The organism is Streptomyces sp. NPDC059874 (genome assembly GCF_042731135.1).
Taxonomy (GTDB): domain Bacteria; phylum Actinomycetota; class Actinomycetes; order Streptomycetales; family Streptomycetaceae; genus Streptomyces.
In genome coordinates this window covers 1-57,671 of record NZ_JBHWJY010000003.1, presented here as the reverse complement: position 1 = coordinate 57,671, position 57,671 = coordinate 1, and the positions used below count along the sequence as shown (strand labels likewise).

Here is a 57,671-nt window from a genome sequence, read left to right as displayed (position 1 = left end):
GCGGCAGGTCGTTGACGATCCGGACCTACCGCCGGGTCTTCGTCGGCGCGCGATGGAGTTGCTCGGTGACCTGGCGGACCGCGGTGACATCGGCGTGTTGACGGCCGTCGCCGCACGGGACCCGTTGCTGTTCGGCGGGCCGACGGTGACATGCCTGCGCGGGCTCCACCGGCGCGGGCACTTCCCGGACGCCGAGGACGCCCCGTCCATCATCGGCCTGGCGCTGGCCGACCACTCGATTCCACCCCACGAGATCGCGACGATCCTGTTCACCTGCCGACAGGTGATGTTCCGTGTACTGGTGGATGCGGCCGCCGACGATCCGAGCTGGCCGCGGCGGCTGACGCTGCTGGTCGCCCTGGCCGGACAGGGAGCGGAGGAGCTCCCGATCGGGGACGCGATCACACGGGTCCTACCCTCGGCTCCCGCGCCGGGGCCGTTTCTCGACGCGATCCGCGCGATGCGCCATGCGGATGCCGAAGACGCCGTGATCGCTCTCCTGCCGTCGGCGCCCGCGGCTGCTCTGGACGCTCTGGAGGCGATCGGCGGACACCGGACGACGACCGCGTTGAGGGACGGGCTCGGTCTGACCACGGAGGAGGGCATGGGCGTGATGGCGCCCCATCTGCGCGCGGTGCGCAACAGCGCCCTCGAGCTCCTGTGGCATCTGACCCACGATCCGTCACAGCGGCGTGCCCTCCTCGTCCGTCTCGATCCCGCCGATCTGCCGGCTCGCATCGCGGCGGACCTCGGTGGCCCGGACGAGCAGGAACTGGCCCTCCTGAGTTCCCATCTGGACCCGGACGACCCGGTGGCGGCACTGTGCAGACTGGCCGCCCACGGCGGCGCGGGCACCGTGCCGGTCATCGCGGACCTGCTCCTGCGCACCGTCGCCGAGCTCGCGGCGTCCCGGGAGCCGGGCGGAGCCGCCCCGCGTCTCGAACACGGACAGCCCGCGGGGGAGCCCGTGGTACCCCAGGAGGTCCTGGATGCCGTACACGGCCTGGGCCGTCGTCTCCACGAGCGCGGACGGATCAGGCCGTCCTGCCTGCTCGACGCGGCAACCGCACGAGAGGCCGGACACGCACTCGTCGCGACCATGGCGCTCGATCTGCTGGACCGCCCCGGACTGTCGAGCGCCGAGCAGGCGATCCTGCTCGAACTCCTGCTCCGGGCCCCGTACGCGCGCACCCGTGCGCGGGTGCACCGCCTGCTGCGGCACCGCGACCGGCACGTGCGCAAGCACGTGATCGCGTTGCTCGCACGCGACGCCACGGGGGACGACGCCCAGGCGCTGTCGGCGACCTTGATCACGCTGACCGCCGCCCAGGACATCCAGACCGTCCGGCAGGCGCTGCTCGCACTGGGTCACGCGCGGGCCCGCTGGGCCTCCACCACGATCGCCGCGTGTCTCGGGCATCCGAACATGAACATCAAGAAGACGGCCGCCGAGGCCCTGGTCCGCGCGGGCACGCACACGGCGGTACCGGCACTGCTCTTCCGGCTCGGGCATCACGACAATCCGGGGCTGCGCGACACGCTCATCGAGGCGCTGCGCGCCATCCTCGGCGACGCGTACGCGGCGGTCGTCCTCGCCGCCGCCGAACACGGCGAACACGGCGAAGACGGCCGCCCCCGCGAACTGCTGCCGGCGGGCCTCGACCGCACCCTCCCGGCGCGCTCGGTCCTCGCACTGGACGACCGGGCCTCACGTATCGCACCGACCCTGCTCGCCCTGGTGGCGACCCGCCGGGTGCGCCTCGCTTCCGGGACGATCGAGGAGCTGTCGACGGCCATGGCCAGGCACGGGATCACCACGCCCGCCGCGGCGCGATCCACGGTGGACACCGGAGCGGACCTCGACGTCAGGTCGCTGACGACGGAGGGCTGGAATCCGTCGGTCGCGCTCCGCCTCGCCGAACGGCCTGAACCGCCCCACCCCATCCGGCTGCGGGTGCTGCGGCCCATGCTGCCGGACTGGCTCCACCTGGCCGCCTCCGAACCCGCAGTCCGGGGCCGCGTACTGCGGCTCACGCTCCGGCTCTGCCCCGCGCCGTGGACGCCCGAGGAACTGACGGCCTTCGCCCGGTCCACCGGGTCCCTGCTCGACGGACTCGCCGAGGCTTCGGCGGGAGACCGTGACGACCTCATCGCGGTACTCGAAGAGGTCGCACCGACTCTGCCGGCGGCCCGGAAGCCAGCCGTCGCCGACGCGGTACGCGCGCTGCCCCCCGCACCCGCGGGAAGCCGGTCCACACTGACGCTGCTCCGCGACCTCGGCGCGGTGCTCGTCCGCGCCGACCTCGATCGGGCACTCGCTTCGGCCCGGCTGAACCCCGACCCGTGGGAGGCCGAAACCGCTGTGCTGCGCGAGGCGTTCGCCGCCCCACGGTCCCGGGCGGCCACCGCGCCGGCCGAGGCCGAGGCCGATACGTGGCGAGCCGCGCTGGGTGCCGCAGTGCGCACACCGAGCGCCTTGGAGGAGTTCCGCCGACTCTGCCGGCAGCACGAGGGAATCCCTGGCTCCCGGGACCGCCTGGCCGCACTGATCGATGTCTACCCCTCCGCCGGCCCCGAGGTCCGCGCCGCCCTCATCGACTGGATGACCACCGTCCAGCCCCTGGACGCACCACCCTGGACCATCACCGAGAGCACCCGTGCGCCGGCGCCGCGACCGCGGACCGTGCACATCGACGACCTCGACCAGCCCCGTTCGACCGCACTGCGGGAGCGCCTGCTGGCCATGCTGGAGGCATCTGCTCCGGACCGCCGGCACGCCGCGGCACTGGCACTCATGGAGTGGCCCGAGCCCGAGGCCGGGCTTCCCGTGCTCAGAGCGTTCCTGCACGGTCGCATCGACGTACCCGTCGGTCTCGACCTGGCCCGCGCACTGGGCGCCATCGACGAGACGGAACTGCGCGCGGACGGCATCCTGCACGACAGGGTGGCCCTCGCGGCAAGCCGGCTCGACCCCGGGGACCTGGAACCCCTGGTCCCGCTGCTGCTGGAATGGTGGGAGCACGACCCGCCGTCCGGCAGCTCCGCGGCCGGGCGGGCGCTGCGCCGGGTCCCCGCCGACGTGCTGGCCGAGCGCCTCGGCGATCGCCTCGACGCCGGCGCCTGGGGGTTCCTCGACCTGCTCTGCGGGCGTTCCCTGCTGCGTACCCCCGCGCTGACGCGGACCAGTCGACGGCTGCGCGCCGAAGGACGCGACGACCTCGCGGACGGGCTCGTCCTCGTCGAGGGTCCGCTGCGCCGCCCGGACGCCGCACGGCAGGACGCCGCCGCGCTGGCAGCGCTCCGTGACCGTGCCCCGGCCGCGTCGGCACGAGAGTCACAACCACCCTCCCGGGAGGAGCTGTTGGACCTGGCCCGTACCGGCGACCCGGTGCGGATCCGTCAAGCGCTCACGCGACTGACCGAGGGACACGGCGGCCCGGACCCGGACCGGGACCCCGGCCTGCGGGACCTGATCGGTGAGTTGCTGCGTCACCCCAAGCCCAAGGTCCGCCTGCACGCCCACCGGACCTCGCGGGCCATGCTGGACCGGGAGACCTACCTGCACCACACGTCGATCCTGCTGGACGACCCCCAGCCGAACCTGGTGCGCACGGCGATCCGGACGCTCTGCCACGCGACCTGGGCGCGCGCGATCCCCGCCGTGACCGGAATGCTGGAGCACCCCCATCCCGTCGTCCGCAAGGCCGCGGCCGAGGGGCTCGTCACCATGGGCACGCAGGCGATCCCCGCTCTCAGACATGCCGCCGTCCACGTCCGCCCCGACAAACGGTCCCTCTACACAGAGGTTCTCGAACAGATCACGACCACCCTGCCCGGTCCGTACTAGACCGGTCATCAGGGGACGCGGCCGAAGGTCCTGCGGTGGGCGCCCGGAGCGGTCCCGTACGCTGCTCTGAACCGGCGCCGCAGATCGAGAGCGGACGAGAGACCCACTCGGGTGGCGACGACTTCCACGGAAAGATCTGTTTGTTCGCGCGGCATCGGTCTAGCGGTGGAGCAGGTTCGGCCAGTTCTGCGGGACCCGGTCGGCGGGCCCTGGGGCCGGCTGGTCGGCCGGGTGGCCGACCGGCGGGGTCAGTTCGGGTCCGGACTCGTACAGGGCGTCGGTGGAGTAGTCCCAGTACCACTCTTCGCCCGGTTCGAAGCTCTGTACCAGGGGATGTCCGGTGGACTGCCAGTGGGCGGTGGCGTGCCGGGCCGGTGAGGAGTCGCAGCAGCCGATGTGGCCGCATTGGGCGCAGCGCCGCAGGTGGAACCACCACCCGCCCACGGCATCGCATTCCGCGCAGCCGGTTCCGCTGGGCGGGGCGCTCGGGTCGATTCCGCTGGTCTCGGTCATGCGGGCTCCTCGTCGGATTCGGCTTCCGCTTCGGCTTCGGTCAGGGTCTCGGTTTCGGGGACGGTCAGCGGCAGCAGCACCTGGAACCGGGTGTCGCCCGGGACGGACTCGACCTGGAGGCTGCCGTGGTGCTTGTTGACGACGATCCGCCAGGAGATGTCCAGGCCGAGACCGGTGCCTTCGCCGACCGGCTTGGTCGTGAAGAAGGGGTCGAAGATGCGGCCGCGGATGTCCTCGGGGACGCCGGGGCCGGTGTCGCGGAACTCCACGAGCAGGCGGTCCCCTTCCCGGGCCGTGCGGACCGTCAGGCTGCCGTCGCCGCCGGTGCTCCCGATGGCGGCCACCGCGTTGTCGATGAGGTTGGTCCACACCTGGTTCAGTTCCGCCGGGTAGGCGGGCACGTCGGGGAGGGAGCGGTCGTAGTCCTTGACCACCCGCACCCGGGGGCCGATCTTGCCGGACAGCATCAGCAGGGTGCTGTCGAGGAGTTCGTGGACGTCGACGACGCGGTGCGGGGCCCGGTCGAGCTGCGCGTACTGCTTGGCCGCGTCCACGAGGTGGGAGATGCGGGTGGTGGAGTCGTCGATCTCGTCCATCAGCAGCTCGGTCTCGACCGTGTAGTTGAGCCAGCCGATGGCTCCCGGCAGGATGTCCTCGGCGACGCTCGCCGCGACCTGATCCAGCCAGTCCGTGTCCAGCCCGGCCTGGACGAACGTCGGCGCGACCCGCCAACCCTCCGGGAAGCCGTGGTCCTCGAGCCAGTCGGCGAGCTCGTCCTCCCGGTCGGCCGCTTCCAGCGGGCTCAACACCACGGCCTTGGCGACGCGTTCGGCGGTGCGTTCCTGGATCTCGATCAGGTCCGCGAGGGCTTCGCGGGAGTAGGGGCCCTTGGCGATGACGGCCAGCTTGTGCCGCATCTTGCCGACCCGCTCACGCAGCGCCGCGGTGGCGCGGACGGCGGCCGCGGCCGGGTTGTTGAGCTCGTGGGTGAGACCGGCGGACAAGGAGCCGAGCGCCAGCAGGCGTTCGCGCTGTCCGATGGCCCGCTGGGTGTTCCTGGAGCCGAAGAAGAGCCCCTCCAACAGGTGCGCCGCCATCGGGAACCACTCCCGCATGACGTCCGCGAACGACTGCGCGGGCAGCACGAAGAACCGGGTGGGCTCGGTCACCCGCATGGAGTTGACGTACGTCTGCGGCACCTGGTCGCCCAGGTACGCCTGCATGGCGCCCGCGTACACGCCGCGCTGCGAGGTGCGGCTGACTTCCACGTCGTCGCCGCCGACCCGCCGGTACAGCACGACGGTGCCCTCGATCATCACGTAGAAGCAGGTGGCCGGGTCGCCCTCGGTGTACACCGGCCCGGCGTCGAACCGTTCCACCCGTCCCTCGGCGCACAGCCGTCCGAGCTGCTCCGGGGAGAGCTTCTCGAACAGGAACAGCGAGCCGATCTCGTGCGGGTCGCAGGACATGATCTGCGCGTTCATGACTGCTCCAGGTACCGGTGGACGAGCATCACGGCCATGGCCCCCTCACCCACGGCGGACGCGACGCGCTTCGCGGACCGGGCGCGCGCGTCGCCCGCCACGAACACGCCGGGAATGCTGGTTTCCAAGTGGTACGGCGGCCGGTCCAGTTCCCATTCGGCCGGCGGCCGCCCGTCCGGCGTGAGGTCCGGGCCGGCCAGGATGAAGCCGTTCTCGTCGCGCAGCACCGTCCCGTCGAGCCAGTCGGTCAGCGGGGCCGCACCGATGAAGACGAACATCCACTGGGCGTCGACGACCTCGGTGGCGCCGGTCACGGCGTCCCCCAAGGTCAGCCGTTCCAGGTGCTCCGCGCCGTGCGCCGCCTCCACGACCGTCCGGGGCCGGACGGTGATGTTCGGCGCCTCCTCGATCTGCTGGATCAGGTAGTACGACATCGAGGCCGCCAGGGACTCCCCGCGCACCAGCAGCGTCACCGACTTCGCGCCCCGCGCCAGGTACACCGCCGCCTGCCCGGCGGAATTGGCGCCGCCGACGACGTACACGTCCTGGCCCTCGCAGGAGGACGCCTCGGTGAGGGAGGAGCCGTAGTACACCCCGCGGCCGGTCAGGTCGTCGCAGCCCGGGGCCCGCAGCTGCCGGTACGACACGCCGGTCGCCAGGATGACGCTGTGCGCGGCGACCGCCGAGCCGTCGGAGAAGCGCACCACGCGTGCCGCACCGTTGACCTCCAGCCCCGTGACCTCGCGAGCGGTGAGGATCTCGGCGCCGAACCGGCCGGCCTGGCGGCGGGCGCGGTCGGTGAGCTGCGCACCGGACACGCCGTCCGGGAAGCCGAGGTAGTTCTCGATGCGGGAGCTCTGCCCGGCCTGCCCGCCGGTCGCCGACCGCTCTACCAGTACCGTCCGCAGCCCCTCGGAGGCCCCGTACACCGCCGCGCCGAGCCCGGCCGGGCCGCCGCCGATGACGACGAGGTCGTAGAACTCGGCGGTCGGCGTGGTCGCGAGCCCCACGCGGGCGGCCAGTTCGGGTGTCTCCGGCTCGATCAGCGCGGTGCCGTCCGGCGTGATCACCAGGGGTAGCCGGTGGCCGTCGGCCCCGGCCGCGTCCAGCAGCCGCCGCCCTTCGGGTTCGTCGGACGAGTACCAGCGGTACGGCACCTGGTTGCGGGCCAGGAACTCCCGCACCTGCGAGGAGTGTGCCGACCAGCGGTGCCCGACCACCTTGGTGGCGGGTACCGGCCGGTAGTCGCTGGAGCGCCAGGCCGTGAGGAGATCGTCCAGGACCGGGTAGAGCTTCTCCTCCGGCGGGTCCCAGGGCTTGAGCAGGTAGTGGTCCAGGTCCACGACGTTGATCGCGTCGATCGCCGCGTTGGTGTCGGCGTACGCGGTGAGCAGCACGCGCCGCGCCCCCGGGTACACGCCGAGGGCCTGCTCCAGGAACTCGATGCCGTTCATCTGCGGCATGCGGTAGTCGGCAAGGATCACGGCCACCAGGTCGCCCCGCAGCTTCAGCTCGCGCAGTGCCTCGAGCGCGGACTCGCCGGACTCGGCGCGCACGATCCGGTACCCGCCGCCGTAGCGGCGCCGCAGGTCGCGGGCGATGGCGCGCGAGACCCCCGGGTCGTCGTCCACGGTCAGGATGACGGTCCGCGCTGCGTCGGTGGCCTGCGTCATGCTTCACCGCCCTGCGTGCTCCGGACGGCCGGCACGGCGAGGTGCCCGCGCCGGCTCCCGCCCATCGTATGTTCGATCGCGTGGGACCGCTCCGGTACGCGGCGGCAGGCCCGGCACGACGCTGGGGGTGTTGCCGCGGCATGGCGAGTTCGTGGCGGTCGCGCGAGGTCCCGTGACGAGAGCTTCCGCGGTGCCTAATATCCCCGGCAGGGTCCCCTGACCTTGTGAATCGCCCCCCGACCGGGCTGCCCCCCGCTCTCCGCAAGGACGCGTTCCGCCATGACTGTTTCCCGTGCCATCGGAGTCGGCGAGGCGCAGCCGCGCCTCGGCGAACTGACCGTCGTCGACGTCCGCACTCCCGGTGAGTTCGCAACCGGCCATCTGCCGGACGCCCTCAACGTGCCCCTCGACCGGCTCGCGCGGAGCGTGCCGGACCTGAGGGAGGCCGCCGAGCGGGAGCCCCTGCTCGTGGTGTGCGCCTCCGGGGGGCGCTCGGAGCGCGCCGTCACGGAGCTCGCCGTCCACGGCATCGCCGCCTCCAGCCTCACCGGGGGCACCCGCGCCTGGGTGGCCGCCGGGCACCGGCTCGAGCATCCCGCCGGGCCCGTGCGGGCCGTCTGGGCGATGGAACGGCAGGTACGGTTCACCGCCGGAGGCATCGTGCTGCTCGGCCTGCTCCTCGGGCTTTTCGTGGACCCGGCCTTCTCGCTGCTGTCCGGGGCGATCGGGGCCGGCCTCGTCTTCTCCGCGGTCACCAACACCTGCGGTCTGGCGGTACTGCTCGGCCGGCTGCCGTTCAACCGCCGCGGCGCGAAGGCCAGGGAATGAGCCGCCCTCCGGGGCTTTCAGGGCGCCCCGGCATCGCCCGCCTTGACGGCGATGTCCTCCAGGACGCTTCTTGGGTCGCCGCCCGGTTCCACTGCGCGCCCGATGTTGCGCTTGATGGTGTTGCTGACGGTCACCCAGGACGGGTCGTTCACCGGGTAGAGCCTGGCGGTGCGCAGCGCGTTCAGGAAGTCCCGGTCGGTCTGGCTGAGGCCACCGCCGGCGGCCGGGGTGCGTGAGGCGGAGACGGTGGACGGCAGTAGGTGGTAGCGGCCTGCGAATTCCGACAGGTTCTTGTCCTGGTAGATGAAGCCCAGGAACTTGCTGATCCCGTCACGGTTCCCGTTCTGCTTGAACGCCATCATCCAGTCGGCCACGCCCACGGTCGGCGGGCTCTCCTCGGAGCCGAGGTCGTCCGAGACGGGCATGGCGATGGTGCCGACGCCGATGCCCTTGGCGCGCGCCTCGTGGTAGAGCGAGGGGTAGCCGTTGAGCATGCCGACCTCGCCGCGCAGGAACGCGGCGAAGGCGTCGGCGCGGTTGAGCCGGGACGGCGGGGTGGGGCCGGTCAGCCCCGGGGTGACCAGCTGGTCCTTCACCCAGCTCCAGGTGTTGATGTTCCGCTCCGACGCCAGGCTGTAGTTGCCGCTGCTGTCGGCGTAGCCGCCGCCGTTGCTCAGCTCCCAGATCAGCGCCTCGGCGTGCGCCTCCTCCGGGCCCAGGGGCAGGGCGTACGGGAACTTCACGCCCTTGTCCTTGAGCGCCTGCGCGGCGGTTTTGAGCTCGTTCCAGGTCTTGGGGGGCTTGACGCCGGCCGTTTTGAAGAGCCCCTCGTTGTAGAAGAGGAGGCGGCTGCTCGCCACGAACGGCAGACCGTAGAGGGTGGTTCCGACGGAGCCCGCCTCGGCGAGGGGCTGGAGGAAGTTCGCCTCGGCGCTGACGGAGAGGAGCTCGTCGGCGGAATAGAGCTTGCCCTGCGCGGCGAAGTCCGAGTAGGAGCCCATGAGGGCCATGTCCGGGGCTTTGCCGGCCTTGACCATGCGGGAGACCTCGCTGTCGATGTCGGCCCACGGCAGGAGCTTCACCTCGACCTTGGTACCGGGGTGCGCGGCAGTGAAATCACGGGTCACCTTGTCCCAGAAGGCCTTGGAACTCGTGGCCGGAGTGTCTCCGTACTCGGCGGCCACCAGGCGGAGTGAACTGCTGTCACCGGATTCAGAACTGCCGCATCCGGAGAGCGGTACCAGCAGACCGAGCGCGACCGCGGTGGCGGCCGTGCCGAAAATCCTTCGTCGCACGGGTTTATTCCCCTGATTTCGCTTGGATTTCGCAACTGCACATGTCACAACGCGCCGAGGGTGCCCCGTGGCCCGTCGGCCGGAATCATCTCCCGACGTTGACGAATTTGATTCCGCCAGAGGTGAATGTGTGGCTGATGATCTAATTCGGGCTTTCTTCATTGGTGCTTTCCGACATGTGTTTGGCAATTCGGACGCGCGTAGACCTGCCGAAAGCCCGTCTCCGGCCGGTCAGGGGGAGTTCAGGACGTATGAGCACGTTGGGCGCTTGTGCCCTCGGACCCGTGGGGATCGGGGTGGTGCGGTGCTCGTGTCGGAGAAGGAAGAGTGCGCAGACGAGAGCTTCGCGAAGGGCCGTAGAGCGTCCGTTCGGGTGGCGTCAACCCGTCGAGGGCGTCAAATTCGGCGGGAAGCGCGTCGGTCCGTGCTCTGCTGTGGCCACGGCCCGAAGGTGGCCGTGCGCGGGCCCGCCCGCTGTTCGTGGCAGGCCCGCCCCAACAGCGAAGGAGGACTGATGTCGTGCCACCGGAGGGACCGGCGAAGCCGGAACGCGAGGGGCCAACTGATGGCCGCTGCACTCTTGTTGATCGTTGCTCTGCTGGACGTCTCCGGGGCGCACGCCGCCGCGGTCCACTCCAAACCCGGCGCCGATTGGGACGCCATCGCCCGGTGTGAATCCGGGGGGAACTGGAAGGCGAACACCGGCAACGGCCATTACGGGGGGTTGCAGTTCACCCGGTCGAGTTGGAGGGCGGCAGGAGGTCGCAAGTACGCACCACGCGCTGACCTCGCCACGAAGGCGGAGCAGATCGCGACGGCGAGGAGGCTCGCCAGGATGCAGGGCATGGGCGCCTGGACCTGCGCACGCCGCCGCTGACGGGGCACCCGACAGGGCGGCGTTGCCGCCCTGTCGGGCCGGTCGCGACCGAACGCTCCCATCGCCGGCTGGTGTTGCCGACCGCGTCGATCTTCCCGCCGAACCGACCTGGTGGTTGGAGGCCCGGCCGCCGATCCGGACCGGACGCCCGAAGCTCTGGAGTTCCTCAAGCCGGGTTGGTCCGGTGACCGGACGGGGGATCCCCCTGACACGGGCCGATCGGGGCCGGAACGGGGAACGGGGGTAGGGGCGTGGAAGTCCTGGTGATCCTGGGGTTCATCCTCATCGTGGTGATCGTCGCGGCGTCGGGGGGAAGCGGCGGGTCGTCGAGTGGGCGGCGGCGCAAAGGCCCATGGAGCGACGGCGGCGGGGGCGGCTGTGGGGGCGGCTCGTCCTGCGGAGGCGGTGGAGGTTGCGGGGGCGGCGGGGGCGGCGACTGACGCTCCGATGTGGGCCGGCGCGGGAGCCTTGCCCCGCGCCCTCCCACCGCCGGTGGGAGGGCGCCGCCGGCTTGCCAAGACGGCGTTGCTCCCGCCGCCGCGGCAGGGGATCGGAGCCGAGATATCGCGCAGTATTGACGATCGACATTTTGGCGCGGTGTCGTGCATGATCAGACGTGCGCCGCACGCCGCGCGCAGAAGAGTGGACCGTACAGCTATCGTTGCGCGCGTCAGCGCCAGGCAGGGAGCGACCATGGACACGCCCGCGCAGCCTCGGACCGTCGCCGCGCTCAACGCCGCGAGCGTGCGCCGTTTCGCCACCGGGCTGGTGATCCTCGACCGGATCGACTGGACCGTACGCTCCGGGGAGCACTGGGCGTTGCTCGGTGCGAACGGCGCGGGCAAGACGACCGTGCTGCGCCTGATCGGTGCGCTGATGCACCCCACCGACGGAACCGTCGAGGTCCTCGGCCACCGCCTTGGCCGTGTGGACATGCGCGCACTGCGGGCGCGCATCGGCCTGGTCTCCAGCGCGCAGCGCGTCCCCCAGGACGAGACCGCGCACACGATCGTCCTGACCGGCGCGACCGGGACCGTTCAGCCGTTGTGGCGCATGTACGACGCCGGGACCCGCGAGCGCGCCCACGACCTGCTCGCCGAGCTGAACTGCAAGGATCTGGCCGACAGGCCGTACGGCGTGTGCTCGGGCGGCCAACGGGCCCGCATCCTCATCGCTCGCGCGCTCATCGCCGACCCGTCCTTGCTGCTCCTCGACGAGCCGTTCAACGCGCTCGACCTGCCCTCGCGCGAGGACCTGATCGACGCCCTGCACCGCCTCGCCCTCGGTCGCCCGGATTTGGCGACCGTCACGGTCACCCACCACGTGGAGGAACTGGCCCCCAGTACGAGCCACGCGCTGCTGCTGCGCGAGGGCCGAGTGCACACGGCGGGCGCCGTCGCCGACGTCCTGACCGGCGACTTGCTCACCACGTGCTTCGGGCGCCCGATCGAGGTCAGCCACCACGACGGCCGGTGGGCGGCCCGGTCCGGCCACGGCCGGCGGCCGACGAGTGCGGAGGCGCCGTGACCGGCCCGTAGCGGAGGGCCGTCCGCCGAGGGTGCGTGCCGCGGGTCGCCGGGTCTCCGCTCGGGGCAGATACTGGAGGTCACGGTGCGTGGAGGCGACATGCGTGAACCGGAGCGTCGTGGCCCGAGGCCGCCCTCGGTGCCCTTCAGCGAAACGGCAGCGGTCGTACTGGACGACGAAGGTGTGGTCGTCGCCCGCTCGGAGTGGGCCGCGAGGCTGCTGGATTGCTCGCCGGGTCAGACCTGTGCGCCCTTTCTGGGGTTGCTGCCGCCGGCCGGAACGGATACGGGACCGTTCGGCCGGCAGGTGACCGTTCCGAGCGGCGATCACGCGGGTCAAGAGCTCACTCTGCTCTGCACGGTGGTCCGGCTCGCGGCGCGCACGCGAGGCGGTTCCGGCGCCGACGCGCAGTGGCTCGTCCTGGTCGCCCCGGCGGAAACCGCGGGGGAGGCAACCGAGCGGGATGCGCGGCGACGCCGTACGGGGCTGTCCCACGCCGCAGCCGCGGGCATCGGCGCCTCCCTGGACGTGACCGAGATGGCCGAGACCCTCGTGGACCTGCTCGTCCCCGATTTCGCCGACCTGGCGACCGTGGACATCGCCGAGCAGGTACTGGTGGGCGACGAGCCCCCGCACCTCGACGCCAGCGGCGACGTCCGCCTGCGCCGGACCGCTGCCGCGCAGAGCCCGGAGATATCCGCCGAAGACCTCCTGGCGGTGGGAGAGGCGCTTCCTCCCGTATCGGACAGTTCGTTGATGCGGCCCCTCATGAAGGGGCTGCCCGTGCTGGTGCCGGACGTCGCCATCCTGCACGCGGAGCTCGGCGTGAATCCGGAGAGCCTGCCGTTGTTCGTCCCGAGCGGGGCCCACTCCTCCGTGGCGGTGCCGCTGTACGCGCGAGGTCTGATCCTCGGCTGCGTCACGGTCTGGCGCAGTCAATTGCCTTCCGCGTTCGGCGAGGAGGACGCCGTCCTGCTGCAGGACGTCGTCTCCAGGGCAGCGCTCGGCGTGGACAACGCGCGCCGCTACACCAAGGAACACCTGTCGGCGGTGGCCCTGCAGCGAAGCCTGCTGCCGCGCTCGGCCCTGGACTCCGCCGCCGCGGAGACGGTGGGCGTCTATCAGCCGGCGGGCGGCGGTTTGGGGGTCGGCGGGGACTGGTTCGACGTGATCCCCCTGCCGTCGTTGCGCGTCGGCTTCGTCGTCGGGGATGTCGTCGGCCACGGCCTCGATGCCACCGCGGCCATGGCGCGACTGCGGACCGCGGTGCAGACCCTCGCCGACCTCGACCTGGATCCGGGTGAGCTCCTCACACACCTGGACGACCTGGTGCTCGGTCTCTCCGGCGAGGAGATGACCGGCGATTCGCGCTCCGAGACGGCGGTGCTGGGAGCGACGTGCCTGTACGCCGTCTACGACCCGGTGACAAGGAAATGCGCCGTTGCCACAGCGGGACATCCGCCGCCGGCCGTGCTGTCGCCCGGTGAGGAACCGGACTTCGTCGGCATGGCGCCCGGACCGCCCCTGGGAATCGGCGGAATGCCCTTCGAGGTAACGGAGTTCGGCGTACAGCCCGGCAGCACGCTCGCGTTCTTCACGGACGGACTCGTCGAGAGCCGTAGCGGTGACATCGAGGAAGGCATGGAGAGACTGAGGAGCGCACTCGCCGGCGCGAACCCGGACCGGACCCTGGGCGAGTTCAGCCAGGACATTTTCGACAGCGTGCTGCCTCAAGAGCCCTCCGACGACGTCGCCCTGCTGCTCGCCCGCACCCACGCCCTCTCGTCCGATCAGGTCGCCGAGTGGGAACTGGAAGCCGACCTGTCCCTCGTCGCGCACGCCCGTGAACTGGTGGTGGGCCAGCTGGCCGGCTGGGAGTTGGACGAACTGAGCTTCGTGACGGAGCTCGTCGCCAGCGAGCTCGTCACGAACGCGATCCGCTACGCGGGGGGACCGGTCGGGCTCCGGCTGATCCGCGACCGGGTGCTCGTCTGCGAGGTGTCCGACCCCAGCAGCACTCAGCCGCGCCTGCGTCGTGCACGGGAGACGGACGAGGGCGGGCGCGGCCTGTTCCTCATCGCCCAGCTCGCCGACCGCTGGGGCTGCCGGTTCACCAGTACCGGGAAGACCATCTGGACGGAGCAGCCCATAGACATGCCGTAGGTCCTCCGGGTGCCGCGGTGTTCCGTCAGTGCGGCGTGGGATGTGAAACGGCCGCGGTGACGGCGTCGAAGCACATGGTGGTGCGGGATTGCCGGTCGTACCGGTCCCAGCGCGGCATGCCGGGGTGGTTGGGGTCGCCGGTGCGTACGAACGAGATCCATGCCCGGTGCATGGTCCTGGCGAGGGCGTCCCTGATCCCGGTGTCCATGCCCGCCAGGAACGGCGCGTGCGACCACGTGTCGAAATTGTCGAAGACGAACGGCAGGTCCAGGCAGTGCGGGGCACCCATGCGGCCGTCGTGCGCGGGGGTGGGGAAGCCGAACTCGTACGCCCAGACCGGGCGACCGCGTACCGCCCGCGCTTCCGCGAACTCCAGGGTGGGCTTCCTGAACAGCTCGTCGGTGGACAGGTCGATGAGGACGTCGATCGGCCGTGCGCCCGGGCGGGCGGCTTCGTACGCCGCGTACGCCTCGGCCGCGCCGTCACCGAAGCTGTCCCGTGCCCGGCGCAGCACCTGTTCCTTGGTGGCCGACGCGTACGCCTCGCCCAGCGCGAAGGCGAAGGCGGACTCCTCCCTGGTCCAGCCGATGAGGACGTCGATGTCCGCGCCCGGACCGTCGAGCAGGTTCAGGGCGGGTTGCCGCGGCGCCGTCCCGCCGTCGAGCACCGGCATGAACGGCGCGGTCCAGTGCCCCCATTCCATGGTGGCCGTGAGGAGTCCGGCGGTGGCCTCGACCAGTCGCGGCCAGGGCACCGTGCGCAGTTCGTCCTCGTCCTTCGCGCCGACGATCTCCAGATAGGCGGCGGTGCGGGCCAGGGACTCGGCAGGCGTGGCGAGGGGCATGGCGAGCGGGACGCTCTGGAGGATGGCTCGGTGGAAGAGGCGACCGTCACCTGCGTGGGCCGCGAGTGCCGCGGTGGAAAGGGCGCCGGCGGACTGGCCGGCGACGGTGACGTTGCCGGGATCGCCGCCGAAGGCGGCGATGTTGTCCTGCACCCAACGCAGCGCGGCGAGTTGGTCCGTGAGCCAGAGGTTGCCGCACTCGGCGCCGTCGTCCGAGGCGAAGGACAGCAGGCCGAGCGGCCCGAGCCGGTAGTTGAGGTTCACCACCACCAGGTCGCCGTGGAGCGCGAAGGTCTCGCCGGAGTAGTTGGGCATCGCCCCGGACCCGGAGATGAACGCTCCGCCGTGGATCCAGACCAGGACGGGACGGCGCGCGTCGTCGGTGCCGGGCGTCCACACGTTGAGCGTCAGACAGTCCTCGTCGAAGGGCGGGAAGCCGTGGCCGCCGAGTATCGGGTCGCCCTCGCGGACGGCCTGCGGGGAACCGGGGCCGTGCCTCGTCGCGTCGAGGGTGCGGCTCCATCCCTGATGCGGCTGCGCGGGGCGCCACCGGAGGGGCCCGACGGGCGGCGCCGCGTACGGCACGCCCTTGAACACGGCCAGGTCACCTTCGATGACGCCGCGGATCGGGCCCGAGCGAGTGTTCACGACGGGCGCGGTGCGGTCCTGGGCGAAACCCATCCAGTGCGTCCTTCCAGACCGGGATCGAGGATCTTGGGCCACTCCAAATTATTGCGATTTTGTGGCGAGCGTCAATATTATTCGATCCCCAGTTGAGGCGGAGGATCGAATGACGACGTGGCGCATCGGTACGACGACGATTCACAAAGTCCTGGAGGCGGAGGTGCCTGTCCCTGTTGCCGGGGCCCTGCGCACGGATGACACCGCGCTCCTGAAGAGGTACCCGTGGCCCGGTCCTGACTACAGCAGGGCGGACGGCACCTTCGTGCTCTCGGTGCACGGGCTGCTCGTGGACACCGGTACGCGCAGGATCCTCGTGGACACGTGCGTGGGCAACGCCCGGGCATCGGTGCCCTTCCTGCATATGCTGGACACCACATGGCTCGAAGACCTCACCACCCTCGGCTACCCTCCCGAATCGATCGACACCGTGGTGTGCACCCACCTCCACTTCGACCACATCGGGTGGAACACGCGCCTGGTGGAAGGGAAGTGGGTGCCGACCTTCCCGCGTGCGCGCCACCTGGTCACCCGTGTGGAATGGGACCACTGGGCGGACGAGGAGGAGACGAACCTCCCCGACACGATGCAGCCCCTGATCGACGAGGGTCTCGTCGACTTCGTCGGAACCGACCACCGGGTGTGCGACGGCGTGCGCCTGGAAGCCGCTCCCGGGCACACCCCGGGCCAGGTCGCGGTCGTGGTCGAGTCCGGCGGGGAGCGTGCCGTGATCACCGGTGACCTCGTGCACCACCCGGTGCAGTTCATCGAAACCGACGTGGCCGGCCTCGCCGACACCGACGCGGCGCAGGCCGCCGCCACCCGGCGGGCGTTCGTCGATCGGTACGCCGACACGGGAACGCTCGTGATCGGCACCCACTTCCCCGCCCCCACGGCCGGCCTGCTGCGCCGCGGCGGTGACGGGGCCGTGCGGTTCGTCGCGGACGCGGACGGCCTACGCTGAACCGTGGACTTCCGGCAGCTGACGTACTTCCTCGCCATCGTGGACCACGGCGGCTTCAACCGCGCGGCCGCGGCACTCTACGTGTCGCAGCCTTCCCTGTCGCAGTCCATCCAGGCCCTGGAACGCGATCTGGGCAGCTGCCTGTTCCATCGGATGGGCAGGAGGGTGGTCCTGACCGAGGCCGGTACCGCATTGGTCCCACGGGCGCGAGAAGCCCTGCACGCGCTGGAGCTGGCCAGGGCCGGCGTCGACGCCGTCCGTGAACTGCGCGGAGGACGCCTGGAGATCGCCGCGATGGCCTCACCCACGATCGATCCCCTCAGCACCATGGTCCGGCGCTTCGCCGAACGCTTCCCGGCGGTGTCACTCGGCCTGCGCGTGGCCCTCACCCGCGAGGACGTGATCGAGATGGTGCGCACGGGACGCTGCGAACTCGGACTGCTGACCACCTCGTCGCCGCTGCCGAGTCGGGACGTCGTCCCGCACCATGTCGGAGACGACAAGCTCGTCCTCGTCACCCCGATGGACGGCCCCTTTCCGCGCGGGCGGGCAGTGCGAGCGGAACAGCTCGAAGGGCATCGGCTGATCGTCGGGCAGAGGGGGACCGGGATCCGCACGTACGTCGACGACCTGAAGGCGCAGGGCGTCGACGTCCGCATCGCGGTGGAGACCGAACACCGCATGGCCTTCCTGCCCCTGGTGCTCGGGGGTGTCGGACTGGCGGTCGTGACGGAATCCTGGGCCGACCTGTCCGTGCGGGCCGGAGCCCTCGTCCTAGACCTGGAGCCGGCCGTCGTCCAAAGCAACGTCCTGGTGAGCCGGAAGGCGCAGCCGACGCCGGCTGCCCGTGCCTTCCTGGAGATCGCCGTCCCCCGCCGCTCATAGGACCGGCCTATGAGTCACATCGGGGATACGTGTTGGACCCGGACGGCGCCCGATTGCTGGAATTCGAGCCATGACGAACCACAGCATCGCCCTCATCCCCGGTGACGGCATCGGCGCCGAAGTCCTCCCCGCGGCACGAGAGGTCCTCGACACCGTCGGGAAGCGCCACGGCATCACGTTCACCTACGAGCAGTTCGACTGGTCCTGCGAGCGCTACCTCCGCCACGGATCGATGATGCCGGAGGACGGACTGGAACAGCTCCGCCGTCATGACGCGATCCTTCTCGGCGCAGTCGGATACCCGGGCGTGCCGGACCACGTCTCCCTGTGGGGGTTGCTCATCCCGATCCGCCGGGCCTTCGGCCAGTACGTCAACCTCCGCCCCATCCGCGTCTTCGACGGCCTTCCCAGCCCCGTGCGCGCGGCCATGCCCGGCGAGGTGGACTTCGTGGTCGTCCGGGAGAACACCGAAGGCGAGTACAGCGAGATCGGCGGTCGGATGAACCGCGGATGTCCCGATGAAATGGCCGTGCAGCAAGCGGTGTTCACACGGGCGGGAGTGACCCGGGTCCTCGACTTCGCCTTCGAACTCGCCGAACGGCGCGGCGGCCGGCTCACCTCGGCGACGAAGTCCAACGGCATCGTGCACACCATGCCCTTCTGGGACGAGCTGGTGGCCGAGCGCTCCGCCGAGCACCCCACGGTCGAGTGGAACCAGGAGCACATCGACGCGCTGGCCGCCAAGTTCGTCCTCGACCCCGCACGCTTCGACGTCGTCGTCGCGTCCAACCTCTTCGGGGACATCCTCAGTGACCTGGCGGCAGCGGTGGCCGGCGGCATCGGCATCGCTCCGTCCGCCAACCTCAACCCGGGGGGCGAGTACCCGTCGATGTTCGAGCCGGTCCACGGATCGGCTCCCGACATCGCCGGGCAGGGCGTCGCCAATCCGATCGGCGCGATCTGGTCCGCCGCCATGATGCTCGACCACCTCGGCCACCCCCGGGCCGCGGCCGACATCACCGACGCCATCGCCCGCGTCCTGGCCACCACCCCGGTGCGCACGCGCGACCTCGGCGGTCGCGCCTCCACCGTCGAATTCACCTCCACCATCCTCCAGCACCTCTGACGGGTCGCCGAGGCCGCGCGGGAAGCGGCCCGGGCGCAGCAGGATGGCGAAGCCTGGTGGACGTTCATCGTGGCCTGGATCAGGCACCAGGCGATGCCGACGAGCCGAGCCGTGCGGTCCGGACGGTGCCCAGGAAGGCCAGTCCGGCCCGGGCGCCGGCGCTGATTACACGTATTAACGAATGGGTGAGCACCGAGTAGCGCGCGACCCGCGGTCCCCGCTGGGAGCGGAAGTCGAGCTGCCCGATGACCGCGCAGACCCTGACTTGACCGCCGGAGCGGCAGGCGGCGCTCGCCGTGGAGAATCGGCGGAGGTCACAGGCTCCTGTTTCGCGAGTTACACGTGTAATCTCTCGGTCGGGGACGCCGCGATGGGGGAGCGGCGTACCGGCCCCGGGTGCGGCGGGAGCGCCCGGGGCCGGTGAGGCTACCGACTTCGGTCGACCTCAAGGCGCCGGTCCCCGCAAGCAAGAACCGGCCCATGGCGCCCGCACCCCGCGCGGGCGGCCCGTACGCCTTTTGAAGCTCGGAGGAGAATTCGATGGCACACACTCCGGCGGCCCGGCCGCGCGTCCTCGCCGCCCCGGACGGCACGCCGTTCCGCGATCTGAACGGCAACGGCGTCATGGAACCCTATGAAGACCCCCGGCTTCCCGTGGCCGAGCGGGTCGCGGACCTGCTGGCCCGCATGACGCTGGAGGAGAAGGCGGGCCTCCTCTTCCACACCATGATCGCCATCAACCCCGACGGTTCCCTCGTGGAACCGGAGCCGGGAGCACCCGACGACGACCCGATGCGCGCCTCCACCTCAGCGATGGTGACCGGCAAGCTGATGAGCCACTTCAACCTGTTCGGAGCGGCCGCCCCGCGCCGCATGGCCGAGTGGAACAACCGCCTCCAGGATCTCGCCGCCACGACGCGCCTCGGGATCCCGGTGACCATCTCCACCGACCCCCGCAACGGATTCGTCGACAACCCCGCGGCGAGCGTGCAGACGGAGGGGTTCTCCCTGTGGCCGGAACCGCCCGGCCTGGCAGCCGTCAATGACGAGGAACTCGTGCGCGGCCACGCCGACATCGTGCGTCAGGAGTACCTCGCCGTCGGCATCCGCCTGGCCCTCCACCCGACGGCCGACCTGGCCACAGAGCCCCGCTGGCCCCGCGTCCTCGGCACCTTCGGCTCCGACGCCGAAGTGGCCGCCCGCATGGTCGGCGCGTACATCCGGGGGCTCCAGGGCGAGACGCTCGGCACCGCCGGCGTCTCGACGATGACGAAGCACTTCCCCGGCGCCGGACCACAGCTGAACGGCGAGGACGCGCACTTCCCGTACGGACGCGAGCAGGTCTACCCCGGCGACAACTTCGACTACCACCTGATTCCTTTCGAGGCCGCTTTCGCAGCCGGCACCTCGCAGGTCATGCCGTACTACGCCATACCTGTCGGAACGCCATACGAGGAGGTCGGCTTCGGCTTCAACAAGGGCGTCATCACCGGTCTGCTGCGCGAGAAGTACGGGTTCGACGGCATCATCTGCACCGACTGGGGCCTGGTCACCGACACACAGATATTCGGGAGTCCCTTCCCCGCTCGCGCCTGGGGCGTGGAGGAACTGGACCGGCTCACCCGGGTGGAACGCATCATCGACGCCGGAGCCGACCAGCTCGGCGGCGAGGCGGCCCCCGATCTCATCGTGGAACTCGTCCGCACCGGCCGGGTGACGGCCGAGCGCATCGACAGCTCGGTCACGCGGCTGTTGACGGAGAAGTTCGTCCTCGGCCTCTTCGACGATCCGTACGTGGACCCCGACGGCGCCGCGCGGATCTGCGGCAGCCCGGAGTTCACCGCGGCCGGCCTCGCCGCGCAGAGCCGCTCGATCACGGTCCTCAAGGACCGTCCCGGCGACGCGACGCAGCCCTTGCTGCCGCTCGCTCCCGGGATCAGGATCTACGCCGAGGGCGTCGACCCCGCCGTCGCGGCACGGTACGCGACCGTCGTGGAGAGCCCGGAGGAGGCCGATGTCGCGGTGCTGCGCATCGCGGCCCCGTACGACAAGGAGCGGACGACCGGTTTCGAGTCGTTCTTCCGGGCGGGCCGCCTCGACTTCACCGAGGACGAGCTGCGGCCCGTACTCGAGGTCGCTTCCGCCGTTCCGACCGTCGTCGACATCTTCTTGGACCGCGCGGCGGTCATACCCGAGATCGCGGACCGGGCGGCGGCCCTCGTGGCCGACTTCGGCGCCTCGGACACCGCACTGCTGGATGTTCTCTTCGGCCGGGTGGCGGCCGAAGGGCGGCTGCCCTTCGAGCTCCCCCGCTCGATGGAGGCTGTCGTCGCCGGGCACGAGGACGTGCCCAACGACTCCGCGGACCCACTGTTCCCTTACGGGCACGGCCTCCGGCTCGGCTGACCCGGCTCGGCCAGGGGGTGGCCGCAGCCCGGCAGCGGCCACCCCCGTGGGGACTGAGCGGTTCCGGTGGGTCGAATCACCAACCGTTCATGGAGTTCCACCAGGCCCACGCCTGCTGCGCGGGGCTGCTGTCGGCTGCCCGCGCGTCCTGCTGCCGCTTCTCCGGTACGCCCATCACGGCGGGGATCGCAGGGACGTCGGCCGGGGCGTTCGGGCCAGGCCGGATCGGGGCGAACGCCACCGGCAGTGTGTCCGGGGTGCCGCTCCACAGGGAAGGCTGCCGACGCACGGCGGTGTCGCGATCGCCGGGTCGGACCAGGCGCAGCCGACGCATCAGGACGTCGACGGCCGTCTCGGCGATCGAACGGGCCGCTTCCTTGGCGGGGCATCCGTGCGAACCGGTTCCCCAGGACAAGTGGGCTCGACGGCCGAGGTCCCCGGCGTCGTGGACGAGGAGGTCGGTGTTGGCGGCCGTCAGGCAGGGAATGAGCAGGTCCCCGGCGCGGACCTCGCATCCCGCGAAGACGAGATCGTTCCGCGCCCAGCGCCCGGCGATGTTGGGTATCGACGAGCCGTCCCACAGCGCCCGGTCGGCGATGTCCGAGACGGTCATCCGCCCGCCGGCCACCGCGGAATTAAGACGGGCATCGTCCATCAGCAGGCGCATCGTGCCACTGATCCAGCCGATGGTGCTCTCCCCTCCCGTGAAGAGGATGGCCGCCAGGTCGTGCGCGACCTCGGCCTCGGTCAGTCGGGCGGAATGGGCCAGCAGCCATGACGTGAGATCCGGGCCGGGCGCGTCACGCTTCTGGGCGACCAGACGATGCAGCGTCCGCATCAATTCGGCCTCGGCGCGGGCCGCGTCGTGGGCGGCCCCGGCGATCGAACCGAGCAGCGCGGCGATCCTCCGCTCCTCGGACTCCGGAAACCCGATCAGCACCCTGAAGGCGAACCACACCAGGGGATGCGCGTATTGGGTGACGAGATCGGCGGTGCCGTTCATGTCCCATCCGTCCACCAACGTCTCGGCCTGCCGCCTGACGGCGCCGCGCAGCCGGCGCAGGTCGACACCGTTCACGGTCTCGGTCACGGCCTGGCGCTGACGGCGATGTGCCTGGTCGTCGAGCCGGTTCAGCGCCGGACGCCGGCCCAGCACCGCCAACAGGCGGGAGCCCTCGGGCAGGGAGCCCTCGATGATCGAGTTCCAGCGTCGTGCGTCGCTGGAGAAGGCCCGCTCGTTCCACACGACCTCGAGTGCCTCCTGGTAGCCCATCACGAGCCAGGCTCCGACCCCCGGAGCGAGTTCCACGGGCGCGATCGCCCCCCAGCGTCGGCGCAGGGCCTCGTAGACGTGCCGCGGATCCTGGGGAAGCAGGCCGCCGTGCAGCTGAACCAGGCCGCCGTGAGCCGGAACGGGGCATTCATGCGGTGACTGGCTGCTCTGATCCATCGGGCTCCGTCCACGAATGGCGATCGTCAGGGATGGGGAGGGGCTCGCCTTGGCGGTGAGCCTGGATAACGCGTGTAACTACCACGCGCAAGCGGTCACAGCGCTGACCGCGGGCGCGAGCGAGGGTGTGACCACGGGCGGCGTATCGGCGAGGTGGAGGTGGAGCGCTTCGTTGCCCGTGGGTGGAGCGGGATCGGTGTGGTCATGCCGCAGGAGCGCGGGGCCGGGGCCCGGTGAGTCGCCGCCCGGCGCATGACCCCTCAGGCCGGTGGAACTCGCCTACACGCCGAGTCCGTCCCGGCCCTGGCCGCGCGCCCGGGGAATTCGGCCACCACGGGCGGCCCGGCCGGAAGTGCCTGCGGGAAATTCACGCTTCGTAACGTTTGTCCGAAATGCTTGAACCTCTTCAGGGGAGATGCCTAGCATGTTACACGTGTAACACCGCCTTTGGTCGGTGTCCGCATCCCGGCGTCGGCGAGCGGTCGCGCAACACGCTGTTAACAAAATCAGGTATCGCGCATCATTGACGGTCGCAAGTTTGGCGACATACTTGCTTCATTCTCCCGCTGCCCCGAGATTGAGGTGCCGCCCTATGGAGCTCTCCCCGTCTGCTCATGTCGACACGTTCTGTCGCGATCGACTCCCACCCTTCGCCCTCTGGCCCGAACTGCACTTTGATCTACCGGAGTTGGACTACCCGGACCGACTCAACTGCGCCCAGCGCCTGCTCGACGACGCCGTCCGGCGCTGGGGCGCCGACCGACCCTGTCTGCTGACTCCCACGGAACGGTGGACGTACGGTGACCTGCTGGAGCGCGCCAACCAGGTCGCCCAGGTGCTCACCGAGGACTTCGGCCTCGTCCCCGGCAACCGGGTCCTGCTGCGCGGCCCCAACAACCCCTGGCTCGTGGCCACTTGGTTCGGGGTCTTGAAGGCCGGCGGTGTCGCCGTCACGACCATGCCGCTCCTGCGCGCCGGTGAGCTCGCGGAGCTCTGCGAGATCGGCCGGCCGACCGTGGCCGTGTGCGACCACCGCTACCTAGAGGAACTCGCCGCCACCGCCACCGGCACTTCCGGCCCGGCCCTGCTGGCCTACGGCGGTCCGGGCGAGGAGGACCTGGTCGCGCGGTGTGCCGCGAAGGACGGGCGGTTCTCCAATGTCGCCACCGCGTCGGACGATGTCGCCCTGATCGCCTTCACCTCGGGAACGACGGGCCGGCCCAAGGCGACCCTGCACTTCCACCGCGACGTGCTGGCCAACGCCGACACCTTCTCCCGCCATGTCCTGCGGCCCCGACAGGACGACGTCTTCACCGGAACCCCGCCCCTGGCCTTCACGTTCGGGCTCGGGGGACTGGTGGTCTTCCCGCTCTCCGTGGGCGCGGCGACGCTGCTGATCGAACACGCCGCGCCACAGCAGTTGGCCGAGCTCGTGGAGGAGCACGGGGTCACCGTGCTCTTCACCGCGCCGACCGCCTACCGGGCCATCATGGCGGCGGGTGCGGTGGGTCGGCTGTCCGGCCTGCGCCGCTGCGTGTCCGCCGGAGAGGCGCTGCCGGCGGCGGTGTGGGAGGAGTTCCACGCCGCCACCGGCCTCGGCATCATCGACGGCATCGGCGCCACCGAGATGCTCCACGTGTTCATCTCGGCCTCCGACGACGACATACGCCCCGGCTCCACGGGCAGGCCCGTCCCCGGATACCGTGCCCGCGTCGTCGACGAACAGGGCGAGCCGGTCCCGGACGGGCGGCCCGGATTCCTCGCCGTCACCGGCCCCACCGGCTGCCGGTACATGGAGGATCCGCGCCAGACCGTCTACGTCAGGAACGGCTGGAACATCACCGGCGACACCTACATCCGGGACGCCGACGGCTACTTCTGGTACGTGGCGCGGAGCGACGACATGATCGTCTCCTCCGGGTACAACATCGCCGGCCCCGAGGTCGAAAAGGCGCTCGCCACCCATCCCTACGTCGAGGAATGCGGCGTCGTCGGAGCCCCGGACGACAAGCGCGGAATGCTCGTCAAGGCGTACGTGGTCCTGCGCCCCGGCGTCGCGCCCGACGCGGCCACGGTCAAGGAACTCCAGAACCACGTGAAGCGGGCCGTCGCGCCCTACAAGTACCCGCGCGCCGTCGAGTTCGTCGCCGACCTCCCGCGCACGAGCAACGGAAAGCTCCAGCGTGCCGAGCTGCGCAAGCGCGCCCGGCACACCTCTTAGCGGCCGAACGAAAGGCACGATCATGGACACTTCCAGCCCGCAGAGGATGGACTCCGCGGCGACGGGCAGCTGCGCCGCGGGATGCCCCGAAGGCCTCGCGCAGAACCTGCCCAGCGTCGTCGTCGAGCGGCGCGTCGAATGGCCCGACACGGACGCGGCCGGCCACTACCACCACTCGACGGTGGTGCGCTGGGTCGAGGCGGCGGAGGCTGTCCTGCTGCGGCGACTGGGGCTGGCCCATCTCTTCGGCAGCACGCCCCGCGTCCACTTCGAGGCCGACTACCGGGCCCGGCTGTGGTTCGGCGAGACCGTCCGTACCGAACTGACGGTCACCAAGGTCGGAACCAGCTCCCTGCACTACGCCTTCACCGTCCACGGCGAGGGGGAGGAGCCGGCCGCCACCGGGCGCATGGTCATCGCCCACTCGGCTTCCCGCGCCACCGGATCCGCGGCCTGGCCCGATGACGTCCGAGAGGTCCTCACGAAGGCCGGTCCGCAGGCCCCCGAGCTCTTCGCGTGACCCGAGGCAAGGCGTCAATCGCACCACACCGGATGTGTTGCATTCTTGACGATCGCCAAAACTGCGACATATCCTGTTGTCTGGAACCACTAGGAGGAACACCGTGCGTGTAGCAGTCATCGGAGGAGGGCCCGGCGGGTTGTACTTCGCGGCTCTGGCTCAGCAGCTCTCACCGGAGTGGGAGATCACGGTCTGGGAGCGCAACGCCCGCGACGACGCGTTCGGCTTCGGCGTCGTCTTTTCCGACGAGACGCTCGACGGCATCGCGCAGGCCGATCCCGCCGTGTTCGCGGCGATGTCCGCGGAGTTCGCCCGGTGGAGCGACATCGATGTCCGCTACGGCGGCGAGGTCCACATCTCCGGTGGCCACGGCTTCGCCGCCCTGGACCGCAACCGGCTGCGGGAGATCCTGCAGAAGCGCTGCGCCGAGCTCGGGGTGGAGGTGCGCTACGGCACCCAGGCGCCGCCCGTCGAGGAGCTCTCCGCCGGCTACGACCTGGTGGTCGCCGCGGACGGAATCCGCTCCACGGCCCGCGAGACCTACGCCGACAGCTTCCGCCCCGACTTGGACGAGCGCCACTGCCGCTACATGTGGCTGTCCACCGACCGCGTCTTCGAGGCCTTCACCTTCATCGTCGAGAAGCGGGACTTCGGCAGCATCCAGGTGCACGCCTACCCGTACGACGACCAGCGCAGCACCTTCATCGTGGAGATCGCGGAGGAGGACTGGCGGCGGGCCGGCTTCGAGGCCTTCGCGGACCGGGAGTTCGCACGCGGCGAGAGCGACGAGGCGAGCGTGCGGCTGTGCGAGGAGATCCTCGCCGAGCACCTCGGCGGCCACCGCCTGATACCCAACGCCTCGAAGTGGATCCGCTTCACGACCGTCCGCAACGCCTCCTGGCGCCACGACAACGTCGTCCTGCTCGGCGACGCCGCCCACACCGCCCACTTCTCCATCGGCTCCGGCACCAAGCTCGCGATGGAGGACGCGCTCGCCCTGGCCGCCTGCCTGCACGAGCACGCCGACGTGACCTCGGCGCTCGCCGCGTACGAGACCGAACGCCGGCCGGTCGTCGAATCCACCCAGCGGGCCGCCCAGGCCAGCCTCGAATGGTTCGAGAACATCGGCCGCTACACGGCCCAGGAGCCGGCGCAGTTCGCCTTCAACCTCCTCACCCGCAGCCGCCGCGTCACCTACGACAACCTGCGCGTACGCGACGAGGAGTTCACCACCGCCGTCAACTCCTCCTCGCCCGTGCCGCCCATGTTCCGCCCCTTCCGGCTCGGCGGACTGCTCCTGCGCAACCGGGTCGTCGTACCGCCCACCGCGCTGTACACCGCGCGCGAGGGGGTACCCGGCGACTTCGACCTCGTTCACCTGAGCACCCAGGCCCTCGGCGGCAGCGGTCTCGTGCTCGCCGGAATGACCGCCGTCAGCGCCGCCGGGCGTGCCACCGCGCGCTGCCCCGGCCTGTACACCGACGAGCAGGAGGCGGCCTGGCGGCACATCACCGACTTCGTCCACGGCCGGCCCGACACCTGCCTGGGCATCCAGCTCACCCATGCCGGCCGCCGCGCGGCTGCCCACGCCGACGGGCCGCCGATCGCCGCCTCCCCGCTGGCATGGGACGAGCGGAGCCCGGTGCCGCGCGAAGCGACCCGCGCCGATATGGACACCCTCGTACGGGACTTCGTACGCGCGGCCCAGCGAGCCGACCGGGCGGGCTTCGACGCTCTGGAACTCCAGTACGGCCACGGCCACTTGATGTCCGGATTCCTCTCTCCGCTGACCAACCGGCGCACCGACGAGTACGGCGGAAGCCTGGCCGGCCGGCTGCGCTTCCCCCTGGAAGTGCTGCGCGCGGTACGGGCGGTGTGGCCGGCCGGCAAGGCGCTGCTCGTCCGGATCTCGGCCGCCGACTGGGCGGAGGGCGGCCTGAGCGAGGCCGACGCGGTCGGCATCGCCCGCGCGCTCGCCGAGGCGGGAGCCGACGCCATCGACGTGTCCACCGGCGAGGTCGTCGCCCATGAGCGCCCCCGGTACGGGCGCAGCTACCAGACTCCGTACGCGGACCTGATCCGCAACGCCACGGACGTCCCCACCATCGCCGTCGGCGCGATCTCCACCTACGACGACGTGAATTCGATCATCCTGGCCGGCCGGGCCGACCTGTGCGCCATCGGCCGTGCGCAGCTGCACGACCCCCTGTGGACCCTGCACGCCGCCGCCGCCCAGGGTTACAGCGGACCGGCGGCGCCATGGCCGGCCTCCTGGCGGGCGGGCAGTGGCCGCCCGCCGGGCGCGCGCACCGACCGGATCGCGCCCCGGCTCCAGCTGCTCCGCGAGGCTCCCGCGCCCGTGCACCAGCGCTGGGTTCCGCACCTGCCCGCGACCGCGACCGCTGCCGCGTCCGCCTGCTGACCTGGAGAACCGATGGACAATCTGCCACGCTTCACCGCCGCGGCCGTGCAGGCGGCCCCCGTGTACCTGGACGCCGCGGCGACCGTCGACAAGGCGATCGCCCTGATCGCCGAGGCGGCGGCCGCGGGCGCCGAACTGGTCGTATTCCCCGAGGTGTTCGTCCCCGGCTACCCGTACTGGAACTGGACGATGAACCCGGTCCAGGGCTCACCCTGGTTCGAGCGCCTCTACCGCTCGGCCATCGACGTTCCCGGCCCGTACGTCGATCAACTGCGCGCCGCCGCACGCCAGTACGGGATCGTCCTCGTCATCGGGGTCAACGAACGCGGCCCGCACAGCCTCGGCGTCCTCTACAACACCCTGCTCACCATCGGCCCCGACGGCGCACTCCTCGGCATCCACCGGAAGCTGGTGCCGACCTGGGCCGAGAAGCTGACCTGGACCGGCGGTGACGGCAGTTCCCTGAAGGTCCACCCCACCCCCGTCGGCCCGCTCGGCGCGCTCGCCTGCGGGGAGAACACCAACACGCTGGCCCGCTTCACCCTCCTCGCGCAGGGCGAACTGGTCCACGCGTCCTGCTACATCGCCCTGCCGGTGGCACCCGCCGACTACGACATGGCGGACGCCATCGCCGTCCGCACCGCAGCCCACAGCTTCGAGGGCAAGGTCTTCTCCGTCGTGGCCTGCTCCACGATCTCCCCGGAGATCGTGGACGCCATCGCGGGCGACGACGAGGACGTGCGCCGCATGCTCGCCCGCCCCCGCAGCGCCCTGTCGGGCATCTTCGGCCCCGACGGCCGTCCCGTCACCGAGCCGCTGATCGATACCGAGGGCATCGTGTACGCCGAGATCGACCTGGCCAAGTGCATCCAGCCCAAGCAGATGCACGACATCGTCGGCCACTACAACCGGTTCGACGTCTTCCAGCTCCACGTCGACAACCGCCCGCGCACTCCGGTGACCTTCGCGACGGATCCGGCGCACATCCAGACGCCCTTCTCACCCCTCTCCACCGAAACGTCCGGCACCACGAAGGAGGACGCATGACCACCGAGTACGACGACAGCCAACTGGGCCGAGCACGGGTGTCCGACTCCCCTGAACTCACCGCGTTCTACGGCGAACTCGCCCAGCTCGAAGCCGGCGCGCTGTGGACCGTGGCCAACGACATCGAGCCCTGGTACCCGCAGCCGAAGTCCGTACCCGTCCTGTGGCGCTACAGCGAACTGCGCCCGCTCGTCCGCAAGGCCCTCGACCTGGTCAAGGCCGACGACGCCGGCCGCCGCGTGGTCATGCTCGTCAACCCGGGCCGCAAGGACGTCAGCGCCGCCGTCGGCCTCCTCTACACCGGCCTGCAGATCATGGGCCCCGGCGAGGCCATGACCGCCCACCGCCACCAGGCCGCCGCGCTCCGCTTCGTCCACGAGGGCACCGGGGCATGGACCATCGTCGACGGCCAGAAGCTGAAGGTCGGACCCGGCGACTTCGCGATCACGCCGAACGGCACCTGGCACGAACACGGGAACGAAGCCGACGACGCCCCCGTCATCTGGCAGGACGGACTCGACATCCCACTGGTCAACGCACTGGACGCCGGCTTCTACGAGGTCCACCCCGAGCTGTACCAGACCCCGGGAAAGGTCATCAACTCCTCCGTGCTCACCTACGGTGCGAACCTGCTGCCGTACGGCGTCGAGAAGTGGACCCGCCCGTACTCCCCGCTGCTCGCCTTCCCCTGGGAGCCCACCTACGAGGCCCTGCGGGGCCTCGCCAAGGCCACCGAGGGATCTCCGTACGACGGCGTCATCGCGGAGTACACCAACCCGGTCACCGGCGGCTCCGTCATGCCGACCATGGGCGCCCACATGCAGCTCCTGCGCCCCGGCCAGGCCACCCGGGCACACCGCCACACCGGGTCGGTGATCTACACCGCCGCCAAGGGACGCGGCGTCTCGGTGATCGCCGGACAGCGCTTCGAGTGGCAGCAGGGCGACATGTTCTGCGTGCCCTCCTGGGCCTGGCACGAGCACCACAACCTCGACCAGTCCGAGGACGCCTGCCTCTTCTCCTTCAACGACTTCCCGGTGATGCGCTCGCTCGGTTTCCACCGCGAAGAGGCGTACACCGACAACGGCGGACACCAGCCCACTGCCTGAACCGCTCCCCCGAACCGCTCCCCCGAACCGCTCCGCCGCACCGGACGCCGCCGGCCCTGACACCGGCGCCGGCGCGGCGGAGCACCGAGCCGGGCGCGATGCAATGCCCCGCACCGCCCGGACCGGGGCGGCGGCGCCACCACCCGAGTGCCGCCGCCGCCCGTCCTTCCGCACCATCCCCTCATACGCAAGGAGCCCCCATGCGGCTGGTCAGCTACACCCTCGACGACGCGTCCCCGCGCCTCGGTGCCCAGGTCGACGACATCGTCGTCGACCTCGCCACCCTGGCCGAGCGGGCCGCCGTGGAACTGCCCCTGGACCTGCTGTCGTTCATCCGGGCCGGCGCCGCCGCCCAGGAGACCGCGCGCGGCCTGCTGGCCGCCGGCCCCGCGGCCTGGCCCGCCGAGGCCGTGCACCGGTTCGAGGACGTGTCCCTGCGGGCCCCGCTGCGCCCCGGCAAGATCATCGGGGTCGGGCTCAACTACGTGGAGCACGTGGAGGAGTCCAGCCGCAGCCTGGACACCGACAAGGAGCGGCCCACGCGCCCCGTGCTCTTCAGCAAGCCCGCCACCGCCGTCACCGGCCCCGGACAGCCCATCCTGCACAACGCCGACCTCACCACCCAGCTGGACTGGGAGTGCGAACTGGCCGTCGTCATCGGCCGCACCGCCTTCCGGGTGAGCGAGGAGGACGCGTACGACCACATCTTCGGCTTCAGCATCGTCAACGACATCAGCGCCCGTGACCAGCGCCGCTCCGGCCAGTGGTTCTTCTCCAAGGGCCAGGACTCCTACGCGCCCTTCGGCCCCGCCGTCGTCACGGCCGACGACGTCCCGGACCCGATGGACCTCGACCTCTCGCTGCGCGTCAACGGCGTCACCAAGCAGAAGTCGAACACCCGCCACATGCTCTTCCCCATCGCCCGCCTCATCGCCGACATCTCCTCCGGAGTCACCCTGGAGCCGGGGGACGTCATCGCCACCGGATCGCCCGCAGGCGTCGGAGCCGGCATGGTCCCGCCGGAGTTCCTGCACCCCGGTGACACCGTCGAGGCCACAGTCGAAGGCATCGGCACCCTGACCAACCCCGTCGTCGACGCCCGCTGAGGAGCGACATGTCCCCCCGCACCTACCGCATCGGCCAGATCGTGCCGAGCTCCAACGTCACCATGGAAACCGAGGTCCCCGCGATCCTGCGGGCCCGGGAAGCCATCGCGCCGGAACGCTTCACCTTCCACTCCAGCCGGATGCGGATGACCCACGTCACCCCGGAACAGCTCAAGGCCATGGACGCCGACTCGGACCGCTGCGCCGTCGAGCTCTCCGACGCGCACGTGGACGTACTGGGCTACGCCTGCCTGGTGGCCATCATGAGCATGGGGCTCGGCTACCACCGCACCTCAGAGGAACGCCTGCACGTCCGCACCGTGGAGAACGGCGCCCCCGCCCCCGTCGTCACCAGCGCCGGAGCCCTCGTGCACGGGCTGAACACCCTCAAGGCGAAGAAGATCGCCCTGATCGCCCCGTACATGCGCCCGCTGACGAAGACCGTCGTCGACTACCTCACCCACGAGGGCATCGAGGTGCTCGACTACCAGGCCCTGGAGATTCCCAACAACCTCGACGTCGCCGCCCACGACCCCGCACGCCTCCCCGGGCTCGCCAAGGCCCTGGACCACGGCGACGCCGACGCCGTCGTGCTCTCCGCCTGCGTCCAGATGCCCTCACTGGGCGCCATCGACGAAGCCGAACAGCTCCTCGGCAAGCCGGTCGTCTCGGCGGCCGTGTGCACCGCCCACCAGATGCTGCGCGCCCTGGACCTCCCGGCCGTGGCCCCCGGCGCGGGCCACCTCCTGTCCGGCGCCTACGCGCAAACGCCGCCGGTGCGGCAGTCGTCCGCAGAGGGGTGACGGCGCCGCGCCGCGCCGTCGCCGCCCACCCCGCCCGCCGTGACCTGGACCTGGACGGTTGCCCGTCCGCCAGGCTCGGTAGGATCGCGACCGCAGACGACGGAAGGCGATCATGGCGGACAGTCCCCTCAGGCCCAGCTCGTTGATCAACACGGTCTACGGGGCGTTCGCGCGCCGCCTCGGCGGCTGGCTCTCGGTCGCCGACCTGATCACCCTGATGTCCGAGCTGGACGTCGACGGCCCGGCCGCGCGCTCGGCGATCTCACGGCTCAAGAAGAAGGGCGTCCTCACACCGGAACACCGCGGCGCCACCGGCTACCGGCTCAGCGCGGCCGCACACCCCGTGTTCGACGAGGGCGACCGGCGCATCTTCGGCAGCCTGGAACCGGCGAAGCTCAGCGACGGCTGGGCGATGGCCGTCTTCTCCGTACCGGAGTCCGAGCGCTCGTACCGCTACCAGCTGCGTACCCGGCTGACCTGGCTCGGCTTCGGCAACATCGCCCCCGGCGTGTGGCTGGCCCCCGGCCGGCTCCTCGGCGACGCCCGCGACATGCTCGTCCGGCGCGGGCTCAGCGACTACGTCCACCTGTTCGCCGCGGACTACGCCGCCTTCAGCGACCTGCCGGAGACGGTCAGTTCGTGGTGGGACTTCCCGGCGATCCAGGAGCAGTACGCCACGTTCACCGACGCGTACGGCCCCGTCGCCGCGGGACTCGCGCAGCAGAGCGACATCCCCGGCGACGAGGCCTTCCGGCACTACGTCCCGATGCTCACCCAGTGGCGCCGGCTGCCCTACCTCGACCCCGGCCTGCCCAGCGAGCTGCTCCCCGCCGACTGGAACGCGGTTGCCGCGCGGCGGACCTTCCAGCAGCTGCACGACGTACTCGCCACGCCGAGCCTGCTGCACGTACAGCAGGTCACCGGCTTGACAGAGACGCCGCCCGCCTCCTAGCGCTGTGACCGGAAAGGTTCACCGGGTCGCGGCACTAGGCGCGGGCACGCCGCCAGGTCCCGCGGTGCGCAGGCAACGCGGGACCTGGGGGCAGGGCTGTTCGCCGCCGGGCGGCGGTGCGGCTACGGCACCGCGGGATGGTGCAGGCGGCGCCAGTATCCGGCGATGTCCTCGGTGGCGGTGGTGACCGAGTCGAGGGTCATCGTCGTGCGGGTGTCCCGGCCGTAGCGATCCCACTGGGGCATGGGGTGGTGGTTGGGGTCGCCGGTGCGGACGAAGGAGATCCAGGACGCGTGCATGGTCGCGGCGAGACCGTCGCGGACCCGGGGGCCCAGCCCCGCCAGGAAGGGTGCCTGCGACCACTTGTCGAAGTTGTTGAACACGAACGGCAGCTCCAGGCAGTGCGCGGCCGCGAGTTGACCGTTGTGCGCGGGCGTCGGGAGGTTGAACTGGTAGGCCCAGACCGGACGTCCACGGGCCGCCCGCCGCTCGGCCAGCGCCACGGCGGGCATGCGGAACAGGTCGTCGGTGATCAGGTCCATGAGCACGTCCAGCGGGCGGGCCCCCGGTCGGGCCTCTTCGTAGGCGGTGTAGGCCTGGGCCGCCCGGCTGCCGAAGGTGTTCCGGGCTCTGGCGAGCACCTGGTCCTTGGTTGCCGCGGCGTACGGCTCGCTCAGGGCGAAGGCGAAGTTCGCCTCCTCCCTGGTCCAGCCGATCAGGACCTCGATGTCCGCCCCGGCGCCGCTGAGCAGCAGGTCGGCCGGGTCGCGGTCCAGCGTGACCTCGTCCAGCACAGGCAGGAACGGGGTCGACCAGTACCCCCACTGTCCGGTGCGCCCGAACATCTCGAAGGTGGCGGCGATCAGGCGCGGCCAGGGTACGGCGCGGAGCTCCGCCACGTTCTTGGCGCCGACGATGTCCAGGAAGGTCGCGGTGCGCTGCAGTGACTCGGCGCGGGTGGGGATCTTCAGCCCGAGCGGCGGGCTCTGCAGGATCGCGCGCCGGAAGAGCGGGCGGCCCTTGGTCTTGGCGCCGGCCAGCGCCGCGACCGACAGCGCGCCGCCGGACTGTCCGGCGACGGTGATGTTGTCCGGGTCCCCGCCGAAGGCGGCGATGTTGTCCCGTACCCAGTTCAGCGCGGCGAGTTGGTCGGTGAGCCAGAAGTTCCCGCCGGCGCCTTCCTCCCCGAAGTAGAGGTAACCCAGCGGCCCGAGGCGGTAGTTGATGGTCACGACGACGAGGTCGCCGTTGCGCGCGAAGGTCTCGCCGGAGTAGTTCGGCATCGAGCCGGATCCGGAGATGAAGCCGCCGCCGTGGATCCAGACCATCACCGGCCGCTTGGCGCCACCGACTCCGGGGGTCCAGACGTTGAGCGTGAGGCAGTCCTCGTCGAAGGGGGGCGAGCCGTGCGTTCCGAGCACCTGGTCGCCGCCTTCCCGGTAGGGCTGCGGCGCGCTCGGTCCGAAGGCGGTCGCGTCGCGCGTCCCCTGCCATCCGGGATGGGGCTGAGCCGGTCGCCATCGAAGGGCGCCGACCGGCGGCGCCGCGTAGGGCACGCCCTTGAAGACGTCGAGGCCCCCTTCGGTGCTTCCGCGCAGTCGGCCCGCGGGCGCCTCCACCACGGGCGAGGCCGCGGCGGCGCGCGGGGCGGCCTGCGCCGTGCCCCCGCCCGACAGGCCGGAGAGGAGCGCGGCACCCGCCAACACCCCGCTGTTCTTGAGGATCTTGCGCCGCGATGGATCACCGGTCATGGTGCTTCACTCCCTGACTGATCAAGAGCCCGTCGCCGAATCGGCATAGCGTCTTTTTGACGAGGGTCAGTGTTACGGCATACGTCGGGCCGGGGTCAAGGGGTGGGATTCCCGTCCGTCCTGCGATATCGCGAACTCTTGACGTACGTCGGTGAAGCGCGATAGACACGTGTCACTTCCGATATCCCTGCCGGCCGCCGGCGAGCTCGCCCCGGCATCGGCCCTCGCTTCGAGCCCGTCCACGCGGCGACGAAAAGCGCACCCCGACCGGCAGCCAGGCCACCCCTGGGAGCCGGGCCTCCCTCCTCTGGGACCCCTCAAGGCAGCCCCATCAGCAACATCCGGCCCTTCAGGGCCGGTTGACAACGTTCGGAGTTTCCATGGCAGGTCGAATTCGTCCCGTTGCTCTGATCGCCGTGACGACGGCAGCCCTCTTCCTGGCCACGGCATGTGGTGGCGCCAGCCTGGGAACGGGCGACGGCGACAAGCAGAACGGGCCCGTGAAGATCGGGCTCCTCGTCCCCCAGTCGGGGACCTACAAGGCGCTGGGCGACGACATGAAGCAGGGCTTCGAGCTCTACGTCAAACAGCACGGCGGCAAGCTCGGCGGGCGCGAGGTGGAGGTCGTGATCGCGGACGAGGGGGAGACGGCCGACTCGGGCAAGGCGGCGGCTGAGAAGCTGGTCAAGCAGGACCGCGTGCTGGCGGTGAGCGGCGTGGTCAGCTCGGCCACCATCAACGGGGTCAAGGACCTGTTCGAGAGCAGCAAGGTCCCGCTCATCGGCTCCAACGCCTCGCCCACGACCCTGACCGGGACCGAGTACATCTGGCGCACCTCGTACGTCAACGACGAACCGGGCAAGGCGCTCGGCAAGCACGTGGCCGAGAAGGCCGGCGGCCCGGTCTTCCTGATCGCGGCCGGCTACCAGGCCGGCAAGGACGAGGTGGACGGCTTCAAGTCCACCTTCCTCCCGGCGGGCGGCAAGATCGCGGGGGAGGAGGTCTACACGCCGTTCCCGGGGACCAAGAACTTCCAGCCCTACCTCGCGCAGATCGAGCGCTCCGGAGCCAAGGCCGTCTTCTGCTTCTACGCCGGCGGCGCGGCCGTCGACTTCGTCAAGCAGTACCGGGACTTCGGACTGGCCGGCAAGATCCCGCTCTACGCACCCGGCTTCCTCACCGAAGGCGGCGTGCTCAAGGGACAGGGGGAAGCGGCCGACGGCATCCTGACCGCACTCAACTACAGCGCGGACCTGGACAACGCGGCGAACAAGCAGTTCGCCCCGGCGTACAAGTCCGCCTACGGTGCGGACCCGACCACGTACGCGATGGCGTCATGGGACGCGGCGCAGGTGCTCGACCGGGCGATCGAGGCCGCGGGTGACACGGTGACCTCGGAAACGGTCAACGCCGCCATCGCCGGAGTGGGCGACATCGACAGCCCGCGCGGCACCTGGCGGTTCAACAACGGCGGCACGCCCATCCAGCCCTGGTACCTGCGCGAGGTCAAGCAGGGGGCCAACTCCGTCAGCTCCGAGCTCGTCCGGCTGGGCGGCTGACATGTACGGGTGGTTGGACGGCAACTTCGTCAGCGTCATCGACGGGGTCGCCTTCGGTCTGCTGTTGTTCACCATCGCGGTCGGCCTCTCCCTGGTCTTCGGCATGATGGACGTTCTCAACCTGGCGCACGGCACGCTCTACCTCGCCGGGGCCTACGTCGCCTACGCGCTGTCGGACGGCAGCCTGTGGGGCCTGCTCCTCGCGCTGGCGGCCGGCGCCCTGCTGGGCACCCTGGGCGGAGCGGCGCTGACGTTCCTCACCCAGCCGCTGGCCCGGCGCGGGCACCTCGACCAGGCCGTGCTGACGCTCGGCATCACCTTCATCGTCGCCGACCTCCTCGCCGCCGCCTTCGGCGGGGAGGTACTGCCCACCGACCCGCCGACATCGCTCCGCGGCACGGTGGACCTCCTCGGCCACGCCTACCCGGTCTACCGGCTCGTGTTCATCGGCGTCGCGACCGGCCTCGCCGCCCTCGTGTACCTCCTGTTCGAACGCAGCTCGCTCGGAGCACTGGTACGGGCCACCGTCGCGGACCGGGACATGGTCCGCGCGCTGGGCGTGGACATCCGCAAGGTGCTCTACGGGGTCTTCGCGCTCGGCGCGGCCCTGGCCGTGGTCGGCGGTGTCCTCGGGGCGCCGATCCTGGGTCCCGGCCCGGGCGTCGACGAGACCGTCCTCGTCCTCTCGCTCGTCGTCGTGGTCGTGGGCGGTCTCGGATCCGTGCGCGGCGCGCTCGCCGGCGCGCTCCTCATCGGCCAGGTGCAGACGCTCGGGGTGGCGCTGCTCCCGGAGTACGCCCCCTTCCTGCTCTTCGGCACCATGCTGGTCGTGCTCGTCGTCCGCCCGCACGGCCTGGTCCCGTCGGGGGTGCGCGCATGAGCCCGTCCCGATCCGACGGATCCGCAGCAAGACGACTGTTCACGACCGCCGTGGCCCTCGGGCTCGCGGCGGCCCCCTTCGTCCTCGGCTCGTACGCCATCGGCACCCTGTCGCGGATCCTGGTGTTCGCCCTGCTCGCGATCAGCGTGAACCTGCTCACCGGCCTGACCGGACTGCCGACGCTCGGCCAATCGGCCTACTTCGGCGTCGGTGCCTACACGTCGGCCATCGTCGCGACCCGACTCACCGACGTCGGGGTGTTCCAACTGCTCATCGCCGCCGGGGTCTCCGCGCTGGTGGCCGTCCCCACGGGATGGCTGGCGGTGCGGGCCCGGGGCGTGGTGTTCCTGATGTTGACGCTGGCCATCGGCGAGATCGCCTACAGCGCCGCCGTCAACTGGAAGTCGCTGACGAACGGCACCGACGGCGTGTCCGGCATCCCGCCCGTCGTACCGCTGCCGGGCATGTCCGCGCTGGAGCTCGACGGGCTGGTGTACTTCTACGTCCTGGCCGTCTTCCTGCTGCTCTTCGCGGCCGTCTCCCGACTGGGCTCCACACCGTTCGCCCTCGCCCTGCGCGGGATCCGCGACAACGAGCGCCGCATGAGCGCGATCGGATACCCCACCCGACGGTACGCCCTGGCCGTCTACTGCGGCGCCGGGGCGCTTGCCGGCGTCGCCGGCGGCCTGTGGGTGTCGGTGCAGCGGTTCGTCTCGCCCGGCGACGCGGGATTCGAGATCGCCGCCCTCGCCCTGCTCGCCGTCGTCATAGGCGGCTCCGGCTCGATGTGGGGGGCCTGTGCCGGGGCAGCGCTCGTCTGGCTCACCCGCGACTACCTCGGAAACCTGGAAGCCGTCGCCGGACGCGGGCCGCTGCTGCTCGGACTGTTCTTCGTCATCGCCGTCTACGCGCTGCCCCGCGGGCTGGCCGGCGTACGGCTCCCGCCCAAGCTGACCCGGAAGAGGACGGCGTGACAGAACACGATCTACTGGAACTACGCCGGGTCTCCCGACACTTCGGCTCCTTCCGGGCCTTGGACGAGGTCGACCTCACCGTGCGCCGGGGTGCCCGGCACGCCGTCATCGGCCCGAACGGCGCGGGCAAATCGACCCTGTTCAGCCTGATCTCGGGCACGCAGGCGACGACCTCCGGAACCATCCTCGTCGACGGGCAGGACGTGACCCGGCTGCCCGTGGACCGCCGGGTCGGACTCGGTGTCGCCGCGACGTTCCAGCACTCCAGTCTCTTCATGCGGGAGACCGTGCTGGAGAACGTCCTGCTCGCAGTGCTCCGCCGGGCCGGCGGCGGACTCGGCGGCCGGCGGAGGGTCAGTGCCCGGACGACGGAGATCGCGCGGGCGCGGACGCTGCTCGAACAGGTGGGACTGCCCGACCGGCACGACGTCCAGGCTGCCGCCCTCTCGCACGGCGAACGGCGCCAACTGGAGGTCGCCGTCGCCCTGGCCACCGAACCCAGGCTGCTGTTGCTGGACGAGCCGGCCGCCGGGATGTCCCCGGCGGAGACGGCTCGACTCACCGAACTCGTCGCCGCCCTGCCGGCCGACGTGACGGTACTCCTGATCGAACACGACCTCGACATGGTCTTCGAGCTCGCCGACACGGTGACGGTCATGCACCTCGGCAGACACCTGAAAACCGGTACCCCGGACGAGGTGCGGGCCGCCGGCGAGGTTCAGAGCGCCTACCTCGGCACGATGGAGGCCGCCTCGTGAAGCCGTTCTTCAGCATCCGCGGCCTGAGCTCCGGCTACGCCGGGGGAGTGGTCCTGGGCGGCGTCGATCTCGACCTCGACGAAGGCGGGATCGTCGCGGTCCTCGGCCGCAACGGGGTCGGCAAGACCACCCTCATCTCGACCGTCATGGGTCTCGTCCGGCCGTACGAAGGCAGCATCGCCCTCGGCGGTCGCGAGCTCGCCGGATCCCGTGTCGATGTGATCGCCCGGGCCGGCGTGGGAGTCGTACCGCAGGGGCGCCGGGTCTTCGCGCCGCTGACCGTGGCGGAGCACCTGGCGATCGCGTCGAGGCGGTCGACCCGGGGCCCGTGGACGAGGGCCCGCGTCTTCGACCTGCTCCCGCGGCTGGGGGAGCGGCTCGGGCACCGCGGTGACCAACTCTCCGGCGGGGAACAGCAGATGCTCGCGATCGCCCGGTCCCTGCTGGGGAACCCGCGGCTGCTGCTCCTCGACGAGCCGTCCGACGGCCTCGCGCCCGCCATCGTCGCCCAAGTGGGTGAGGTCATCCGCGAGGTGAGCGCGCAGGGCATGTCGGTGGTCCTCGTCGAACAGAACCTGGGGCTCGCCTTCTCCGTCGCGCAGAACGTCGCGGTCATGCAGAAGGGCCGCATCGTCCACGAGGCGGCCTGCGCGGAATTCCGATCCAGTCCCGAAGACAGGCGGCGTCTGCTGGGCGTCGACTGATCGAGCGGACGCATCCTACGAGACGAGCCCCGAACCGGGGCTCGTCTCGTAGGCGTTTCCCGATCGTCAGAGACCCGACGCCCCGTGCCAGATTCGACGGGACGCCGAGAGCGGGTCCTCGACGACCGACGGTTCGGTGTCCCAGAGGCGGGTCGCCGGCCGCTGCGCGGTGAAGGGCGCCCAGCCGGGATCCCCCGACGCGGCGAAGGAGATCCAGGAGGCGCGGAGCCGTTCGGACAGGCGCGTGAAGTCCTGGGACGGGACCTTGCCGCCGAACAGGAAGCCGGCCAGAGGCCCTCGCGTGTGGCCGAAGGTCGCCGGTATGTCCACGGTGTGACAGGCGCCGAGGGCCCCGCCGAAGGCCGGACTGTTCCACGTGAAGTCATAGAGCCACGTCCGTCCGCCCGACGCGGCGTGTGCCTCGGCCAACCACGTCGCGGGCATCCGGAACAACGCGTCGGAGAACATGGTGACGTACAACTGGGAGTCGCTCAGCTCCGGATGGGCGGCGCGGTAGTCGGCCGCGGCCTGCCGGCCCAGCCGCAATCCATCGGCGACGGTACCGAGGTCGAGGTCGCGGATCTTCGCCGAGGGCCGCGCCGGCCCTCGCGATGCCCGATCGCGGAATCCCGCGCGCGCCGCCGCGAGCATCATGGGCACGGCCTTGACCATGGCGCCGAGTTTGATCTTGACGAGGCCGCGATCCATGGCGAACAGGGTGAACTCGTCATGCGTGTAGCCGGAGATCAGGTCGACGTCACGTGCGCACCCCGAACGGAGGGCGAGCCATGGCTTGTCGACCACGGTGACGCCGTCGATGACGGGCGAGAACGCGGTGATGGCCTCGGGAGTCGTCCACTTCGCCGGATCCTCCCTCATCGCGGACAGAGGCTCGTCCTGTACCGCCAGTAGGGCTTCGGGGGACACCGAGGCCAGACCGTCGAGGCCCACGCCGACCGCCTCCGCGATCGTCGCGGCGATCCTCCGGGCTTCCTCCTCGGGCAGGAACCGCCCGGCCATGCTCTGGACGATGGCCCGACGGAACAGCCCGCGCGCGGCCGGTGCGGACAGCAGGGCGGCGACGGACGCGCCTCCGCCGGACTCGCCGAATATCGTCACGTTGTCCGGGTCGCCGCCGAAGGCGGCGATGTTCTCCCGTACCCATGTGAGTGCGGCGGCCTGGTCGAGGAAGCCCCGGTTGGCGGGTGCCCCCGGTACGTAGCCGAACCCCTCGAATCCGACGCGGTAGTTGAACGTCACCATGACCACGCCGCCCCGGGCCAGCACCTCGCCGTCGTAGCTCGGATCGGCGCTATGGCCCGTCTTCCACCCCCCGCCGTAGATCCACACCATGACCGGCAGCCGGTCACCGGCGCCCCCCGGGGTCCAGACGTTCATGCTGAGGCAGTCCAGGCCGTCCTCCGGCCGCCAGGCCGAGGGCATTCCGGGAAGCAGCGGCAACTGCGGCGGCGCGGCGCTGAAGGACGTGGCCGGACGGACACCGTCCCAGGCGGGGACCGGAGCCGGCGCCCGGAACCTGAGGGGCCCTTCCGGGGGGAGGGCGTAGGGAATGCCCTTGAAGACCGACAGCCCGTCCTCGGCCGTGCCTTCGACCTTGCCGGTGAGGGTCTCGATGACAACACCCATGGGGGTGGCTCCTTTCAAGTGGAGAGTCTGAGGACCGCGTCGAGCAGGCATTTCCCGCCGAACATCAGGTCGGTGATCCGGGCATGCTCGTCAGGTGCGTGGATGAGCCGCATGACGTCCGCGTCGCTCGCGGAGGGAAAGAATCCGACGACCTTCGTGTCGGGGAGGGCGCGGGCGTCCGTGGCGGCCGGATTGATGTACGGCAGCACCCGCGCCCCCGGTTCGTGGGCCGCGACGGTCTCGCCCAGCACCCGCAGGAGCTCCGGGGCTTCCTGGCCGGCGCGGCTCACCCTGCCGTGCAGCAGCGACACCTCGACACGGTCCCCGAGGGCCCTTTGGACCTGCGCCACCCACTGTTCGGGCCGCTCGCCCGGAAGCAGACGCCCGTCCAGCACCACGCCCGCTTCCACGGGCACCACGTTCTGGCGCTGCCCCGCGGACAGCACGGTGGGTGTGGCGGTGTTGTGCAGCCCCGCGACGACGAACTCCCGCAGGACGGGATCGATGGGCAGGCTGTTCGCACGGGCCCAGGTGGGGTCCTTCAGCAACTGGCCGATCGCCTCGGCGCCCGGGCCCGGGTGCAGGTCCGCCAAGGTGGCGAGCATGCGCCGCGAGGCCGGACACAGCACCGACTCCGGGGCGAACGCGCGCAGCCTCAGCAGCGCCTCGGCCAGCGTGAAGACCGCCGACTCGGAGCGCGGGACCGAGGCATGGCCGCCCGGCCCGCGAGCGGTGACCCGCATCCGGGCACTTCCCTTCTCGGCCACCTGGACGGTGTAGACGGGGCCGCCGGGCGTCACGAAGCGCTGGCCGCCGCCTTCGTTGAACGCGAACTCGGCCTCGACGAGGCCGCGGTGGTGCTCCCACAGCCAGTACGCCCCCAACCGGCTGCCGGCCTCCTTGTCGGCGGTGACCACCAGCAGCACGTCCCGCCGCAGCGAGATCCGGTGCGCGGCGAGGAGTTGCATGATCAGCAGGCTCGCGGCGATCTGGCCCTTCATGTCGAGTGCCCCGCGGCCCCACACACGGCCGTCGGCCACCTCGCCCGAGAAGGGGGGACGGCTCCATCCGCTCGGCCCCGCGCCGACCACGTCGGCGTGGCCCAGCAGCATGAGCGGCGGATCCTGTCCCGTCCCGGGCAGCCGGGCGACGAGGTTGGCCCGTCCGGGCTCGGACTCCAGGATCTCGTGTGCGATACCGGAGCGGGACAGCTCGCGGGAGAGGTGGCGGGCGACGGCGATCTCGTTGCCCGGAGGGTTCGAGGTGTCCAGGCGGATCAGCGCCGAAAGGTGGTCTACGAGGTGTCGTTCCTGGTCGGCCCAGGAGAAGGGCAGCGACATCGGCTGAGGCGAGGTGGGCATCTACGCTCCGGAGCGCGCCGAAGAGGGAGGGAGGAGGTCGTGGCGGGAGGCGTACGCAGCCGTGTCCCCCCAGGGAGGGGCGCGGTCATCCGGAGCCCCGTGGCTTGAATGGGGTGCCGTTGGTGATGTTACACGTGTAACTTACCGGATGACCGGACCGATCGTCCCTTGGAGGTTTCGCTCATGGCTCCTTCTTCCGATCAGAACCTGTTCTCCGCGCTCGGTCGAGTGGTGGTGCTCGTCGCGGATGCCGAGGCCGCCCTGGATTTCTACCGGGACGTCCTGGGCTTCTCGGTCCTGCACGATCAGACGGCCGATGGTTATCGCTATCTGCACATCGGTCTGCCCGGCCAGGCGCACGTGGGCCTCTGGCTGATGCCCGCGACCACGGCGTGGGAGCGCGACCTGATCGGCCGTCAGTGCGGTGGTCAGCCCCTGCTCGTTTTGTACACGGCCGATGTGGAGCGGACCGGCAGACACCTTCGCGATCACGGCGTGCGGGTGTGGGGCGAGCGGGAGGAGGACGAAAGTCGTTCCCTGCACTTCGCGGACCTGTACGGGAACGTCATCGTCGCGGCGCAGCCGGTCGTGCGATGACGACCGCCGACGAGTATGAGAAGCACGTCGCGGAAGCCCTACGGGCCACCATGTCGGGCTGGGACTTCAGTTGGCTGACGGGCCGGGCGGACGGCGAGGGCCCCTCCTGGGACTACGAACGGCACGCCCGCGCCCTGCTCCCGAGCGCGCGCAGCCTCCTGGACATCGACACCGGCGGCGGTGAACTCCTCGCCTCGCTCACCCCCCTGCCGCCGCGGAGCGTGGCCACCGAGAACTGGCCGCCCAACCTCCACCCGGCCCGGCAACGCCTCTCCCCGCTGGGGGTGGAGGTCCACCGCGCATCGGGCTCGAACCTGCCACCCGGACCCTTCGACCTGATCCTCAACCGGCACGGAGCGCTGGACGCGGCGAGCATCCGCACCGCACTCGCGCCGGGCGGCCGACTCCTCACCCAGCAGGTGGGCAGCCGCAACCAGCTGGAACTGAACGAAACCCTCGGCATCCCCTCACCGGCCGACCCCGACACCTGGACCCTGGGCGTCGCCGTACGGGCACTGGAAGGCGCGGGCCTTCACGTGACCACGGCGCGCGAGGAGATGAGCCGCTACACCTTCCACGACATCGGAGGGGTGATCTTCCAACTGCGGGCCATTCCCTGGCAGTTCCCGGGGTTCGAGCCCTCCGAGCACGAGCCCGCGCTACGCCGACTCGATCAGCGCATCAGAATCACAGGCGGGTTCACGGTGCACGACCACCGGTTCCTGATCGAGGCGCGAGCACGACCGTGAGGACCGAGTCGAATGCCGCGCTGCCCGCCGCGCCGCGTCCCCCGCCGCCGGGAAGTCAAAGTCGCCAGTACGTACCCGTACGGGAGTCGACGTGCACCACGTGCCGGCCGACGCGCACCACGTGGTGGTCCGGACCGGACCAGGAGCCGGTAGCGCCGTCGGCACCGGGCAGTGGGGTCCAGACCTCCAGGAAGGTGCTGCCGTCCGGGTTGGTACCCCGCTCGACGAGATGGGCACCCTCCCACCGGAAGGTGCCGGCGTCTTCGCCGGGCTCGCCCGTGAGGTGGTGGAAGTGCACCTGGGAGCCGTCGAAGGACGTCGTACCGGCGAAGCCCCGACTGTCGGCGTAGTACCGGCCGGCCTGCAGCCACACCACCTCACGGTCTTCGAGGAGGGGCCCGCCGTCGCGGCTGATGCCGCGCCGGAGCCAGGCGCCGTGCTCGGGCACCGGGACGCCGGGGCCGCCGGGAAAGCGGCCCGTCGGTTCCGGCTCAGGCCCGGTCATCGGCGGCGGTGTCGTCCACGGCCAGGAGCGTCAGCGGTACATTGCCGCGTACGGCCTGCGAGTACGGGCAGACGGCGTCGGCCCGGTGCAGCAGGGGCTGGAGGTCTGCCGCCCGCCACCCCGGCAGGCTGACGGTGAGGGCCACCGCGAGGCCGTAGCCCGCCGGCGTGTCCGTGGTGCCGAGCTGCACTTCGCAGGCCACGCGCGCGGCGGAGGCGTCCGCCCCGAACTCGGCGGCGACCTCCGCGAGCGCGGAGGTGAAGCAGGCGGCGAAACCGGCCGCGAACAGCTGCTCGGGGTTGGTGGTGCCGGGCACCTTCTTGCGCGGCGGGGCGAGGCGGACGTCCAGGCGCCCGTCGTCCGTGCGGACGGATCCGGTACGGCCCCCGGCGGCATGCGCGGTCGTCCGGTACAGGCTGCGGGTGAGTGGCACGGTCATGGCGTTCGGCCCATCTTGCTCGACGAGGACGCTGCCCGGGTGCGGACAGCGGACGGCGCTGCTCGTGCAGCACCTCGCGCGTCGTCGTGCGTAACCGGGTACGGCGCATCTCGTCCGGGGCCTTGGATCCGGCCGCCGGACAATCTAGCAACCGGCGCGGCGGGCCGGGGCCTCGCTCATGGTGAGGTGCCTCACCCGCTGCCGGCCCCGTCGCGAACCGAGGACGCCGGCCGGCGCAGGGTGCGGTACGCCCCCGGAGGCATGCCCTCCCACCGGGTGAAGGCACGGACCAGGGCCGTCGCGCCGCTCAGGCCGACGAGGGGCGCGATCCGGTCCAGCGGCAGGGGCGTGGTCTCCAGCAGTCGCCTGGCCCGGCCGTGGCGGGCGGTGTCGAGGAGCGCGCGCCACGACGTGCCCTCCGCGTGCAGGGCCCTGCGCAGCGACCGGACGCTGAGGTTGAACTCCTTGGCGGGGCCCTCGGGGCCCGCGTCCTCGAGCGCGGCGTGCTCCAGCCACCGCCGCACGCGCTCGGCCACGGTCGCGGCACTGGACAGCCGGTGCAGGAGCCGGTCGGCGTAGGTCCGGTGCAGGGCGTTGAGCGCCGGATCGTAGAGGGGGCGGCGCCTGTCGAGGTCCTCGTTGGACACCGTGATCGCGTTCTCCGGGGCGTCGAAGGTGACGGGGCAGCCGAGGACGCGGGCGTAGGGCTCCGGCGAGCCCGCACGGGGGTGGGCGAACGACACGGCCAGGGGCGCCCAGTCGTCGCCGGCGATCCAGCGGCCCGCCCGCACCATGCTGCTGACGATCGCCTCCACCTGCTGGGGGTGCATGGCCGCCGGGTCGACGGTCGGCCGGTAGCAGACCCGGCCGGCGTCCCCGCGGCGGTCCAGGGTCACCGTGCCCGCCTGGCTCACCAGGGGGTGGTAGCGCTCGGCGGCCTGCGCGGCGTCCGCGAGGCTGGCGCAGGTGAGGACGAGGTGGCCCAGGATGTGCAGGCCTTCGGGCCGGATGCGGTCGCCCACGAGGAGCCCGGTGTGCGGGCCGGAGTCCCGGGCGCCGAGCACCTCGTCCCACAGGGCGCGCATCTCGCCGAACTCGAGCCGGTCCGTGGGCAAGGCCCAGGAACCGGACCCGCCGGCGCCCTCCGCCGTCGCGTTCAGGACGGCGAGGGCGTAGCACGCGGTGACGGAGGGCGGCTCGATGGTGGACACGGCCGCCAGTCAATGCGGGCGCACCACCCCCGTCAACACCGTCGGCGACGCGGCCCATGGGAGCGGGTTCGGGGAGTCAACGGATTGGCCGCAGGAGTGAATGACGGCGACGCGGGCCGCTCCTAAGGTCGGCCTTCGGACACCGAGGGGATCAGGGGCCATGGAGCACCGGGGAAGCGTGCTGCCCTGATCACCACCGCTCAGAGGAGTACGCCCGTGATTCTCTTCCTGCTTCCCGCAGGCGACTACGACCCGACCGAGGCGGCGGTGCCCTGGGCCGCACTGCGGGACGCCGGCTTCGAGGTGCGGTTCGCGACCCCCGGCGGGAAGGTCGCGTTCGCCGACCCCAGGCTCACGGACCTCGGCTTCTCCTGGCTGTCGCCCTGGCTGATGACCCGCCGCGCCGAGCTCGCCGCCTACCGGCGCCTCACCGACGACCGCTGGTTCCTCGCCCCCTCCTCGTACGCCGATGTCGACCCGGCCGAGATCACGGGCCTGTTCGTACCCGGCGGCCACGCCGAGGGCATGCGGACTCTGCTCGAGGACGCCACCGCCCAGCAGTTGTTCGCCCGGGTCTTCATCCAGGGCCTGCCGGTGGGGGCCGTCTGCCACGGCGTGCTGCTCGCCGCGCGGGCCAAGGATCCCGCCACCGGGCGCTCCGTCCTCCACGGCCGGCGGACGACGGCCCTGACGTCCCTGCTGGAGCTGACCGGTTGGAACCTCACCCGCCTCTGGCTCGGCCGCTACTACCGCACGTACCGCACCACCGTGCAGCAGGAGGTCACGGCGGCGCTCGCCGATCCGAGCCATTTCCTCGCCGGCCCACCGCTGCCCGTCCGCGACACCGCGGCCCGGCCGGGACGGGGCTTCACCGTCAGGGACGGCAACTACGTCTCCGCGCGGTGGCCCGGCGACTGCCACCGGCTGGCGGCCGAGTACCTGGCCCTGGTCCGTACCCATGCGGCGGGAGCGGTGCACCGATCGGGTTGAGCCCGGCCCCCACATCGCGCGGGCCGGCGGCCGAAGACCATCTCCGCAGTGTCATGAACGCTTCGTGAAAGGGATGGGGATGAATCGACGAAGAGCCTTCGGGCGAAGCCGGTACCTCTTGACCGGCCTGGTCCTCGCGATGGTCACCCTGATGCTCGGCCCGGCGGCCACCGGCGCGTCGGCGGGCCCGCAGTGGTGGGAGCCCGTGGCGCGGCCGGCCCCGGACTCGCAGGTCAACGTCACGGGGGAGCCGTTCACCGGGACCGACGCCCAGGGCCGGGTCCGCGGATACGTCGACGGGCACGTCCACCTGATGTCCAACGAGGGCTTCGGGGGACGGCTGGTCTGCGGCAAGGTCTTCTCCACGGCGGGGGCGGCGGACGCCCTCAAGGACTGCCCCGAGCACTACCCCAACGGCGTCCTCGCCCTCTTCGACATGATCACCAAGGGCGGTGACGGCCGGCACGACCCGAACGGCTGGCCGACGTTCCGCGACTGGCCGGCCCACGATTCCGCCACCCACCAGCAGACCTACTACGCCTGGGTGGAGCGGGCCTGGCGGGGCGGCCAGCGGATCCTGGTCAACGACATGGTCACCAACGGGGTCATCTGCTCGCTCTACTTCTTCAAGGACCGCGGCTGCGACGAGATGACCGCGATCAGGCTCCAGATCCAGAAGACGTACGAACTCCAGGACTACGTCGACGCCATGTACGGCGGCGCCGGCAAGGGCTGGTTCCGGGTCGTCACCGAGCCCGACCAGGCACGCAGGGTCATCCAGGAGGGCAAGCTCGCCGTCGTCCTCGGGGTGGAGACCTCCGAACCGTTCGGCTGCAAGCAGGTGCTGGACGGCGCCCGCTGCACCATGGCCGACATCGACCGCGGCCTGGACGAACTGCACCGGCTGGGCGTGCGCAGCATGTTCCTGTGCCACAAGTTCGACAACGCCCTGTGCGGCGTCCGGTTCGACTCGGGCACCCAGGGCATGGCCATCAACGTCGGCCAGTTCCTGTCGACGGGCACCTTCTGGAGCACGGAGCCCTGCCCCGGCCCCGAGCACGACAACCCGATCGGCTGGGGGCTCGCCGCAGGCCTGTCGGCCGAGGATTCCGCCACCACGCCGGCGGAGGCGGAAGCCAGGATCCGGGGCGCCCTGCCGGAAGGGGTCGAACTGCCGCAGTACGGCGCCTCCCTGCAGGCGGCGCAGTGCAACCGGCGGGGCCTGACCGCGCTGGGCGAGTACGCGGTGCTGGGCATGACGAAGCGCAACATGATGCTGGAACTCGACCACATGAGCGTCAAGGCGGCGAACCAGGCGCTGCGCGTGCTCGAAGCCGAGCACTACTCCGGTGTCCTGTCCACCCACGGCTGGATGGACGACAACTGGACCGAGCGGCTCTACCGCCTGGGCGGCTTCATCACCGGCCACATGTACGAGGCGCCCGCGTTCACCGCCGAAGCGCGCAGGCACGCCGCCCTGCGCGCCAAGTACGGCGCCGGGTACGGGATCGGCACCGACATGAACGGCTTCGCCTGGCTCCCCGGCCCCCGGGCCGCCGCCGGGAACCCCGTCCGCTACCCCTTCCGCAGCCCCGACGGCGGCTCCGTCCTCGACCGACAGGTCACCGGCTCACGCGTCTGGGACGTCAACACCGACGGCGGCGGCACCCACTACGGCCTCGTCCCGGACTGGATCGAGGACATCCGGGTCACCGGCGGCCAGGACGTGGTGGACGAGCTCATGCAGGGCGCCGAGGGCTACCTGCGCACCTGGGAGCGCAGCCGCGGCCACACCACGCCCTACGCACCGCTGGTCCGCGGCTACCGCCCGCACGCCGGGCACCTGGCCTCCTCGCGCCCCCTGCCCGCCGGGTTCACCCACGAGGGGGTCTGGAAGGTGCTGCGGGACCCCGCGCCCGGCACGGTCCGGCTCTACGAGTGCAAGGTGGCGAACCACTCGCTGCTGACCCGTGATCCGGGGTGCGAGGGCCAACAGCCGCTCGGCGCGGTCGGATACGTGTACACCGGGGCGGTGCCGGGCTCGGTGCCCCTCTACCGGTGCCACATACCGTCGATCTTCGACCACTTCGTCTCCAACAGGGCCGACTGCGAGGGGCCTTACGTGAAGGAGGGCCTGCTCGGCCACGTCATGCCGGTGGCCGCGCCCTAGGGCCTGTCGTCAAATTCCCGTCTGCCCCGCGACGTCTGGCACGCACTCTCGCCGCACCGGGCGAAAGCCCAAGTACGTCCAGTACGAGGGCTTCCGCCCGGCACGCCGAGAGCACGCACCAGACGCCGCGGGGCCGCCCTTCGGGCGACGACGGGAATTTGACGACAGGCCCTAGGCCCTGTCGGCGAAGCCAAGGGTGCCCCCGGCGCGTGCGACCCGGGGGAGCCCGTGGGGCGAACCGGTTCGCGTCAGGCGCCGGCGGACGCCCGCCGGATCGCGTCGAGTGCGCGCGTCACGTCGTCGTCGGTCGTCGACCAGTTGCTCACCGAGATGCGCATGACGCGTCGCCCGCGCCACGTGGAGCCGCTGATCCACGTCGTGCCGTCGTCGAGCAGCCGGGTGAGCACCCGTTCCGTGCGCTCGTCGTCGCCGAACTCGGCGCAGACCTGGGTGAACACCACGTCGTTGAGGACTGTCGCGCCGGCTGTCCCGGCGATGCCGGTGGCGAACGCGGCGGCGTGCCGGCACAGTCGCTCGACGAGGTCGGCCACGCCCGAGCGGCCGAGGGACCTGAGCGCCGCCCACACGGTGAAGGCCCTGCCCCGCCGGGAGAGTTCGGGGACCTTGTCGATGGGGTCGCCCTGTTCGTGCTGGATGAGGTAGTCGCCGCGCAGCCCCATGGCCGCGCGGATCGCGGACGGGTCGCGCACGATGGCGAGGCCGCAGTCGTAGGGCACGTTCAGGGTCTTGTGGGCGTCCGTCGCCCAGGAGTCGGCGTCCGCGCAGCCCGCCGTCAGGTGCGCGTACCTCGGGGACGCGGCCGCCCACAGTCCGAAGGCGCCGTCGACGTGCACCCACGCGTCCGCCTCGCGAGCGGCACCGATCGTCGGGGCGAAGGGATCGAAGGCCCCGGAGTGGATGTCACCGGCCTGCAGGACCACGATCGTCGGGCGCTGCCCGCCCGCCGCCAGGGCGCGGCGCAGGGCAGCGGGCTCGATGCGTCCCTGCCCGTCCGCCGTCACCAGTTCGGGTTGGCCGAGTCCCAGGTAGCGGAGCGCCAGGTCGATGGCCATGTGGCGGTCCTCGCCGGCGATGACGCGTACCGCCGGCCCGCCCGTGAGTCCGTCGCGGGCGACGTTCCAGCCGGCGCGCCGCAGCACCGTGTCGCGCCCGGCGGCGAGGCAGGTGAAGTTGGCCATCGTGGCACCCGTGGTGAAGCCGACGGCGCTGTCGGCCGGCAGGCCCAGCAGATCCAGCAACCACGCGCCGGCGACCTGTTCCACCGCCGCGTACGCGGGTGAGGCGGCGCGCATCACGCAGTTCTGGTCCCAGGCGCTGACCAGCCAGTCCGTGGCGAGCGCGGCCGGTTCGGTGCCACCGACCACGAACCCGTAGAAGCGGCCACTGGGGAACGCGGTGAGTCCCGGCTCACAGGCCGTGGCGAGCAGGTCGACGACATCGGCGGGCGCGCCGGGAGCGTCGGGCAGTTCGTCACCGAGCGCGCGCACGATCTCGTCGACCGAAGCGCGGGCGGGAACCCGGCGGTCGTTCAGGCTCGCCAGCCAGCGGACGGCATGGTCGTGAGCCTGTCGGAGCGCTGCCTCGCGCGCGTCCATACCTCGGACTATGGGGCAGGGCTCGGCACCCCGCAAGCCACGGTCCGAGCGGAGACGCCCACGCGTTGCCGCGTCCCGGCACGGTCCGTGTCGGGCCGGTCACGCGAGGGGCAGGTTCTGTTCGGACCAGACGGTCTTGCCGCCCATCGTGTAGCGGCTGCCCCAGCGGTGCGAGAGCTGGGCGACGATGTACAGGCCGCGGCCGCCTTCCTCGGAGCTCCTCGCACGCCGCATCCTCGGCTGCGTGTTGCTGGAGTCGGAGACCTCGCACGTGAGGGTGTCCGCCCGGATCAGCCGGAGCCGGACCGGGCCACCGGCGTGGCGAATGGCGTTGGTGACCAGCTCGCTGACGATGAGCTCCGTGCTGAAGGCGAGCTCGTCGAGCTCCCAGGCGGTCAGCTGATCCAGGACGAGATGGCGCGCGTCGCCGACGATCGCCGGGTCGGGGTCGAGCCGCCATGTCGCGATGGAGCCCGCGTCCACCACCCGGGTGCGGGCCAGCAGGAGGGTGACGTCGTCCCTCAGCCTGCCCGGCGGCAACCCTTCCACGATGTCGTGCCGGGCCTGCCGCAGCGGCCGGCCGAGTACGTCGGCGCGCAACAGACGGTCCGCGAGGTCGCGCATGCCCTGGTCGATGTCCCCTTCTCCGCGTTCGATCAGGCCGTCGGTGTACAGGGCGAGGACGCTGCCCGGCGGCAGCTCGCGTTCGACCGGCTCGAAGGGCCAGCCACCGACCCCCAGGGGCGGGCCGGGGCTCAGCTCGACGTACTCCACGGTTCCGTTCGGGCTGACCACGGCCGGCGGCGGGTGTCCGGCGCTCGCCATGACGCAACTCCGGGTGACCGGGTCGTAGACGGCGTACAGGCAGGTGGCCCCGGCCGGTCCGGTGGGCACGAGCGGGCCCGCGTCGCCGTCCTCCGAGTCGTCGCTCTCGGCCTCGGCGACGACCTGCAGGACCATGTCGTCCACGTGCGCCAGGAGTTCCTCGGGTTCCAGTTCCAGGTCCGCCATCGCGCGCACGGCGCTGCGCAGGCGTCCCATCATGGCCGTGGCGTGCAGCCCGTGACCGGCGACGTCCCCGACCACCAGGGCGACTCGGGCCGACGACAGGGGGATGACGTCGAACCAGTCGCCGCCCACCCCGCTGTCCGTGTCGGCGGGCAGGTAGAGGCTGGCGGCTTCCAACGCGGGCGTGTCCGAGGTGGCCGGCGGCAGCAGGCTGCGCTGCAGGCCCACGGCGGTGCGGCGTTCCTTGGTGTACCGCCGCGCGTTGTCCACGGCGACGGCCGCACGGGCGGCGATCTCCTCCAGGAGTGCCAGGTCGTCCCCGTTCAGCGGGCGGGTGTCGCCCGTGCGCCACAGGGTGAGCCTGCCGAACCTGATGCCCCGGGCGCACAGCGGCGCGGTCATCGCCGAATGCGCGCCCGGGACGGCGGTGGCCCATTCCGGGGCCGCGTCGTCCTCGGGCGCCGTGGATCGGGTTCCGAGGTCGGTGATCAGCTCTCCCCGGCACTCCCGCGCACCGGGCGCGGCCGGTTCGGGCGCTCCCGCGGCGAGAGGAGCCGAGAAGTGGGTCGTTCCCGTACGCAGCACGTCCGCGTCCGCTCCGGCGACGGCCATCCGGATCAGGGGCAGCGTGAGATGCCCGTCGGCGGGCGGTTCACCGCCGGTCAGAACGGTCTCCGCGAGATCCACCGCGGCGCGATCGCCGAACGCGGGCGCGAGGACTTTGACCAGGTCCTCGATGGTGCGCAGGACGGACAGGGAACCGCCCATCGCCCCGGTCGCGCGGTACAGCAGGTCCAGGCGTCCGCGGGACCGCTCGTGGTCGGTGACGTCGGTGAACACCGTCGCCACACCCATGGGGTGTCCGTCGGGTTCCTGCAGCCGGAACGCCTGGATGGTCACGATCCGGCCGCCCCTCGGGTCGTCGAGGGTGCGCGCGGTCGTGCTGAAACCGATCAGGGGGACCCCGCTGTGCAGCACTTCCCGCAGCCGGTCGTCGATGATCCGCGCGTCCTCGGCCCACAGGAAGTCGCCCAGGCGCAGGCCGTTCAGCGAGACGGGCACCCCGGTGTACGGCAGCAGGTGCGTGTTCGTCCGCAGCAGGCGCAGATCCGGATCGAAGACGGCCAGTCCCACTCGGCCCTGGAGGAACAGTTCGTGCGTGAAGGCGTGGTCCTGCCGCCATTGGGCGACCAGTTCCAGGGGCGCGGCGAGCACGAGCCAGCGGGCCGTGTGCCCGTGCGCGCCGTCGTTCAGCGGGATGACGCGGAAGCCGATCTCCAGCTCGCGTCCTGAGCCGTGCCGCAATGTGGCCCGGCCCTCCCACCCGTCCCGTTCCCCCTGCCCGCCCTGAGCCGCAGCAGCTTCCCAGCTGCTCGTGTCCGCCAGGAGGTCCCGTGCCGGTCGGCCGCACACGTCCGCGGACCGTCGCTCCAGGAGGGCTTCGGCGGCCGGTGTCCAGGCGACGACCGTCCCGGCATCGTCCAGCAGCGCCGCGGCCGTGTTCGTGACAGCGAAGGGATCGTCCTGGTTGCTCTCAGTGGCGCCCATGCGTGCCCATCTCGTCCGCCGGTCCCGCTGTCCTCATGCTGGTCGATGTCCGGAACGAGGGCCAGAGGCGCTACGCCATCCGGTCAGCGCTCCGGGCTCCCGTCCCCGGACGGTGCGGTGATCCGGCGTACGGACTCCACCACCGCTGCCCGGTGGCGGGCGAGCTGCTCCGGCGCCCACGCGGTGCCGGTCTCGCCGGCGGCCGGACCGCCCACCGCGCCGAACCACGCCTGCGACAGGGCCACCACCAGGGTGAGCACGTCGGTGGCGTCCATGCCGGCACGGACGCGACCCGCCTCCTGCGCCTGGCGCACTGCTGCGATCTTGCCCAGGTAGGACGCCGCCTCCGCGTCCGTGCTTCCGGGGCGCTCCAGCTGCTTCCACAGCACCAGGCGCACCAGCGACGGCCGCTCGACGAGGTGGTCGAAGACGGCGCCCGCATAGCCGGCCAGGTCGTCGGCGTCGAACGGCACGGACTCCGAGCCCGTCTCCAGGGCCCGCTGGAGTACGGCGTCGAAGAGCTGTTCTTTGTTGCCGTAGTACACGTAGATGAGCCGCTTGTTCGCCTGCGCCGCCTCGGCGATGCGGTCGACCCGCGCGCCTGCGATGCCGTAGGTCGCGAACTCGGAGAAGGCCGCGTCGAGCAGCCGGGCCTTGGTCGCGCTGGAATCCCGTGCCATGTCCCGCAGCGTAGCAAGTAACTATCCGGTTATTGACATTCTCCCCAGCGGACGCGGAGCAGGGTGGGCCGCACGGGGTGCGCGACCCGACTTCAGACGTCGCCTCGGCGGCCGGGGGCCGGCGGGTGTGCCCGGCGCGGCAGTTCGTCGTGGACGAGCCGGCCGACGAGTGCGCCGCCGTAGACGACGACGCCGATGCCCACGAGCCAGGTCTGGATGACGAGGACGGTTCCGAAGGGGCCGTAGGTGACGGCGCTGGACGCGATCAGCGGTGAGAAGACGAGCCGGGAGAAGGCACGGAGCCCGAGCAGTCCGAGCATGGTGGCCACCGCCCCGGGCAGAAGGGCGAGCCACCCGATCCGTCCACCGAGCAGCAACCGCTGGGACCACCAGAAGAACAGGGTGCCGATCGACACCGTGACGAAGCCGCGGGCCGAGGACTCGCGCCACGGCGACGTGATCGCCGACAGGTAGAGGACGGTGGTCAACACCCCGAGCCACAGCACGTGCCGCCAGCGGGCCCACCAGCGTGCCGGCGGCAGATCCCAGATCTCTTCGTAGCCGCTCTGCACCACGGTGCCGAAGGACAGGCCGAACACGGCGAGCAGGGCCAGGCCGAACGCCGTGGTGGTCCGCCAGGCCTGGCCGGGCAGGGCGAAGAGCCGATCGATCTCCACCCCGGCGGCCGGAGACACCTCGAGCCCGTCTCCCAGCCACTGCGCGAACCCCTGTCCGCCGGCGGTGTTCGCCGCGGACACGACGATCAGCAGCGGTACCAGCGTCAGGAACCCGAGCGCGGCGAACCCAAGGGAGCGCTGCCACAGGTGCACGTCCCGGACACGCCCCCAGCGGCGTCCGGCCCGCGTACGACGGATCTTGCTGGGTATCCGCCCGAGGCGCGACCAACGGGCCGGACCACGGGACCTGCTCATGGCGGCCCCGTGGGCCCCTCGTCGTCCGGGACGTGGATGTCCAGGACGCAGATGTCGTCGCGATTGCCCGGACACAGCCCGGCAAGCGTCCGGGCGAGGGTTTCGCCGTGGCCCTCCCGGAGGAGGCGCAGCGTGGTCGCGGCGAGGCGGTCGAGCCCGACGTCGATGTCCTCGCTCGGTTCCTCCACGAGCCCGTCGGTGTAGAGCAGCAGGCGGTCGCCGGGCATCAGGTCGATGGTCGCCTGCCCGTAGGAGGCGTCGAAGCCGGCGCCGAGGAGAGTACCCCGCGGCTGTTCGAGGAAGCTCGCCCGGTCGTCGCGGACCAGCAACGGGGGCAGGTGTCCTGCCCGTACCCAGATCAGGCGCCGGTCCCAGGGCTGGTAGCGGCCCATGACCATGGTGGCGGTGGCGCCGCCGGACGGGTCCGAAGCGGTATGGAGCAGGAGGGTGTTGAGTCGGCGCAGGACGTCGGGCAGGGGCGAGCCGGTGATCGTCATGCCCTTCGTGGTGAACCGCAGCTGGGCCATGGTGCCGACGGCGGCCAGACCATGGCCGGCCACGTCACCGACGACGAACAGGGCACTGCCGTCCGGGAGTTCGATGGCGCTGTACCAGTCGCCACCGACGTTGACCCCCCGGTCGGCCGGGAAGTAGGCGACGTCGACGCGCAGGCCGGCCAGTTCCAGGGACTGCTCGGGGATCGGCAACAGGGTGTCCTGGAGGCGTGCGGCGAGCGCCCGTTCGGCCTGGAGCATGCCACGCTGGAGGAGGACGGCGCGCTCGCTCTCGCGCAGTGCGAGCTCGGCGCCGCGCTGCGCGCTGAGGTCCTGGAAGAAGCCGTGCACCTCGACCGGAGTGCCATCCACGTCCGTCTGGGCCTCGGCGACGAGCCGCAGGTGCCGCACGCCGTCGGTCGTGGTGATCCGGAACGGCTCGTCGACGGACTCCCCGTCGCTCAGCAGCCGTCGGACGGCCGTTTTCAGCCTCGCCTCGTCGTCGGGGAGGACGTGCTCCGGCAGTTCCTCCAACGTCATCGGCCCCTCTCGGGGGTCACGGTCGAAGATGGAGTAGACCTGATCGGACCAGGCGATGGTCTCCGCCGCCAGGTTCCAGCCCGCCCAGCCGAGGTTGCCCAGGCGTTGCATGTCGGCCAGTCGCCGCGCCTCGCGCTCGCCGGCGTCGTGGCGGATCCAGGACACGACCAGGCGGTCGCCCAGCCTGGAGGCCCGGACCGAGTAGACGGACCGCCGCGGGACGCCCGCCGCCACCTCTTCGTAGGTGAACGGCTCTCCCTCGTAGCCGGTTCCCGTGGTGAGCGTGTCCAGGTACCCGTCCCACAGCGCGGTGCCCGCCACGGTCGGGTACGTCTCCAGGATCCGGCGGCCGACGAGCTCCTTGCCGCGCCGCCCGGCGATGTCCACCGATTCGGGCGCCGCCGCGTCGATGCGGTAGTCCTCCACCTCGCCGGTCTCGGAGCGCAGGGGGGTGAGCAGGACGGCGGGTCCGCCCAGCGCGTCCAGGATGCGCTGGGCGGACGTGACGTCCACGTCCACCCCCTCGCCGTCGCCGTCGCGGGGCCCCTCCGGCATTCCCAGCGGGCCCGCGCACATCCGGGCCGCCCGGCGCAGCAGCGCCCTGGTGTCCGCCGCGAACGGGCCAGGCTGTCCGCGCAGGAAACCGATGGCCGCCTTCGGGCGCCCGTCGTCGGGTACGGGGAGCCAGGCGCGCGAGGGCCACCGCTCCGGCGGGTTCCCGATCAGCAGGTAGCGGCGGGCGTCCCGCGCGGGGTCCTCCAGCCACACCGCTCGGCGCCCGGCGATCGCCTCGTGGGCGGCGACGCCGCTGAGCGGGGGGACGTGATGCCACTGCTCGGCCAACGCCTGGTCGATGCCGGCGCGGCCGATCAGCTCCAGGCTCCCGGCGGACGTCAGGGAGTAGATCATCACCGCGTCCACGCCGGCGGCCCCGCCGAGCACGGTCCGCAGCAGCTCCGCGGTGTCGTCACCGCCGTGGGCCGCCGCCAGGCCGTGGGCGAGCCGGGCCAGGGCCGGGCGCGGTGCGGCCTGACCGGCGCGAGGCTCCCTCCCCGCGCGGGCGGCTGTGGGGGCGGCGTGCTCGGCAGGGGGTGGGGTTTCGGGTGACGGGTGCGAGCGGGTCCGCCCCAGCGTGATCCAGCACTCCTCCAGGAGGGTGCGGCCCCGCCCACCCGCCCGGTCGAGGAGCATTTCGTAAGCGGTGTCGGCGGATACTCCCGCCTGGGCCATCACGACGCCCGTGGCCCGCTCGACGACGGCCGTGCTCGCGGCGACGCCTTCCAGGTCGGCGACTTTCGAGCGCAGCCTGGCGACCACCTTGGCGAGCGCCAGCACCTCAGGTCCGGCGCCCTCGCCCGCCGGCGCGGCATCGCCCTTCATGCCTTGAGCATGCCACGGCCGTCCTCAGGCCGCGCCCAGGTACGGCGGCGCCCCTTGCGGCGGTCCGGCGCGGGAGCCGTGTCCGAGGCCTGAAGCGTGGGCCGTTTGCCTCGCCGAGGACCGGGCAGACGCCGGCACACAGCGCGGTGTGGCTACCGCGGAAGCAGGGTGGGCAGCACTCCCTCCAGGAAGGAACCCCCTCATGAGCAAGGCAAAGGCGAAGGCCAAGCAGGTCAAGGGCAAGATGAAGGAGACCGCGGGCAGCGCCATGGACGACGAGCGCATGCAGGCGGAGGGCGGCGCCGAGCGGATGAGCGGCAAGGCCGAGGAAATGACGTCGAAGGCCTCGGACAAGATCAAGAAGTCCACCGGAAAGTCCTGACCCTCGTCCCGACCTGCCCCACGGAGCGCCCCGCCGGGCAGTAGGCCCGGCGG

Annotated in this window: 44 protein-coding genes, 1 pseudogene and 1 riboswitch (1 of these 46 running past the window's edge); of the genes and pseudogenes, 27 read left to right on the top strand and 18 right to left on the bottom strand. The window is 71.5% G+C overall.

The window, feature by feature from the left end:
• A protein-coding gene (locus ACFV9H_RS02605; RefSeq protein ID WP_385392246.1) for a HEAT repeat domain-containing protein crosses the window boundary here: on the top strand, positions 1-3,847 show its 3' portion. Its footprint begins 794 nt before the window's first position; only the last 3,847 of its 4,641 coding nucleotides appear in the window; the start codon falls outside the window, past its left edge; its stop codon occupies positions 3,845-3,847.
• A gap of 8 nt (positions 3,848-3,855) precedes the next feature.
• Here ACFV9H_RS02605 and ACFV9H_RS02600 read toward each other — a convergent pair.
• From ACFV9H_RS02600 to ACFV9H_RS02585, 4 genes and pseudogenes are all read right to left on the bottom strand, one after another.
• Positions 3,856-3,993 (bottom strand): annotated as a pseudogene (locus ACFV9H_RS02600) (AraC family transcriptional regulator); the annotation flags it as partial.
• A gap of 13 nt (positions 3,994-4,006) precedes the next feature.
• Positions 4,007-4,360: a UBP-type zinc finger domain-containing protein gene (locus ACFV9H_RS02595; RefSeq protein WP_385392243.1), complete on the bottom strand. Its 354-nt coding sequence runs from the start codon at positions 4,358-4,360 to the stop codon at positions 4,007-4,009.
• Entirely contained in the window at positions 4,357-5,844 is a 1,488-nt protein-coding gene (locus ACFV9H_RS02590) for an ATP-binding protein (protein ID WP_385392240.1), read from the bottom strand. The genes ACFV9H_RS02595 and ACFV9H_RS02590 overlap by 4 nt, the downstream gene beginning before the upstream one ends.
• Entirely contained in the window at positions 5,841-7,517 is a 1,677-nt protein-coding gene (locus ACFV9H_RS02585) for an FAD-dependent oxidoreductase (RefSeq protein WP_385392237.1), read from the bottom strand. Before ACFV9H_RS02585 ends, ACFV9H_RS02590 begins: the two co-directional genes overlap by 4 nt.
• 279 nt (positions 7,518-7,796) lie before the next feature.
• Here ACFV9H_RS02585 and ACFV9H_RS02580 point away from each other — a divergent pair, with 279 nt between their 5' ends.
• Complete coding sequence (locus tag ACFV9H_RS02580; RefSeq protein WP_385392234.1) at positions 7,797-8,345, top strand: rhodanese-like domain-containing protein; 549 nt, start codon at positions 7,797-7,799, stop codon at positions 8,343-8,345.
• A 17-nt stretch (positions 8,346-8,362) separates the two neighbouring features.
• Here the strand turns inward: ACFV9H_RS02580 and ACFV9H_RS02575 are convergent, their stop codons facing one another.
• A complete protein-coding gene (locus ACFV9H_RS02575) occupies positions 8,363-9,640 on the bottom strand; it encodes an extracellular solute-binding protein (protein ID WP_385392232.1) in 1,278 nt (425 codons plus the stop codon).
• Between the two features lie 565 nt (positions 9,641-10,205).
• Between ACFV9H_RS02575 and ACFV9H_RS02570 the strand changes: the two genes are divergently transcribed.
• From ACFV9H_RS02570 to ACFV9H_RS02560, 3 genes are all read left to right on the top strand, one after another.
• Positions 10,206-10,517, top strand: coding sequence for a transglycosylase family protein (locus ACFV9H_RS02570; protein ID WP_385392229.1), 312 nt, complete (start codon positions 10,206-10,208; stop codon positions 10,515-10,517).
• Between the two features lie 693 nt (positions 10,518-11,210).
• Positions 11,211-12,044, top strand: a complete 834-nt coding sequence (locus ACFV9H_RS02565) for an ABC transporter ATP-binding protein (RefSeq protein WP_385392226.1) — start codon at positions 11,211-11,213, stop codon at positions 12,042-12,044.
• Positions 12,045-12,143: 99 nt separating this feature from the next.
• Complete coding sequence (locus tag ACFV9H_RS02560; protein ID WP_385392223.1) at positions 12,144-14,207, top strand: SpoIIE family protein phosphatase; 2,064 nt, start codon at positions 12,144-12,146, stop codon at positions 14,205-14,207.
• Positions 14,208-14,232: 25 nt separating this feature from the next.
• Here the strand turns inward: ACFV9H_RS02560 and ACFV9H_RS02555 are convergent, their stop codons facing one another.
• Complete coding sequence (locus ACFV9H_RS02555) at positions 14,233-15,732, bottom strand: carboxylesterase/lipase family protein (RefSeq protein ID WP_385392221.1); 1,500 nt, start codon at positions 15,730-15,732, stop codon at positions 14,233-14,235.
• A gap of 163 nt (positions 15,733-15,895) precedes the next feature.
• Between ACFV9H_RS02555 and ACFV9H_RS02550 the strand changes: the two genes are divergently transcribed.
• The 4 genes from ACFV9H_RS02550 to ACFV9H_RS02535 all read left to right on the top strand — a co-directional run bounded on the left by ACFV9H_RS02550 (position 15,896) and on the right by ACFV9H_RS02535 (position 21,113).
• Complete coding sequence (locus ACFV9H_RS02550; protein ID WP_385392218.1) at positions 15,896-16,696, top strand: MBL fold metallo-hydrolase; 801 nt, start codon at positions 15,896-15,898, stop codon at positions 16,694-16,696.
• Between the two features lie 3 nt (positions 16,697-16,699).
• Complete coding sequence (locus ACFV9H_RS02545) at positions 16,700-17,581, top strand: LysR family transcriptional regulator (RefSeq protein WP_385392216.1); 882 nt, start codon at positions 16,700-16,702, stop codon at positions 17,579-17,581.
• A gap of 70 nt (positions 17,582-17,651) precedes the next feature.
• Positions 17,652-18,707 carry a tartrate dehydrogenase gene (locus ACFV9H_RS02540; protein ID WP_385392213.1) on the top strand — a complete coding sequence of 352 codons (1,056 nt, stop codon included), beginning with the start codon at positions 17,652-17,654 and terminating at the stop codon, positions 18,705-18,707.
• A 540-nt stretch (positions 18,708-19,247) separates the two neighbouring features.
• Positions 19,248-21,113: a glycoside hydrolase family 3 N-terminal domain-containing protein gene (locus ACFV9H_RS02535; protein ID WP_385392211.1), complete on the top strand. Its 1,866-nt coding sequence runs from the start codon at positions 19,248-19,250 to the stop codon at positions 21,111-21,113.
• 76 nt (positions 21,114-21,189) lie between these two features.
• Here ACFV9H_RS02535 and ACFV9H_RS02530 read toward each other — a convergent pair whose 3' ends face one another.
• On the bottom strand, positions 21,190-22,563 hold the full coding sequence (locus tag ACFV9H_RS02530; protein ID WP_385392208.1) for a cytochrome P450: 1,374 nt from the start codon (positions 22,561-22,563) through the stop codon (positions 21,190-21,192).
• A gap of 592 nt (positions 22,564-23,155) precedes the next feature.
• Between ACFV9H_RS02530 and ACFV9H_RS02525 the strand changes: the two genes are divergently transcribed.
• The 8 genes from ACFV9H_RS02525 to ACFV9H_RS02490 all read left to right on the top strand — a co-directional run bounded on the left by ACFV9H_RS02525 (position 23,156) and on the right by ACFV9H_RS02490 (position 32,743).
• A complete protein-coding gene (locus ACFV9H_RS02525) occupies positions 23,156-24,784 on the top strand; it encodes an AMP-binding protein (RefSeq protein ID WP_385392205.1) in 1,629 nt (542 codons plus the stop codon).
• Positions 24,785-24,806: 22 nt separating this feature from the next.
• Complete coding sequence (locus tag ACFV9H_RS02520; RefSeq protein WP_385392202.1) at positions 24,807-25,304, top strand: acyl-CoA thioesterase; 498 nt, start codon at positions 24,807-24,809, stop codon at positions 25,302-25,304.
• 103 nt (positions 25,305-25,407) lie between these two features.
• On the top strand, positions 25,408-27,726 hold the full coding sequence (locus ACFV9H_RS02515; RefSeq protein ID WP_385392199.1) for an FAD-dependent monooxygenase: 2,319 nt from the start codon (positions 25,408-25,410) through the stop codon (positions 27,724-27,726).
• Between the two features lie 12 nt (positions 27,727-27,738).
• A complete protein-coding gene (locus tag ACFV9H_RS02510) occupies positions 27,739-28,773 on the top strand; it encodes a carbon-nitrogen hydrolase family protein (protein WP_385392196.1) in 1,035 nt (344 codons plus the stop codon).
• Positions 28,770-29,882 carry a cupin domain-containing protein gene (locus ACFV9H_RS02505; protein WP_385392194.1) on the top strand — a complete coding sequence of 371 codons (1,113 nt, stop codon included), beginning with the start codon at positions 28,770-28,772 and terminating at the stop codon, positions 29,880-29,882. Before ACFV9H_RS02510 ends, ACFV9H_RS02505 begins: the two co-directional genes overlap by 4 nt.
• A gap of 200 nt (positions 29,883-30,082) precedes the next feature.
• Positions 30,083-30,988, top strand: a complete 906-nt coding sequence (locus ACFV9H_RS02500) for a fumarylacetoacetate hydrolase family protein (protein WP_385392191.1) — start codon at positions 30,083-30,085, stop codon at positions 30,986-30,988.
• Between the two features lie 8 nt (positions 30,989-30,996).
• Entirely contained in the window at positions 30,997-31,791 is a 795-nt protein-coding gene (locus tag ACFV9H_RS02495; protein ID WP_385392189.1) for an Asp/Glu racemase, read from the top strand.
• Positions 31,792-31,903: 112 nt separating this feature from the next.
• Positions 31,904-32,743 (top strand): PaaX family transcriptional regulator C-terminal domain-containing protein, encoded by an 840-nt coding sequence (locus ACFV9H_RS02490; RefSeq protein ID WP_385392186.1) that lies wholly within the window; start codon positions 31,904-31,906, stop codon positions 32,741-32,743.
• Positions 32,744-32,865: 122 nt separating this feature from the next.
• On the opposite strand, the gene ACFV9H_RS02485 is transcribed toward ACFV9H_RS02490, so the two are convergent.
• Positions 32,866-34,494, bottom strand: a complete 1,629-nt coding sequence (locus ACFV9H_RS02485) for a carboxylesterase/lipase family protein (protein ID WP_385392183.1) — start codon at positions 34,492-34,494, stop codon at positions 32,866-32,868.
• A 380-nt stretch (positions 34,495-34,874) separates the two neighbouring features.
• Here ACFV9H_RS02485 and ACFV9H_RS02480 point away from each other — a divergent pair, with 380 nt between their 5' ends.
• The 5 genes from ACFV9H_RS02480 to ACFV9H_RS02460 are packed head-to-tail and all read left to right on the top strand — an operon-like array spanning position 34,875 to position 39,369.
• Positions 34,875-36,053 (top strand): ABC transporter substrate-binding protein, encoded by a 1,179-nt coding sequence (locus ACFV9H_RS02480; RefSeq protein ID WP_385392180.1) that lies wholly within the window; start codon positions 34,875-34,877, stop codon positions 36,051-36,053.
• A gap of 1 nt (position 36,054) precedes the next feature.
• Positions 36,055-36,933 (top strand): branched-chain amino acid ABC transporter permease, encoded by an 879-nt coding sequence (locus ACFV9H_RS02475; RefSeq protein WP_385392178.1) that lies wholly within the window; start codon positions 36,055-36,057, stop codon positions 36,931-36,933.
• Positions 36,930-37,907 (top strand): branched-chain amino acid ABC transporter permease, encoded by a 978-nt coding sequence (locus ACFV9H_RS02470; protein ID WP_385392176.1) that lies wholly within the window; start codon positions 36,930-36,932, stop codon positions 37,905-37,907. Before ACFV9H_RS02475 ends, ACFV9H_RS02470 begins: the two co-directional genes overlap by 4 nt.
• On the top strand, positions 37,904-38,665 hold the full coding sequence (locus tag ACFV9H_RS02465; protein ID WP_385392174.1) for an ABC transporter ATP-binding protein: 762 nt from the start codon (positions 37,904-37,906) through the stop codon (positions 38,663-38,665). The genes ACFV9H_RS02470 and ACFV9H_RS02465 overlap by 4 nt, the downstream gene beginning before the upstream one ends.
• Positions 38,662-39,369 (top strand): ABC transporter ATP-binding protein, encoded by a 708-nt coding sequence (locus ACFV9H_RS02460; protein WP_385392172.1) that lies wholly within the window; start codon positions 38,662-38,664, stop codon positions 39,367-39,369. Before ACFV9H_RS02465 ends, ACFV9H_RS02460 begins: the two co-directional genes overlap by 4 nt.
• A gap of 66 nt (positions 39,370-39,435) precedes the next feature.
• On the opposite strand, the gene ACFV9H_RS02455 is transcribed toward ACFV9H_RS02460, so the two are convergent.
• Positions 39,436-41,016: a carboxylesterase/lipase family protein gene (locus tag ACFV9H_RS02455; protein WP_385392169.1), complete on the bottom strand. Its 1,581-nt coding sequence runs from the start codon at positions 41,014-41,016 to the stop codon at positions 39,436-39,438.
• Between the two features lie 14 nt (positions 41,017-41,030).
• Positions 41,031-42,377 (bottom strand): M20/M25/M40 family metallo-hydrolase, encoded by a 1,347-nt coding sequence (locus ACFV9H_RS02450; protein ID WP_385392167.1) that lies wholly within the window; start codon positions 42,375-42,377, stop codon positions 41,031-41,033.
• A 168-nt stretch (positions 42,378-42,545) separates the two neighbouring features.
• On the opposite strand from ACFV9H_RS02450, the gene ACFV9H_RS02445 reads away from it, so the two are divergent.
• Together ACFV9H_RS02445 and ACFV9H_RS02440 are read left to right on the top strand one after the other, a co-directional pair.
• Positions 42,546-42,974 (top strand): VOC family protein, encoded by a 429-nt coding sequence (locus ACFV9H_RS02445; protein ID WP_385392164.1) that lies wholly within the window; start codon positions 42,546-42,548, stop codon positions 42,972-42,974.
• The gene (locus ACFV9H_RS02440) at positions 42,971-43,723 is read left to right on the top strand and encodes a class I SAM-dependent methyltransferase (protein ID WP_385392161.1); all 753 of its coding nucleotides are present in this window, start codon (positions 42,971-42,973) and stop codon (positions 43,721-43,723) included. The genes ACFV9H_RS02445 and ACFV9H_RS02440 overlap by 4 nt, the downstream gene beginning before the upstream one ends.
• 55 nt (positions 43,724-43,778) lie before the next feature.
• Here ACFV9H_RS02440 and ACFV9H_RS02435 read toward each other — a convergent pair whose 3' ends face one another.
• From ACFV9H_RS02435 to ACFV9H_RS02425, 3 genes are all read right to left on the bottom strand, one after another.
• Positions 43,779-44,228 carry a hypothetical protein gene (locus ACFV9H_RS02435; RefSeq protein WP_385392159.1) on the bottom strand — a complete coding sequence of 150 codons (450 nt, stop codon included), beginning with the start codon at positions 44,226-44,228 and terminating at the stop codon, positions 43,779-43,781.
• Positions 44,215-44,667 carry an Ohr family peroxiredoxin gene (locus ACFV9H_RS02430; protein ID WP_385392157.1) on the bottom strand — a complete coding sequence of 151 codons (453 nt, stop codon included), beginning with the start codon at positions 44,665-44,667 and terminating at the stop codon, positions 44,215-44,217. The genes ACFV9H_RS02435 and ACFV9H_RS02430 overlap by 14 nt, the downstream gene beginning before the upstream one ends.
• A 75-nt stretch (positions 44,668-44,742) precedes the next feature.
• A riboswitch (guanidine-III (ykkC-III) riboswitch) is annotated at positions 44,743-44,804 on the bottom strand.
• Positions 44,805-44,858: 54 nt separating this feature from the next.
• Positions 44,859-45,878 carry an AraC family transcriptional regulator ligand-binding domain-containing protein gene (locus tag ACFV9H_RS02425; protein ID WP_385392154.1) on the bottom strand — a complete coding sequence of 340 codons (1,020 nt, stop codon included), beginning with the start codon at positions 45,876-45,878 and terminating at the stop codon, positions 44,859-44,861.
• A 216-nt stretch (positions 45,879-46,094) separates the two neighbouring features.
• Here ACFV9H_RS02425 and ACFV9H_RS02420 point away from each other — a divergent pair, with 216 nt between their 5' ends.
• Complete coding sequence (locus tag ACFV9H_RS02420) at positions 46,095-46,868, top strand: type 1 glutamine amidotransferase domain-containing protein (protein ID WP_385392152.1); 774 nt, start codon at positions 46,095-46,097, stop codon at positions 46,866-46,868.
• Positions 46,869-46,947: 79 nt separating this feature from the next.
• Complete coding sequence (locus ACFV9H_RS02415) at positions 46,948-49,038, top strand: hypothetical protein (protein ID WP_385392149.1); 2,091 nt, start codon at positions 46,948-46,950, stop codon at positions 49,036-49,038.
• A 248-nt stretch (positions 49,039-49,286) separates the two neighbouring features.
• Here ACFV9H_RS02415 and ACFV9H_RS02410 read toward each other — a convergent pair whose 3' ends face one another.
• The 5 genes from ACFV9H_RS02410 to ACFV9H_RS02390 form a co-directional block, all read right to left on the bottom strand.
• Positions 49,287-50,654 (bottom strand): pyridoxal phosphate-dependent decarboxylase family protein, encoded by a 1,368-nt coding sequence (locus ACFV9H_RS02410; RefSeq protein WP_385392147.1) that lies wholly within the window; start codon positions 50,652-50,654, stop codon positions 49,287-49,289.
• Between the two features lie 99 nt (positions 50,655-50,753).
• Entirely contained in the window at positions 50,754-53,210 is a 2,457-nt protein-coding gene (locus ACFV9H_RS02405; protein WP_385392145.1) for a SpoIIE family protein phosphatase, read from the bottom strand.
• An 83-nt stretch (positions 53,211-53,293) separates the two neighbouring features.
• Positions 53,294-53,890, bottom strand: coding sequence for a TetR family transcriptional regulator (locus tag ACFV9H_RS02400; protein ID WP_385392142.1), 597 nt, complete (start codon positions 53,888-53,890; stop codon positions 53,294-53,296).
• Positions 53,891-53,982: 92 nt separating this feature from the next.
• On the bottom strand, positions 53,983-54,822 hold the full coding sequence (locus tag ACFV9H_RS02395) for a ribonuclease BN (RefSeq protein ID WP_385392140.1): 840 nt from the start codon (positions 54,820-54,822) through the stop codon (positions 53,983-53,985).
• Entirely contained in the window at positions 54,819-57,236 is a 2,418-nt protein-coding gene (locus ACFV9H_RS02390; RefSeq protein ID WP_385392137.1) for a SpoIIE family protein phosphatase, read from the bottom strand. Before ACFV9H_RS02390 ends, ACFV9H_RS02395 begins: the two co-directional genes overlap by 4 nt.
• Positions 57,237-57,438: 202 nt before the next feature.
• Between ACFV9H_RS02390 and ACFV9H_RS02385 the strand changes: the two genes are divergently transcribed.
• Entirely contained in the window at positions 57,439-57,618 is a 180-nt protein-coding gene (locus ACFV9H_RS02385) for a CsbD family protein (protein ID WP_385392135.1), read from the top strand.
• Positions 57,619-57,671 lie beyond the last annotated feature (53 nt).

Bases quoted from the DNA above. Each gene is read 5' to 3' on its own strand.
- ACFV9H_RS02595 (WP_385392243.1), bottom strand. From the start codon at position 4,360: ATGACCGAGACCAGCGGAATCGACCCGAGCGCCCCGCCCAGCGGAACC.
- ACFV9H_RS02590 (WP_385392240.1), bottom strand. From the start codon at position 5,844: ATGAACGCGCAGATCATGTCCTGCGACCCGCACGAGATCGGCTCGCTG.
- ACFV9H_RS02585 (WP_385392237.1), bottom strand. From the start codon at position 7,517: ATGACGCAGGCCACCGACGCAGCGCGGACCGTCATCCTGACCGTGGAC.
- ACFV9H_RS02580 (WP_385392234.1), top strand. From the start codon at position 7,797: ATGACTGTTTCCCGTGCCATCGGAGTCGGCGAGGCGCAGCCGCGCCTC.
- ACFV9H_RS02570 (WP_385392229.1), top strand. From the start codon at position 10,206: ATGGCCGCTGCACTCTTGTTGATCGTTGCTCTGCTGGACGTCTCCGGG.
- ACFV9H_RS02565 (WP_385392226.1), top strand. From the start codon at position 11,211: ATGGACACGCCCGCGCAGCCTCGGACCGTCGCCGCGCTCAACGCCGCG.
- ACFV9H_RS02560 (WP_385392223.1), top strand. From the start codon at position 12,144: ATGCGTGAACCGGAGCGTCGTGGCCCGAGGCCGCCCTCGGTGCCCTTC.
- ACFV9H_RS02555 (WP_385392221.1), bottom strand. From the start codon at position 15,732: ATGGGTTTCGCCCAGGACCGCACCGCGCCCGTCGTGAACACTCGCTCG.
- ACFV9H_RS02540 (WP_385392213.1), top strand. From the start codon at position 17,652: ATGACGAACCACAGCATCGCCCTCATCCCCGGTGACGGCATCGGCGCC.
- ACFV9H_RS02535 (WP_385392211.1), top strand. From the start codon at position 19,248: ATGGCACACACTCCGGCGGCCCGGCCGCGCGTCCTCGCCGCCCCGGAC.
- ACFV9H_RS02530 (WP_385392208.1), bottom strand. From the start codon at position 22,563: ATGGATCAGAGCAGCCAGTCACCGCATGAATGCCCCGTTCCGGCTCAC.
- ACFV9H_RS02525 (WP_385392205.1), top strand. From the start codon at position 23,156: ATGGAGCTCTCCCCGTCTGCTCATGTCGACACGTTCTGTCGCGATCGA.
- ACFV9H_RS02520 (WP_385392202.1), top strand. From the start codon at position 24,807: ATGGACACTTCCAGCCCGCAGAGGATGGACTCCGCGGCGACGGGCAGC.
- ACFV9H_RS02510 (WP_385392196.1), top strand. From the start codon at position 27,739: ATGGACAATCTGCCACGCTTCACCGCCGCGGCCGTGCAGGCGGCCCCC.
- ACFV9H_RS02505 (WP_385392194.1), top strand. From the start codon at position 28,770: ATGACCACCGAGTACGACGACAGCCAACTGGGCCGAGCACGGGTGTCC.
- ACFV9H_RS02500 (WP_385392191.1), top strand. From the start codon at position 30,083: ATGCGGCTGGTCAGCTACACCCTCGACGACGCGTCCCCGCGCCTCGGT.
- ACFV9H_RS02495 (WP_385392189.1), top strand. From the start codon at position 30,997: ATGTCCCCCCGCACCTACCGCATCGGCCAGATCGTGCCGAGCTCCAAC.
- ACFV9H_RS02490 (WP_385392186.1), top strand. From the start codon at position 31,904: ATGGCGGACAGTCCCCTCAGGCCCAGCTCGTTGATCAACACGGTCTAC.
- ACFV9H_RS02485 (WP_385392183.1), bottom strand. From the start codon at position 34,494: ATGACCGGTGATCCATCGCGGCGCAAGATCCTCAAGAACAGCGGGGTG.
- ACFV9H_RS02480 (WP_385392180.1), top strand. From the start codon at position 34,875: ATGGCAGGTCGAATTCGTCCCGTTGCTCTGATCGCCGTGACGACGGCA.
- ACFV9H_RS02475 (WP_385392178.1), top strand. From the start codon at position 36,055: ATGTACGGGTGGTTGGACGGCAACTTCGTCAGCGTCATCGACGGGGTC.
- ACFV9H_RS02470 (WP_385392176.1), top strand. From the start codon at position 36,930: ATGAGCCCGTCCCGATCCGACGGATCCGCAGCAAGACGACTGTTCACG.
- ACFV9H_RS02455 (WP_385392169.1), bottom strand. From the start codon at position 41,016: ATGGGTGTTGTCATCGAGACCCTCACCGGCAAGGTCGAAGGCACGGCC.
- ACFV9H_RS02450 (WP_385392167.1), bottom strand. From the start codon at position 42,377: ATGCCCACCTCGCCTCAGCCGATGTCGCTGCCCTTCTCCTGGGCCGAC.
- ACFV9H_RS02440 (WP_385392161.1), top strand. From the start codon at position 42,971: ATGACGACCGCCGACGAGTATGAGAAGCACGTCGCGGAAGCCCTACGG.
- ACFV9H_RS02435 (WP_385392159.1), bottom strand. From the start codon at position 44,228: ATGACCGGGCCTGAGCCGGAACCGACGGGCCGCTTTCCCGGCGGCCCC.
- ACFV9H_RS02430 (WP_385392157.1), bottom strand. From the start codon at position 44,667: ATGACCGTGCCACTCACCCGCAGCCTGTACCGGACGACCGCGCATGCC.
- ACFV9H_RS02415 (WP_385392149.1), top strand. From the start codon at position 46,948: ATGAATCGACGAAGAGCCTTCGGGCGAAGCCGGTACCTCTTGACCGGC.
- ACFV9H_RS02410 (WP_385392147.1), bottom strand. From the start codon at position 50,654: ATGGACGCGCGCGAGGCAGCGCTCCGACAGGCTCACGACCATGCCGTC.
- ACFV9H_RS02405 (WP_385392145.1), bottom strand. From the start codon at position 53,210: ATGGGCGCCACTGAGAGCAACCAGGACGATCCCTTCGCTGTCACGAAC.
- ACFV9H_RS02400 (WP_385392142.1), bottom strand. From the start codon at position 53,890: ATGGCACGGGATTCCAGCGCGACCAAGGCCCGGCTGCTCGACGCGGCC.
- ACFV9H_RS02395 (WP_385392140.1), bottom strand. From the start codon at position 54,822: ATGAGCAGGTCCCGTGGTCCGGCCCGTTGGTCGCGCCTCGGGCGGATA.
- ACFV9H_RS02390 (WP_385392137.1), bottom strand. From the start codon at position 57,236: ATGAAGGGCGATGCCGCGCCGGCGGGCGAGGGCGCCGGACCTGAGGTG.
- ACFV9H_RS02385 (WP_385392135.1), top strand. From the start codon at position 57,439: ATGAGCAAGGCAAAGGCGAAGGCCAAGCAGGTCAAGGGCAAGATGAAG.